Origin of the sequence: Bombiscardovia apis (genome assembly GCF_033095945.1) — a bacterium.
GTDB lineage: Bacteria > Actinomycetota > Actinomycetes > Actinomycetales > Bifidobacteriaceae > Bombiscardovia > Bombiscardovia apis.
On sequence record NZ_AP026800.1, the window covers coordinates 1,612,811 to 1,670,481 of the forward strand.

At 52.7% G+C, this 57,671-nt stretch carries 43 protein-coding genes, 1 tRNA gene, 1 pseudogene and 1 CRISPR repeat array (2 of these 46 running past the window's edge); of the genes and pseudogenes, 10 read left to right on the forward strand and 35 right to left on the reverse strand.

The window, feature by feature from the left end:
* The 23 genes and pseudogenes from R8377_RS06630 to R8377_RS06740 form a co-directional block, all read right to left on the reverse strand.
* On the reverse strand, positions 1 to 662 hold the beginning of the coding sequence (locus R8377_RS06630) for a cell division protein (RefSeq protein ID WP_317642714.1). The gene continues 913 nt to the left of window position 1, outside the view; only the first 662 of its 1,575 coding nucleotides appear in the window; it begins with the start codon at positions 660 to 662; its stop codon lies beyond the left edge, outside the window.
* 172 nt (positions 663 to 834) lie between these two features.
* Positions 835 to 1,539 (reverse strand): pyroglutamyl-peptidase I, encoded by a 705-nt coding sequence (locus tag R8377_RS06635; RefSeq protein WP_317642715.1) that lies wholly within the window; start codon positions 1,537 to 1,539, stop codon positions 835 to 837.
* Between the two features lie 66 nt (positions 1,540 to 1,605).
* Positions 1,606 to 2,571 carry a purine nucleoside phosphorylase YfiH/LACC1 family protein gene (locus R8377_RS06640; RefSeq protein WP_425604996.1) on the reverse strand — a complete coding sequence of 322 codons (966 nt, stop codon included), beginning with the start codon at positions 2,569 to 2,571 and terminating at the stop codon, positions 1,606 to 1,608.
* 32 nt (positions 2,572 to 2,603) lie between these two features.
* Positions 2,604 to 3,470 (reverse strand): aldo/keto reductase, encoded by an 867-nt coding sequence (locus tag R8377_RS06645; protein WP_317642716.1) that lies wholly within the window; start codon positions 3,468 to 3,470, stop codon positions 2,604 to 2,606.
* A 56-nt stretch (positions 3,471 to 3,526) separates the two neighbouring features.
* Complete coding sequence (locus tag R8377_RS06650) at positions 3,527 to 5,875, reverse strand: DUF2207 domain-containing protein (RefSeq protein ID WP_317642717.1); 2,349 nt, start codon at positions 5,873 to 5,875, stop codon at positions 3,527 to 3,529.
* Positions 5,876 to 5,917: 42 nt separating this feature from the next.
* Positions 5,918 to 6,535, reverse strand: coding sequence for a LemA family protein (locus tag R8377_RS06655; protein WP_317642718.1), 618 nt, complete (start codon positions 6,533 to 6,535; stop codon positions 5,918 to 5,920).
* A 502-nt stretch (positions 6,536 to 7,037) separates the two neighbouring features.
* Positions 7,038 to 9,401 (reverse strand): annotated as a pseudogene (locus R8377_RS06660) (polyribonucleotide nucleotidyltransferase); the annotation flags it as partial.
* 280 nt (positions 9,402 to 9,681) lie between these two features.
* Positions 9,682 to 9,951 (reverse strand): 30S ribosomal protein S15, encoded by a 270-nt coding sequence (rpsO, locus tag R8377_RS06665; RefSeq protein ID WP_317642720.1) that lies wholly within the window; start codon positions 9,949 to 9,951, stop codon positions 9,682 to 9,684.
* Between the two features lie 275 nt (positions 9,952 to 10,226).
* Positions 10,227 to 12,230 carry a DUF3732 domain-containing protein gene (locus tag R8377_RS06670; RefSeq protein WP_317643734.1) on the reverse strand — a complete coding sequence of 668 codons (2,004 nt, stop codon included), beginning with the start codon at positions 12,228 to 12,230 and terminating at the stop codon, positions 10,227 to 10,229.
* Positions 12,231 to 12,235: 5 nt separating this feature from the next.
* Positions 12,236 to 12,724 (reverse strand): three component ABC system middle component, encoded by a 489-nt coding sequence (locus tag R8377_RS06675; protein ID WP_317642721.1) that lies wholly within the window; start codon positions 12,722 to 12,724, stop codon positions 12,236 to 12,238.
* Between the two features lie 19 nt (positions 12,725 to 12,743).
* Positions 12,744 to 13,925, reverse strand: a complete 1,182-nt coding sequence (locus R8377_RS06680; RefSeq protein WP_317642722.1) for an ABC-three component system protein — start codon at positions 13,923 to 13,925, stop codon at positions 12,744 to 12,746.
* A 135-nt stretch (positions 13,926 to 14,060) separates the two neighbouring features.
* The gene (locus tag R8377_RS06685) at positions 14,061 to 14,975 is read right to left on the reverse strand and encodes a hypothetical protein (RefSeq protein ID WP_317642723.1); all 915 of its coding nucleotides are present in this window, start codon (positions 14,973 to 14,975) and stop codon (positions 14,061 to 14,063) included.
* A gap of 301 nt (positions 14,976 to 15,276) precedes the next feature.
* Positions 15,277 to 16,623, reverse strand: coding sequence for an MFS transporter (locus R8377_RS06690; protein WP_317642724.1), 1,347 nt, complete (start codon positions 16,621 to 16,623; stop codon positions 15,277 to 15,279).
* Positions 16,624 to 16,932: 309 nt separating this feature from the next.
* Entirely contained in the window at positions 16,933 to 17,274 is a 342-nt protein-coding gene (locus tag R8377_RS06695; RefSeq protein ID WP_317642725.1) for a hypothetical protein, read from the reverse strand.
* Positions 17,275 to 18,009: 735 nt separating this feature from the next.
* Positions 18,010 to 18,083: transfer RNA gene (locus R8377_RS06700), tRNA-Gly, on the reverse strand.
* Positions 18,084 to 18,148: 65 nt separating this feature from the next.
* Positions 18,149 to 19,037: a CRISPR direct-repeat array (repeat unit 32 nt; unit sequence ATTTCAATCCACACCTCCGCGAGGGAGGTGAC).
* Between the two features lie 385 nt (positions 19,038 to 19,422).
* Entirely contained in the window at positions 19,423 to 19,716 is a 294-nt protein-coding gene (gene cas2, locus R8377_RS06705; protein ID WP_317642726.1) for a CRISPR-associated endonuclease Cas2, read from the reverse strand.
* 37 nt (positions 19,717 to 19,753) lie between these two features.
* On the reverse strand, positions 19,754 to 20,785 hold the full coding sequence (gene cas1c, locus R8377_RS06710; RefSeq protein WP_317642727.1) for a type I-C CRISPR-associated endonuclease Cas1c: 1,032 nt from the start codon (positions 20,783 to 20,785) through the stop codon (positions 19,754 to 19,756).
* Positions 20,782 to 21,519 carry a CRISPR-associated protein Cas4 gene (gene cas4 / locus R8377_RS06715; protein WP_317642728.1) on the reverse strand — a complete coding sequence of 246 codons (738 nt, stop codon included), beginning with the start codon at positions 21,517 to 21,519 and terminating at the stop codon, positions 20,782 to 20,784. Before cas4 ends, cas1c begins: the two co-directional genes overlap by 4 nt.
* 15 nt (positions 21,520 to 21,534) lie before the next feature.
* Entirely contained in the window at positions 21,535 to 22,455 is a 921-nt protein-coding gene (gene cas7c / locus R8377_RS06720) for a type I-C CRISPR-associated protein Cas7/Csd2 (protein ID WP_317642729.1), read from the reverse strand.
* The gene (gene cas8c / locus R8377_RS06725) at positions 22,448 to 24,271 is read right to left on the reverse strand and encodes a type I-C CRISPR-associated protein Cas8c/Csd1 (protein ID WP_317642730.1); all 1,824 of its coding nucleotides are present in this window, start codon (positions 24,269 to 24,271) and stop codon (positions 22,448 to 22,450) included. The genes cas7c and cas8c overlap by 8 nt, the downstream gene beginning before the upstream one ends.
* Positions 24,268 to 24,921 carry a type I-C CRISPR-associated protein Cas5c gene (cas5c, locus tag R8377_RS06730; protein WP_317642731.1) on the reverse strand — a complete coding sequence of 218 codons (654 nt, stop codon included), beginning with the start codon at positions 24,919 to 24,921 and terminating at the stop codon, positions 24,268 to 24,270. The genes cas8c and cas5c overlap by 4 nt, the downstream gene beginning before the upstream one ends.
* A 40-nt stretch (positions 24,922 to 24,961) precedes the next feature.
* Positions 24,962 to 27,055, reverse strand: coding sequence for a CRISPR-associated helicase Cas3' (cas3, locus tag R8377_RS06735; protein WP_317642732.1), 2,094 nt, complete (start codon positions 27,053 to 27,055; stop codon positions 24,962 to 24,964).
* Positions 27,056 to 27,512: 457 nt separating this feature from the next.
* The gene (locus tag R8377_RS06740; RefSeq protein ID WP_317642733.1) at positions 27,513 to 28,403 is read right to left on the reverse strand and encodes a DUF4190 domain-containing protein; all 891 of its coding nucleotides are present in this window, start codon (positions 28,401 to 28,403) and stop codon (positions 27,513 to 27,515) included.
* A gap of 321 nt (positions 28,404 to 28,724) precedes the next feature.
* Between R8377_RS06740 and R8377_RS06745 the strand changes: the two genes are divergently transcribed.
* Both R8377_RS06745 and R8377_RS06750 read left to right on the forward strand, forming a co-directional pair.
* The gene (locus R8377_RS06745; protein WP_317642734.1) at positions 28,725 to 30,203 is read left to right on the forward strand and encodes a sensor histidine kinase; all 1,479 of its coding nucleotides are present in this window, start codon (positions 28,725 to 28,727) and stop codon (positions 30,201 to 30,203) included.
* A 51-nt stretch (positions 30,204 to 30,254) separates the two neighbouring features.
* Positions 30,255 to 31,004 (forward strand): response regulator transcription factor, encoded by a 750-nt coding sequence (locus R8377_RS06750; protein WP_317642735.1) that lies wholly within the window; start codon positions 30,255 to 30,257, stop codon positions 31,002 to 31,004.
* A gap of 38 nt (positions 31,005 to 31,042) precedes the next feature.
* Here the strand turns inward: R8377_RS06750 and R8377_RS06755 are convergent, their stop codons facing one another.
* Positions 31,043 to 34,849, reverse strand: coding sequence for a DEAD/DEAH box helicase (locus R8377_RS06755; protein ID WP_317642736.1), 3,807 nt, complete (start codon positions 34,847 to 34,849; stop codon positions 31,043 to 31,045).
* A gap of 347 nt (positions 34,850 to 35,196) precedes the next feature.
* Here R8377_RS06755 and R8377_RS06760 point away from each other — a divergent pair, with 347 nt between their 5' ends.
* The 3 genes from R8377_RS06760 (at position 35,197) to R8377_RS06770 (ending at position 39,692) form a co-directional block, all read left to right on the forward strand.
* Positions 35,197 to 37,071, forward strand: coding sequence for a leucine-rich repeat protein (locus tag R8377_RS06760; RefSeq protein ID WP_317642737.1), 1,875 nt, complete (start codon positions 35,197 to 35,199; stop codon positions 37,069 to 37,071).
* 300 nt (positions 37,072 to 37,371) lie between these two features.
* Positions 37,372 to 38,700, forward strand: a complete 1,329-nt coding sequence (locus tag R8377_RS06765; RefSeq protein ID WP_317642738.1) for an ABC transporter permease — start codon at positions 37,372 to 37,374, stop codon at positions 38,698 to 38,700.
* Positions 38,697 to 39,692, forward strand: a complete 996-nt coding sequence (locus tag R8377_RS06770; RefSeq protein ID WP_317642739.1) for an ATP-binding cassette domain-containing protein — start codon at positions 38,697 to 38,699, stop codon at positions 39,690 to 39,692. Before R8377_RS06765 ends, R8377_RS06770 begins: the two co-directional genes overlap by 4 nt.
* 174 nt (positions 39,693 to 39,866) lie before the next feature.
* On the opposite strand, the gene R8377_RS06775 is transcribed toward R8377_RS06770, so the two are convergent.
* Positions 39,867 to 40,403 (reverse strand): NADPH-dependent FMN reductase, encoded by a 537-nt coding sequence (locus tag R8377_RS06775; protein WP_317642740.1) that lies wholly within the window; start codon positions 40,401 to 40,403, stop codon positions 39,867 to 39,869.
* 228 nt (positions 40,404 to 40,631) lie between these two features.
* Between R8377_RS06775 and R8377_RS06780 the strand changes: the two genes are divergently transcribed.
* On the forward strand, positions 40,632 to 41,693 hold the full coding sequence (locus R8377_RS06780; RefSeq protein WP_317642741.1) for an ATP-grasp domain-containing protein: 1,062 nt from the start codon (positions 40,632 to 40,634) through the stop codon (positions 41,691 to 41,693).
* Positions 41,694 to 41,737: 44 nt separating this feature from the next.
* On the opposite strand, the gene R8377_RS06785 is transcribed toward R8377_RS06780, so the two are convergent.
* On the reverse strand, positions 41,738 to 42,421 hold the full coding sequence (locus tag R8377_RS06785) for an HD domain-containing protein (protein WP_317642742.1): 684 nt from the start codon (positions 42,419 to 42,421) through the stop codon (positions 41,738 to 41,740).
* Between the two features lie 971 nt (positions 42,422 to 43,392).
* Positions 43,393 to 43,848: a hypothetical protein gene (locus R8377_RS06790; protein WP_317642743.1), complete on the reverse strand. Its 456-nt coding sequence runs from the start codon at positions 43,846 to 43,848 to the stop codon at positions 43,393 to 43,395.
* 326 nt (positions 43,849 to 44,174) lie between these two features.
* Here R8377_RS06790 and zwf point away from each other — a divergent pair, with 326 nt between their 5' ends.
* The 4 genes from zwf to R8377_RS06810 all read left to right on the forward strand — a co-directional run bounded on the left by zwf (position 44,175) and on the right by R8377_RS06810 (position 48,244).
* Complete coding sequence (gene zwf, locus R8377_RS06795) at positions 44,175 to 45,746, forward strand: glucose-6-phosphate dehydrogenase (RefSeq protein WP_317642744.1); 1,572 nt, start codon at positions 44,175 to 44,177, stop codon at positions 45,744 to 45,746.
* Complete coding sequence (locus R8377_RS06800; protein WP_317642745.1) at positions 45,743 to 46,753, forward strand: glucose-6-phosphate dehydrogenase assembly protein OpcA; 1,011 nt, start codon at positions 45,743 to 45,745, stop codon at positions 46,751 to 46,753. The genes zwf and R8377_RS06800 overlap by 4 nt, the downstream gene beginning before the upstream one ends.
* Before the next feature lie 69 nt (positions 46,754 to 46,822).
* Complete coding sequence (gene pgl, locus R8377_RS06805) at positions 46,823 to 47,611, forward strand: 6-phosphogluconolactonase (RefSeq protein ID WP_317642746.1); 789 nt, start codon at positions 46,823 to 46,825, stop codon at positions 47,609 to 47,611.
* Positions 47,612 to 47,668: 57 nt separating this feature from the next.
* On the forward strand, positions 47,669 to 48,244 hold the full coding sequence (locus tag R8377_RS06810) for a gluconokinase (RefSeq protein WP_317642747.1): 576 nt from the start codon (positions 47,669 to 47,671) through the stop codon (positions 48,242 to 48,244).
* A gap of 136 nt (positions 48,245 to 48,380) precedes the next feature.
* Here R8377_RS06810 and gndA read toward each other — a convergent pair whose 3' ends face one another.
* From gndA to R8377_RS06850, 8 genes are all read right to left on the reverse strand, one after another.
* Entirely contained in the window at positions 48,381 to 49,847 is a 1,467-nt protein-coding gene (gndA, locus tag R8377_RS06815) for an NADP-dependent phosphogluconate dehydrogenase (protein WP_317642748.1), read from the reverse strand.
* Positions 49,848 to 49,994: 147 nt separating this feature from the next.
* Positions 49,995 to 52,499, reverse strand: coding sequence for a KUP/HAK/KT family potassium transporter (locus R8377_RS06820; RefSeq protein ID WP_317642749.1), 2,505 nt, complete (start codon positions 52,497 to 52,499; stop codon positions 49,995 to 49,997).
* A 167-nt stretch (positions 52,500 to 52,666) separates the two neighbouring features.
* On the reverse strand, positions 52,667 to 53,623 hold the full coding sequence (locus R8377_RS06825; RefSeq protein WP_317642750.1) for a TatD family hydrolase: 957 nt from the start codon (positions 53,621 to 53,623) through the stop codon (positions 52,667 to 52,669).
* A gap of 83 nt (positions 53,624 to 53,706) precedes the next feature.
* Entirely contained in the window at positions 53,707 to 54,087 is a 381-nt protein-coding gene (locus R8377_RS06830) for a hypothetical protein (RefSeq protein WP_317642751.1), read from the reverse strand.
* Positions 54,047 to 54,433, reverse strand: coding sequence for a hypothetical protein (locus R8377_RS06835; RefSeq protein WP_317642752.1), 387 nt, complete (start codon positions 54,431 to 54,433; stop codon positions 54,047 to 54,049). The genes R8377_RS06830 and R8377_RS06835 overlap by 41 nt, the downstream gene beginning before the upstream one ends.
* A 279-nt stretch (positions 54,434 to 54,712) precedes the next feature.
* A complete protein-coding gene (locus R8377_RS06840; RefSeq protein ID WP_317642753.1) occupies positions 54,713 to 55,621 on the reverse strand; it encodes a carbohydrate ABC transporter permease in 909 nt (302 codons plus the stop codon).
* A complete protein-coding gene (locus R8377_RS06845) occupies positions 55,618 to 56,568 on the reverse strand; it encodes a carbohydrate ABC transporter permease (RefSeq protein WP_317642754.1) in 951 nt (316 codons plus the stop codon). Before R8377_RS06845 ends, R8377_RS06840 begins: the two co-directional genes overlap by 4 nt.
* A gap of 137 nt (positions 56,569 to 56,705) precedes the next feature.
* Positions 56,706 to 57,671: the 3' portion of an extracellular solute-binding protein gene (locus R8377_RS06850; protein ID WP_317642755.1), read on the reverse strand. The gene runs 354 nt beyond the window's last position; 966 of the gene's 1,320 nt are visible here — the last part of the coding sequence; its start codon lies off the right edge, out of view — the gene reads right to left on this strand; it ends in the stop codon at positions 56,706 to 56,708.

Consider the following 57,671-nt stretch of genomic DNA (forward strand, 5'->3'; position numbering starts at 1 on the left):
TTCTTGAGTTTAACGACCTCTTCATTGGCCTTTTGGCGCAGCTCGGCAACTTGCTGGGTGGCCTTAGCCTTGGAAGCAGCGGCATCGCGCTCCTGCTCAGCACGGTCAGCTGCCAGCTTCTTCTCTTGCTCCTCGCGAGTGTTTTTCAGCTCTAATTGCAGGGCTTCACGCTGCTCTTGAGCCTGCTTCTGAGCAGATGCCTTGAGCTGGTCAGCCTGCTGGCGGGCCGTAGTAGTAAGGGTGCGAGACTGGTCGTCGGCAGCTTCCAAGATTGAGCCAGCCTTGGCGTGGGCCTCATCCACAATCCGCTTAGCATCAATCTGCGCATCCTTAACCAGAGTCGCAGCCTTCTCTTGAGCCGAAGTCCTAGTAGCAGCAGCATCTTGCTTGGCGCGGTCAAGCAGCTCTGTAGAGGTCTGCTCGGCTGAGGCCAACAACTGCTGAGCATTGGCACCGAGGGAAGCAAAAGTGCCCTCCTCACCGGGAGCAGACTTCTTCGAGCGCTCCTCTTGCAGCTGGGCTTCCAGCTTCAAAATCCTGCTATCGTCACTCTTAATCTGCTGACGCAGTCGCGCCAAGTTATCTTGCAACGCACTTAAGGCTTCATCGACCTTATCTTTGTCATAACCGCGCAACACGATAGGGAACTGCTCGTCCGCCATGTTATCTCCTCTTTGCCACCACTACGATGATCTCCCGCGTCATCCGGCGGGCTTCGCTCCAAACAAATGACCTGAATGACATTCTACCCTACCCGAGAGCACAATGCAGGTCTATAATGCTGCTTTCCATCAGAGTTCACACTTTTTTACTGTTAGATATATAACTATCTCACTAAGCAATCAGCATGTCGCCAGAAGAAGGCCGCCGGTAGTAACGCACCACTTCGCGTACCACATCTTGACCGGCGCGCACCTGCTGTTGTACTGGCAAACCCTGCGTCCGCTCGGTGGCCGGAACCGTGTCAACCACCGGCGGCAGGCTCACAAAACCAGCCAACACTTCCGGGTGGGAACGGGTCCAATTGAGTAAGGAATAAAAGACCGCGTTGCACACGTAAGTGCCCGCGTCCGAGCTCAGTGTGGCAGCAATATTATCTTGCGCGAAAGCGTGCAAAATAGCGCGCAGGGGAAGCCTAGTCCAATAAGCAGCAGGACCCTCCGGGGCAATGGGTACGCGCTGTGACGAAGCGTGAGACTGACCAGCGCCAGATTCCGTATTCGCATCCTTCAAATTGACGGCGCAACGCTCCAAAGCAATGGAACGGGCTGAGCGCTTAAGCCCGGTAGAAATCACGATGTTGGGTTGAAAATCCTCAATCGCCTCATGCAAGATGGGCCAAGCCTTGCCAAAAGAAATCGGCAACGTTACGGCGCGAATCTGCAAATCCAAGCCTTCGAGCGGATCTTCGCCAGCATCCTGGGAGCTCAGCGCGGGCACACCTTGCTCGGCCAGCGCGCGGGCCACCTCCAACGAAGGATTGACCTCAACGCCTTCATAACGGTCGTATCCCGAGACAATAAGTTTGAGCTGATCCATACCGCCAGTCTAGCCTTTCTCTATGCCCGCGCGATTGCTCATTCCACCACTTGCAGGAACTCGCCCTTAGCCTTCGCGCACAATCAAGGCCAACATGCGGCCCTCTCGCGGTTTGCCAGCCAAGGAAGCGCGGCGATGCGAATACCAGAGTGGATTTTCGAGAGTACAGCGCGGATGGCGCAAATCTGCCATACGCTCTTCTAGACTCGGCCCCTCACCATCGCTGGCGCACAGTTGCTCCAGCTCAGGGTCGGCTACCAAATACTGGGTTGCAGCAGCCAAGCGCGGGTTAGAATCCACCAAATGCTCCACGCCTGCCGCTTCCAACTCCTGGCGGGCAGCCAGCGAAAGATCTGCTCCCGGGCCGCCAAAGCGCGTATGAGAAGCAGTTGCGGGGAAACGGTGCTCGAAGGAAGCCGCCAGCGACTCCCCTAGTTCATAGCAGTCAGCGCAAATAGCAGGGCCGAGCGTGGCCACGATCGAACCAGCATGTGCGCCTTGAGCAAGCATGCGCTCAACAGTCGAGCCGATAATGCCTTGCTCTAAGCCCCGACGGCCACAGTGGGCTGCGGCAATGACCCCGGCTTCGGCGTCGGCCAGTAGTACCGGCAGGCAGTCGGCCGCGAAAACGCCCAAGGCTAAGTTGGACTGGGCACTGACTAAGCCGTCTGCTTCTAGCTCGGCGAGTTCGCGGGCACGATCTGGGCCGAATGCATCAACATCGACAGCCCTTCCCGAATGCACCTGACTCACTAGGGCCAAGGGAGCGCCGACCGCAGCACTGAGCGCCAAACGATTAGCTGCCACAGCCTCAAAATCGTCGCCGCCGCGAGCACCCAAATTGAAGGAAGCGAAGTCACCCTGAGAGCTACCGCCGAGCCGAGTGGTGTAGACCACCTTAATGCCCGGCGCTAAGTCAATGGGAATTGTAACGGGAATGGGCAGACCCTCGCGACTGGCCTGCGGGCCCGCCGTGCTGTCTACCAACTCGTAGGTGCTTGACCACTCTTCAAAAGTTACTTCGCTTGCCACTCAAATCCTTCCAAGACTCTTTCCCGCCTAAATCAGGGCAGGAGAGCCAATTCTTCCTTGCTCAATTGCAGCTCGCCGCCTTGCAGCGAATCCACAATCGTTTCCGGACGGTGAGCGCCCGGCAGCACAAACATACCCTCACCCTGAGCCAGCTCCCAGGCCAAAATGACCTGCTGGTAAGACACGCCACGCTCTTGGGCAATCTGCTTGAAAGTCTCGAACTTCGTTTCGTCCTTCGGCTTGCGGAATCCTCCCAAAGGGCTCCAAGACACGAATGCTAGACCGCAGTGCAAGCTGTATTCAAGGCTTTCGCGAGTGTCGATAAAGAGCGGAGAGAACTGGTTTTGCACGGCCACCAAGTTCTTACCCAAGATGCCGCGGGCCAAGTCAATCTGCTGGAGGGAAGCGTTGGAGATGCCAACCTCTTTAGCTACACCCTCTTGCACAATTTGGGCCATCGCCTGGAGCGATTCCTCGTACGGTACTTTCGGGTCTGGACGGTGTAAGTAGAGGAGGTCGATGCTGTCAACGCCTAGGGCCATCGCTGATTCCTTGGCACGGCGAATCAGCTTCTCAGGCCGGCCGTCGACTCCCCAAGTGGGTTTGCCCTCGGTGAAATTACGGAAATGCCCCACCTTGGTAGCCACCAAAACTTCGTCTTTGGGGCCCTTCCAAGAGTTAAGCGCCTCGCGTACCAAGTTTTCGTTCGTCTGCTCCGGGCCACCCGATTCGTAGTAGGACCAAGCGGTATCTAGTTGACGGCAACCCGCGTCGAGAGCTGCGTGAATCGTTGCTACTGCTTGCTCGCGGCTGGGTTTACCCTCAATCGAGAGCCCCATACATCCCAAGCCAACTGCCGTAGTGGTATAGGACCCCAATGTCCTGCTCAACAATGTCATATTTTTTCCTTTCCTCGATTACACTCCCATTGTACGTTTTTTGGGCGTTTTCAGCTCTAGCGTCCGCCGAAGGAGCCGCCGCCCGAACCGCCGGAAGAACCGCCGAAGCCGCCGCCACTAAATGAGCCACCACTGGAGCCTGAACCGCCGGAAGCGTCGCTAATGGTGGATTGCAACTGGGAGAAGCTGGAAGAGAGCTGACCGCCTAAATCGCTGAAATCGGGCACAAAGGCTTGGTTGAAAGACTCCGAGCCCATGCTTCCCGAAGAGGAGTTCCAGCCGCCATTGACACCGTAGGAGCGGTAGGACATGTAAATGAGCTGATGGTCGGGGTGGGCATCCAGCCAGGCTTCATCGGTGACCTGCGGATAGGCCTTGGCCAACTGCTGCATGGCTTCCTTGCTGATGCCGAGTGCGGCGGCGTAGACCAAGTAAGTGCCCCACATCACCAAATCGTTGACACCACGATCTGCGAACGACGAGAAATCGGTGATATAGCTTCTAAAGCCCACTACTTGCCCGGCCCAGTCTTGCCCCTGCTCGGTTAAGACCTCGGAAGCGCCGTAACACAGGGCAAAAATTGCGCTTATCATTAGCACCGAGCCAGTGCAAGCTCCTAAGAAAGTCTGACCGGTAACCTTGCCTAGGAGCCAAACGAACACGGCCCCAATGACAGCAAGCACCTCAAGGATGACACTGTTTTCGCGCGAGCGCGTGGCCGCCAACAAACCAAACTCAGCCGCTACAGCGTTTTCAAAGTTCTCCAGCAAAGTAGAGGCCTTCTCATAATCCTTGAAGCTGTCGCGCATCTGGTTCATGTCGAAGACTGCGGTTTGCAAGCGTTCGCCAGCTTTGAGCAGCAAATCTAGGACTGCGCGCTCGCTGCCAGTTAGGCCCAAAGAATCAGGATTCTGACTAGCTACCGGGTAGATAACGACAGTTGATGTTTTGTCGGCTTTATCTTGCTTTCCGCTAGCACTACGCATGGCTTCGCCCAAGGAATGAGCGTCTGTTTGCAAGAGATTGAGTCCGGCATAGCGCTGGGCAGGGCCTGGATAAATGGCAATCGCACCCTTGTTGGCCAGCGAAAGTACCGAAGAAGCCATCTGCCGAGAGCGCAGCTGCCTCTTACCTCCATACACGACCGTGCCTAGGGCTGCGGCCGATGCCGGCGACATCTGCGGGGCATCGCGACGGTAAATAACCTCACCGTGATATTGGGATTGGCGGCGGGTAGAGAAAGCTGTTGCAAGGCAGTAGATAACTGCTGCCAACACTACGATGCCCAAGATAGCCCATACGATTAAGACCGTGCGAGCTTTGGTTTGCTGCATCTGTCGCCAGCTTCGCTCCTCTTTATCCTCGCGGTCTGCAATGTTCTTACCCTGCTCGCCTCTCATGGTGCGCTCTACGCCCTGGGTCAACGAATGATCCATCGTGACGGCAGTGTCGATATACTGGCCCGGCGCTACACGCTTAGCCTCGAAGCGCAGACTGCCATCAGCGCCGCGCGAGGAAGTCGATTCGCCCGTAAAGTGGAGCCATGCTTTGCAATTGCTGGCATTAGCACCCTTGGGCAGGTGAATCGTACCAGTCACGCTCTCGATTTGGGTCTCGTTATTAGTACCCACCGGCTCCCACTGGAAGCTGGTGACATCGTCGTAAGCGGTAGAGACGCCATGCATGGTCATCTCTATCTCGAAGACCAAGCTGTCAGCCTTGTCTATTTGCGGGATATTCCAACCGATTTCTACGGTGCAGCTTTCCCTGCCCGCCTCGCAAGAGGCAAACTCTGAAGAGCTCGGAGTCCCGGACGCTAGAGGGGTGTATTGGTAATCAGGATGGCCATCTTCGCTATACCTATCCGCAACGGACATATACCAGCGGTTGGCTTGGGAATCATCCCAATCGGGCACGTCTGCAACACTGCTGGGGCTTATGGCCTCGGTGCGACTGTAAGTTCTATCGTCGCTGACGTTGCGCACGGAAACGTCTGAAATGCCAGTGAGGTTGAGGGGCTTAATCTCATACTGCTGGTAGAGCTGCCTCCAAGGCTTATCGCCGTCGTCATCTTCGCGAGAGAGCAGCCGCATATCTACCCGCTGTTTGACTCGCAAGTCTCCGTTGGGCAAGACGGTCGTGTCATATTTGAGTGAGTTATACGACAGCTCGGGCGTGCGAGCAGCGGTCGTTACGACAGCAAAGAGAAAACCTAATACGGCAGTTATGATAATGGCGATTGCTAGAGAGCTAAAGAAACGCTTGGCAGACCAGAAGCCGCCCTTGCGCCCACCCAACTGAGCGTTAGTAGGCAGCGGGCTTGCACCAGTAGTGTAGGGATTGCTCTGCTGGAGAGGCGGATTGGGCTGAGCTGTATAAATTCCCTGCTCGTTTGGATTGCTCACTACTGCCTCCCGCTGCTACGCTATCTTCTCAATTGCTGATAATCACTGCCCCGAAGAGCTTGCCCCATTACTAAAATCAACCTTGGGAGCCTGCTTAGCTTCGGGCTCGGCCTCGAAGTATTGAGACTGCTCAAAGTGGAAGAGGCCTGCAATAATATTGCTCGGCACAGTCTGGATGCGCGTATTGTACTTCTGCGTCACATCGTTGTAGAACTGGCGGGCGTAAGCAATCTTCTGTTCCAAATCGGAGAGCTGATTTTGTAGGCTCATAAAGTTCTGGTTGGCCTTCAAATCAGGGTATGCCTCGACGGTTGCCATCAAGTTGAAGAGGGCGCTGCTCAGCTTGTTTTCTGCTTGAGCGCGCTGGGCTACCGCCTGCGAACTTGAAGGTGTCGAGGCTGCGGCCGCTTGCACAGCACCAGAGCGGGCCTGGGTAACTGCCGTAAGCGTGCCAGATTCATGACCGGCATAGCCTTTGACAGTTTCTACAAGATTGGGCACTAAATCGGAGCGCTGCTTCAAGAGCACGTCGATTTGAGACCAGCCGTTTTTAACGCGATTACGCAAATCAATCAGACCGTTGTAGACGCTGATACCCCACAGCACCAAGAGAACGGCGATGACCACAATCGCAATGAGGATAATAAGTAGTGTACGCATGAATCTATTATCCCATACCTGTGTTTCGGGTAGGAATCAGCCTGAGAATAGCAAAAAGCGGCCCCAACCTTTCGGTCGGAGCCACTTGTTTACCTATTGAGACTCATGGCCTCAGCCGGTTTTAGTTTTCGGTCTCGAAAGGATCGAAATCGCGGCGGACACGGCGACGGGGGCGTTCGGTACGCTCTTCGCGACCTGCCTCGTACTCGTCGTAGTGCTTATCTTCTGCGTAGCGAGGATTCTCGCGACGACCGCGGTAGCCACCGCGGCTGGAACCACCGGAATGCTCATAGCGACGCTCGCCACCACGGCGGTCAGAGTGCTCGTAACGGCTGGAACGCTCGCCACCACGGTGCTCAGAACGCTCAGAACGGTCGCGGCTACCACGATCATCACGATCATAGTCGCGGTCCTCACGGCGGTGACGTGGGCGGGAGAACTCTTCGCGCTCCTCAAATGTGTCTTCAACTACCGGCTCGTCTTCAAAACGAACAGGACGCTCGGAATGACGGGAACGGCTGCGGTCACGATCATTGTCGCGGTCGCGGCGGTCGTAACGGCCACCCCTATCGCGATCATGGTCACGACGGCCCGAACGCTCGGAACGGTCGGAACGCTCAGAACGCTCAGAGCGTTCACGGCCACCGCGGGCGTTGGACTCCTGATCTTCAAAACCAGGAATCGCCAGCGAAATCTTGCCGCGGTCGTCCACACCCTGGACGATGACCTGGACTGCGTCACCTTCCTGGAGCACGTCTTCGACAGCGTCGATGCGCTCACCGTTGGCCAAGTTGCGAATCTGAGAAATGTGCAACAAACCGTCGGTACCGGGAGTCAAGTTAACGAAAGCGCCGAAGCTCGTAGTCTTAACAACCTTGCCGTCGTACGTTTCGCCAGCCTCGGGCAGGTGAGGATTGACAAGCTGGTCGATAGTCTCCTTGGCCTTCTGAGCAGCTTCGCCACCCTCGGAGGAGATGTAGACCGTGCCGTCATCTTCAATAGAGACCTCAGCACCAGTGTCTTCCTGAATCTGGTTAATCATCTTGCCCTTGGGGCCAATGACTGCACCAATCTTGTCGACAGGCACCGTGGTGGTGATGATACGAGGAGCGTATGGGCTCATCTCGGCAGGTCCGTCGATGCACTCATCAATGACTTCGAGAATCGTGGTGCGAGCTTCCTTAGCCTGCTGCAGAGCGCCAGCCAAGATGTCGGCAGGAATGCCATCCAGCTTGGTGTCGAGCTGCAAGGAAGTGATGAACTCAGAGGTACCAGCTACCTTGAAGTCCATATCGCCAAAGGCATCCTCAGCACCCAAGATGTCGGTCAGAGTCTTGTAAGTGGGGCGACCGTCTACTTCACCAGTTACCAAGCCCATAGCTATACCAGCAACGGGAGCCTTAATTGGCACGCCGGAAGCCAACAGAGAGAGCGTGGAAGCGCAGACCGAACCCATAGACGTAGAGCCGTTGGAACCCAAAGCTTCGGAAACCTGGCGGATGGCGTAAGGGAAGTCCTCACGGCTAGGCAGCACTGGAATCAGAGCGCGCTCTGCCAGGTTGCCGTGGCCGATTTCGCGGCGCTTGGGCGAACCCATGCGGCCGGTCTCACCGGTGGAGAAGGGAGGCATCTCGTAGTTGTGCATGTAGCGACGAGTGGTCGGGCCAGAAAGGGCATCAACCGTCTGCTCCATCTTGAGCATGTTCAGGGTGGTAACGCCCAAAATCTGGGTCTCACCGCGCTGGAAGAGAGCGGAACCGTGAACGCGAGGAATTACATCTACCTCAGCAGACAGGGTACGGATATCGCGCAGGCCACGGCCGTCGATGCGGTAATCCTGAGTCAGGATGCGGCGACGAACGATTTGGCGCTGGAGCTCCTTGAAGGCATTGCCCAGCTGCTTCTCCTTCTCAGCCTCGTCCATATCCAAGAACTCGGTAGACAGCTGCTCACGCACCTGCTCCTTGATCTCGTGAATCTGCTCCTGTCGGGGCAGCTTCTCAGCGATGGAGAGCGCCTCGTCTAAAGCGGCGTGAGCGAACTGATCGATACGGGCATAAAGCTCGTCGGTATACTCAGGGAAGAGCTGGAACTCCTTGGTGGGCTTGGCAGCCACAGCCTTGAGCTCATTCTGGGCCTGGCACAGCACCTTGATGAAGGGCTTAGCAGCTTCCAAACCTTCGGCTACAACCGCTTCGTCGGGCTTAATCTGGCCCTCGTCGTAAATCAAGGTCCAAGCGTTCTTGCCAGCGCCTGCCTCAATCATGGCGATAGCAACGTCGCCGCCCTCAATCTCACGGCCGGCTACAACCAGCTCGAAGACAGCGCGCTCGCGCTCACTCCAACGCGGGAAAGCAACCCACTGGCCGTCAATCAGAGCCAAACGCAGACCAGAAACCGGGCCCTCGAAAGGCAGGCCAGAAATCATGGTCGAAGCGGAGGCAGCGTTGAGTGCCAGCACATCGTAGGTGTCGTCGGGGTCGAGAGCCAAGACAGTCTCTACAACCTGGACCTCGTTGCGGAAGGTGTGGGGGAAGAGAGGGCGCAGAGGACGGTCGATCAAGCGGCAAGCCAAGATGGCTTCGGTCGAAGGACGGCCTTCACGACGGAAGAAGGAGCCAGGAATCTTACCCGCAGCATACATCTTCTCTTCAACGTCGACGGTCAGCGGGAAGAAGTCATAATTCTCCTTGGGGCTGGAACCGGCGGTAGTGGTCGACAAGACCATTGAATCTTCATCTAAGTAAGCGGCTACTGCCCCATCCGCCTGCTGGGCGAGACGACCTGTCTCGAAGCGCACCGTGCGCTTGCCAAATGAACCATTGTCAATGGTGGCTTCTACAGCCTTAATTTCGGGACCCTCCATAGGGTTCCTCCTTTGTTACTTCTATTATTTTCCTACTACTTCATTCATCTTTGTGCATGCCGGACGCGATATACCTGATCGCGCGCTCTTGCTAGTAATCTGCTAGTAATCCTCATACTGAGCAGTGCCGCTTAACTTGCGTACGCTGCCTCATGCTTACTGCACTGGGCACACGCATTGCCGCTATTGGACGACACTCGTAATCTACTCACTGTTCAATTATGTTCAATCTGTCAGCATGCAAAAGCGCCCGAGCGCACAGGCTCGGGCGGAAGTCTAACTAGTGGCGCAGTCCAAGACGCTCAACCAAAGAGCGGTAGCGCGCGATGTCTACCTTCTTCAAGTAGTCAAGCAGACGACGACGCTGACCAACCATAAGCAGCAGACCACGACGAGAGTGGTGATCGTGCTTGTGCATCTTCAAATGCTCGGTCAAGTCGGAGATGCGCTTGCTCAGCAGTGCAACCTGGACCTCGGGGGAACCCGTGTCGCCTTCGTGCGTTGCATACTCGGCAACAATCTTGTTCTTTTCTTCCGTTGTCAGTGCCACGGTTTCTCCTTATATATCCGTTGCGCGGTGCACCAGCCTAATGCTGAAGCGCTCTCAATCCGCGGGCGAACTCACGCCAAGCTTTAATCATACACCGCTCCCCCGCCATATATAATCCACATGCCATGCAACAAGCATATACATTCAAAATATGGCCGTAAGGTTTGTCTTCATATTAATTCCTTGTCTATGCTGTTTTTCTACCAGTGCAAATGATTTTGGGCTATAAAGTATGTCCACATCCAACAACAATTCGCTTCTACGACTTTTTATACTTACCAGAACAATGGCTCATACTGTCCACGAATCCAAGTAGAAGGTATCAATTTACTATCGTTACCTCTCCATTCTTCGATAAGTTTCATATTATCAAACTCTCCCCATATGTCAGACCCAGCATGTTCCAAAACAATAACTTGTATCTTGCCGTAAGTTCTCTCGACAAAGTCAGAAAGTGTTGCAAATACTTTTTTCACGGCTTCGCGGTCTTCACTAATTGACTCCCTATCGGATTCGAGCAACGATGTCTTTGCATCGTCCAACCCCTTTGGAAAGTAAACTTGGCTGGGTTGATCTAGAACAAGGAAGCTAGGCACTTGGCCAGGATGGTCGATTTGGAAGTATTCCTGCAGCGCAAGCAGCATTGCTATATGATAGGACAACCAGTTGGCAGCACTACCAATTTCTGAAAGATAGTTTTTACGACCTCGCGAATCTGAAACGCTTATTGTTAAGTCAGGAATCGAGAAAGTTACGGGGCCTTCATGCTTTTCGACGTCAAGAGTTTGCAATGCGTCCTCAGCATATTGTTGAATCATTTGCAACTTGTATTTGAGTTCGCGCTGAATTGCATCTTCGTCGATTATACGGTTAACTTCTTTTATTCTGTCTTCTATACTTTTAAGTCGAACAGAATCTGCTGATTCCCCACTAACCTCATTATAAATAGCGAGATAGTTTTCAACAGCACCTAAAAATCTGCTGATTTGGTTCGTAGTATATTCTTGAGGATTGCTGGATTCTTCAAGACGAATTTGCTTTTGTAACTGATCTAATTCCGAGCTTAAAGTCTCGATTTCTCCTTTTATCTGCAATTGTTCTTTGTCGACTGCTGGGGCGACAAAGGAGAATTGCTTTGACTCAGTTTCAACATCTTCCATGACTTCACACAGGTGTTTTAACGTCTTAGCCGCATCATCTTTAAGAGAATGATGACAAATTGGGCAAGTCGCATCACTCTTGTTGGTCTGCTCTAAAAGCCAAGAGGAACTATGAAGACGGTTCTTCTCCTCGTCTAACGCTTTACTGTATAGATCTGTTGTATCTAGTAGCTTGTTGACTTCTTGTAATCTTCTTTTGAGTAAAAATAAGCGAGCGGATATATCCTTCTCTTTTTCATATAACGTTGAAAGCCGCCCCGCAGACTGGGGAATCTCTTTCTGATAGTTAGAAACATTCGCTGAATCTTGTAAAATTGTCTTAAGAGAATTTACCTTATCTGACATGCTCATTTTATCGGTTCTTTGACGTATCAGTCCGAGCTCAATTGCACGATAAATAATAGAGTCAAGCTGTAAGTTCCATAAATGACGGGCCTGTTCATAACTATCTAGTTTTGCGACTAACGTTTTTTTATCCCGTTCAAGTTGCTTCTTTTCTATTCGCAGTCGTAGTGTTTCTGATGTTTCAGCGCCTAACACGTACGGGAAAATATCAATTAGCCGCTTGCGATGTTCGTATGTATCAGTTTTATAAAACAAAACATCCGAATTTGCTATGATATTTTGCGGTTGAAATAAAAATGCTGAAAAGTCTCTATATGACGGTCTAGCATTCCCAAGAGGTGCGTCGTCAGAAAGTTTCAAAGCAAGATCGCTCACTGATAACAATTCATTCAAACGTTCCTTAACTTCAGGAAGGGAACAGTTCCGCCTAGGATGGTAGTCGGGAATATGCACTTTTTCTGAATACTCATAAAACATATCTGAACTAGCCTGATATTCACCAGGTTCACGTCTGCACAGCAATAATTCTCTATGTCCATTGCTGTCGTCTACGAGCAAAAGACCGAACCAGCTACAATTTTCCCGAACTGCAGTAACAGGAATTGCGCACTTTTGAGCACCCATACAGTAATCTATGATTGGAATTATTGATGACTTACCAGTCTTTGAGGCACCTGTTATTATATTGATTACGCCCGATTTGAATTTAATGACCCTTTTACCGACATTTTCTTCTTTCGGCCAGAGTATTATCTCGCGTATAACAAAACCCATAATATTCACAACCTAACTTTTAATAGTTGCTGTATCTCTAGAAGAGAAGAATCAGAAAACATGAGACCGATTTTAGACGCTATTTTAATCGTTGTATCCACTTCTTTATCCAGCCGCTTATAAAGTTGCATGTTGGGATTAATGGCACCTTCGGACAAGGATAAGACAAATATCTCAGACGCGAATCCTAGGCGGAGTGCTTCTAATGTTAATTCTCTGTACTCCTTGCTTTGATTAGATAAGTTTAACAAATTATCCCGCTGGACATTTTTAGTTATTTTTCCAATTATTTTACTTAGACCAGACTTTTTTTGCGTGCGCTGGAACAGGTCAATCCATTCGTCATTCAAGAGTATTGGTATCGCAAGAAATATCAAACTAAGCGGGCAACTTCTATATTTTCCAGAATTTGTGTAACCTAACGTGAACCCGTACAGCAAAATGGCAGCATGCGCAGGATTCTGAATTATTTCCGCTTCTTCAAGGTTAATCATTCTCTACCATACTTCCAGCTTATAAGCGATTCATATAGTCGGGGTGCCAGCCGATTTGTTGTACGTTTGACAACTTGTGCAGCGATCCAGTAGCTAGAAAATCAGGAACTTCTACTGCTTCCAATGTTTTCAAACAAGCGTCTTTTGAACATTGAGCATACAGGTCCTGACCTTGTTCCTGAGGTGTTAAATTATTACTATTGGCGTTAGCTTTAGCTTTTAGACGGTTTTGTCGCCAAATGCGTTCCAAACTCTCAGAGTATTCTTGCTGGGCCTTTATCGTTATTTTACCTGCCCTTGACCACTCAACAAGATTTACTTTCGCCTGGAGGAAATCGTTAACTGCTTCTAATTTTTCTGCCTCATCCACTTCAATTAAGTCAAGCTGCCTAAGATAAATATCTTGCTTAGCGTATTCAGCAGCTTGTTCACTCTGAGATGGACCGTCGACGAAAGCAGCCAAGAAACTAGGTTTTAAATATCTCTGTTGAGTAGAAGTTAGTTGTTGGCGGAAAAGGTTAACTGTAATCTTGGCTGGCTCCTTATTATTCATCAAAGGAGTTAGATAACCATCAATCCACCCCGACATATCTTTAATCAGAGCGCCCCTATAATCAGGTCCAATTAATGACCAACAATACTGATTCTTTATTTCTGCTTCTAATGAATCATTACCAATATTAATGAATTTAAAATGTTTTAAAACCTGTTTTAGCTCTTCAATGTAGTTCTCAATAATTAAAGAAACAAACTGGATGCTTTTACTATTTGAAGGACTATCTATTAGCCGTTGAATAACTTTAATTGCGTCGTCTAAATATTCTCCGTCAGGAGTAACCCTATCGAAGGCCGAAACAACTTCACTCTCATCAATTTTATGAGGAGAAATTACAACATATGAGAAAACGATTTGTTTATCGTCAGGCAAATTCCCACTTCTACAAATATCAACCCAATTGTGTATCGTTTTCCAAAAATCTAAAGACCGATTTGTAACTGCCTTATTCCCCTGAGCAAGCTGATTTTTGATTTGAACCAATTCCAAGGTCTTTTCAAATTCAACACTAACGTCATCATAAACTTCAAGCCCAACTTTCACTTCCGACTCATCTCTTACAGCTTTTATGAGACGGTAATGCATGTAATCGTATTGACGCTTAAAGGCTAACACCGTTTGGGGTACAGTAGTCTTTCTTGGCATACGTCTTCCATCTTCTTAGAGTGAATCAGAAATCAGCCTACCACATATCAAACAAATACTCTCCTCCATCATACAGCTATGGAATAGGTTAAATCTGTTTAAAAGCTGTTCACTGGCTATGCATATTCGCTTTAATCAATGATAGTCAACAGGATACACGAGTACTTGGTACTGCAATTCGTTTATAACATCTTGACTCAATTCGGATACATTATACTTCCATAATTTCCCAATGCGCGGATTCCAGATACCTATCTGAGTTATCTTTTTATACTCACGAAATACAGAGTGGAGCCCCATTTGCCAGTACATAAGAATCTGTAAAGTATGCTTATTTGTCGGGGGAAACTTGCTGCATTTAAAATCCCACAAACCATCAGCCGTAACTAAATCGCAATCTCCGGCCGAAACAACTTTGGTATATCCGCCTTCAAAAGTCTCTAGCCCAGCTATAGCAGGTCCGTATTCTTGCATAAAGGTATGACTGCGCAAAACCATACGTCTTATATGCTGAATAGTTGTTTGATTCGCCGTTTCAAGCTTCTCTGGATTTCTAAAGGTCTCAATACCAGCGCGGAAGATACAATCATATGCAACGAGGTTTAATGCTGCGCTAATCGATTCATCGTCTAAACCGTTAATCTGGTCTAAAAACATTGGAACTTGTGTTATCGCTACAGAAGCGTTATCAATAACTTCATATTCTCCCAGACCATATTTTTTAATTAACTCCTTAACCTGCATAGCTGAATAGAGTGGAATCTGAAATGCATCATTTTTAGATGCCCCTTCAACATACCTAGAAAGATAGTCAACCACAGTCCCAATAGCAGAAGGGCTTCTGTTTTCTAGGGACGAATCTAAGGAACCATGACCGTCATCAAAACTCTGAGTCTCCATGTCCTTAACAGGAAGGTAGCCTCCGCGAGGTTGTTGTACACACGGAACCCCTTTGACACCTCTTACTCGTTGAGTAACAGAGATTCCGCCAAGTTCAATAGCTGCCTTAGCACCAGAATCAAGTGGTAAGAACGTGTCTCGTTTCTTCATTGTAAACTTTTCTCTTAAATTCATCATAATGTTATAGTAACGGTTGTCTCCCGGATTACCACATCTCTTAAAAGAAGTAGAATGAAAGTTATCTGTATTGTTTCTAAAACTAAGCAATGCAGATAAGGACTCTCAACCGTTATGAGACACCATTGGGTTTTATTGTTCAACTCAATACCTCATTTTATAAACTCCTCATTTACCCGATTTATGTCTTGTGTATTCCAAGTCGCCCTACAAATCGGAAGGAGCGAATGGTAGAGCGACCAATTATCAATCCAAATACATATATATGGCTGACTTACTCATGAAGCGGCCGCAAGCGATACGCGGCAATCGCTGAAATCAGCGCAAGCACATAGCAGATTACGTTTGCAATTAACGAGGGCATGTAGGAGCCGGCCATGTCGAAGATTGTGCCGTTGATAGTGTTGGCCAAAGCAACCGAAAGCACGCCGGACATGGTGAGAATACTGAGAATCTCAGCGTAATCGCGCTGACCGAAGGACTGACGGGCCACCCAAGGCAGCGCCACGAGCAGCACGCCCTGACCCAAACCAGCCAAGAAGCCGGCAATAGCTGCGGGAGTGGGCGTCACGAAGAACATCATGAGTGCCCAACCGGCCAAGCCTACTGCTGAGTAGAGCACCAATACCAGCTCGGTTTTTACGCGATCAAGGAAAATGCCAATGCTTGCCTTGCCGATTGCAGCACCCAGCATGATGCCCGAGACCACGAAAGCACCCTCCTGCAAGGTCAAACCGCGAGACTGCTCATAGCCCGAGACATGCTGAACCATGCCCGTCGCCCACTGCAAAAGCACGTAGCAAGCAATCAGCAGTAGGAAGGTGGGAGTGCGGTAGGCTTTCTTCGCTTCGATGCCGGTGATGGAGTTGGCGTCTTGAGACTTAGAATCGTTCGAAGCGCTCACATCGCCGGTTTGTTCACTCGCAAACGCACTACCGTACATGTGCTCGCCCTTAGCGGCTCTTGGCATGAAACGCAGCACAAAAATGGAGAAGGGAAGAATGCAGACCGCCAGCAACAGCGCCGTAAGTCGGTAAGCCGGACGCCAACCCAGATCCGTAATCCATGTGGAGACGACGGGGTTGAAGACCATGCCGCCCAAGCCGCTCAGGCCCAGCGCAATGCCCATAACCAAGCCCAGCTGCTTCTCAAACCAGTTTGAGAGGAGCACGGAAGGAGCCAGTGTAATAGGAATAACGTAGGCGATACCGATGAGAGCAAAGGAAATATAGAACTGCCAGAGCTGAGTAAAGAAGGACTGGCCGAAGAAAATCAGAGCGCAAGCCAGAATGCAAATGCTCAGCAAGAGGCGGGAATCTACGCGTTTCATGAGCTTACCAGCGAAGAGCATGGTCGCAGCGCCGGCGAGATTCATAATGGTCGAAGTGAGCGCAATCTGCGTGCGCGAGACTTCTAATTCTTTAGACAAAACGGCATAATAGAGGCCTGGAGTGTTGACTATGAGGCCATAGCCAACGAACGAGAGAAGGCAGCAGCCCGCAAAAATGAGCCAAGGGCGCAGCGATGAGCCGGTGGAGTGGGTTGCGGTGATTGACGAGGACGAGTTGGAACCGGAGTTTGGTGAAGCAGAAATCTTGGGACCTCCTAAGCAGTCTTCCAAATTAAGCCAGCTTAGACTCTACGTCTCCGCGCCGCCCCGTGACTGAGTATCCCCATTACCGTTACGACTGATACACGTATAAGGAGGTTCGGTGTGGGGTTCGGGGGGGGGGGAGCGAGGTTTAGGCAAGGAAGCAAACTATCATTATTCACCGAAAACAACTATCCTAAAATCAAGAAGCACAAAACTACACAAGTGAATGTTCCCCACACCTGCGTGGAATGCAACCATCTTCGTCTCTGCCTGACCAGTGGACCTACCCTATCCTTTACCCGTGCGGTGAGGGGGGGGGCTATGTAACTTAGCTCCTCATACTGTTGTCGGCTGCTCGCGACAATAGCTTAGTTCTGGAAACCGAGATTGCCATAATTCACGTACACGAACATCCAAATGGAGTTCTGTCCAATCTTCTATTAGCCTTTGAGCATTCAAACCAGCAAGCTGATCTGTGACACGCCCCTCAGCCAGCAACGCCTGATAAGCCATGTGCCGCTGGCCGACAGATTTTAAGTCAATAATTCGATCACCAGGTACCCACCAGACTGTGTGCTGCAGCTGAATCTGACCGACATATGGTCCCTGGAGGTCATCGAGTGAATCTGGGGCTTCATAAGGCTTAATATCTCTAAATCTAATATGCTGCTCGCTCATAATGCACTCCTAACGCTATCTATTATTCCCAAATATATGTTGCGGACGTGAAAAGCAAAGTTATACCTAGTTTTGGATATATACGACATTGAGAGATGTCTAATTGCACGTAAGCATTGCACGGTGAATTGTTTAAGGCTTTTGTGATGTTCCAGCATCCAAAGATATTGTTCTTCATTGACGCATCCCCTAATTGAGAACAACGAAGAGGTCGGAGTGAGAATGAAGATGCCTGCTGGTACTGAAGCCCGGAAGGCGAGGCCGGGCTGCATGTTTCTCGCAGGCTAGGACTTCTGTCATTTGTTGTTGTTCCATGATGTTCTTGAATGGATATACTGGAGGCTAGGGTTCCGGCTATCTGGTTTAGTCAGAACCTTTTTGCATTATCACTTCTGTTAGGATTAGAAGATAGTCATGACTGCGGCTATGGATAATATTGCTGAAGCAATGAAGCTAGTTACCGCTCTGTGTTATACAGGTGAACACCCCCCCGAATGGGGAACATACTTAAGAAATAACCTAATTTAAGAGTTTACTTTTGAATCTTTATTTTAGACTTATTTTCATTTAAGCTGGTAGCGTGTTCCCCGGTTTGAGCATGCTAGATACTCCTCTGTTGCTTATAACAAAACCAAGTCAGACACAGGATTGATAAGCCATTCAACCATATTGACTTACTGTAAACACTATCCCAATACCAGCATATCAAGCTTGAAAGCTGCATCTATACAGAAATGGAGCGGATGACGGGAATCGAACCCGCGTAATTAGTTTGGAAGACTAAGGCTCTACCATTGAGCTACATCCGCGAAGCAGTTTGCTCGTTACAGAGTCTAGCACACGGGTATCCCCACATTCCCGGACACCTGTGTTCAATTCAATCCACACCTCCGCGAGGGAGGTGACGGTAATTGGTTTATCTGCCTCTGGTACGAAGATAATTTCAATCCACACCTCCGCGAGGGAGGTGACATTAGGAGCTGGACTATATCAGGCCGAAAAAATGATTTCAATCCACACCTCCGCGAGGGAGGTGACGAGTTCCCATAAATCGGTGACGATTTTTGTCATTATTTCAATCCACACCTCCGCGAGGGAGGTGACCGGTGATGCGTTGCCACAGGGGGGCCTTGCGCCAATTTCAATCCACACCTCCGCGAGGGAGGTGACAAGGTATCTCTAGTGTGGCCGGCTGGCTCAAGGAATTTCAATCCACACCTCCGCGAGGGAGGTGACCGACACCGACATCGTGAGTAACCTCGATGATTGATTTCAATCCACACCTCCGCGAGGGAGGTGACAGGCCCCCAAAATGGCATACGTCAAAGACACCAAATTTCAATCCACACCTCCGCGAGGGAGGTGACGCAGGTAATGGCGGGCAAGCTGGCGAAGCCGCTATTTCAATCCACACCTCCGCGAGGGAGGTGACGCTGTCTGGCGTGTACCATCGGAGATGCTGAAACATTTCAGTCCACACCTCCGCGAGGGAGGTGACTTGGAGACGGCAGACTTGAAGCCTGTCATCACCGGATTTCAATCCACACCTCCGCGAGGGAGGTGACAACCTTATGGACCGCTATCCCACAATCCCCGTAATTTCAATCCACACCTCCGCGAGGGAGGTGACAACCTGATGCAAGTGTAAGACTTGCAGTTAACGGAATTTCAATCCACACCTCCGCGAGGGAGGTGACGCGTAGCAACTGTGCGTGAGATAGCGAAAAACGTATTTCAATCCACACCTCCGCGAGGGAGGTGACCGCAAAAATGGTATCTGACTACCACTTTTGTAAATACTTAGTATAATGCACTGTTGAGATTATGCTTCTGAAGCAGAGAATGGCTCAGTTTCGGGCTTTTCTACATATAATCTCAGTGCTCAATAAACACTATTTAATTTTCAAACTTTCATGTGCTTTAGTTTACAAGATTGTGATGCCGCGTTGCCATGGGCTAAATCAGGACATTTCATTCAAAAAACTGGTGCGAAAGTATCGCGTGTTTCGTGACAGCTTAACGCTCGCACTTATGACATCACACAATTATATGAGATACGTATTGGCGTATTCTTCAGTGAACCTGATTACTAATCTAATACTCAACAATGAAAGCGCCTAGATCCCATAACAAGCCAGAACACTTAAATCAGATAATCATAACACTGTCGGCCGGTAAATGTCGTTCCACCCCGTATTGTTCTATCTTTCCCGAATATTTTGCTCCCATATTGTAAAATCGCAAGCTATCTTTTGAATCATCGATAATATCTAGTAGCTGCTGACGAAGTATTAACAAATCGGAAGTGGAAATTAGGCATTCGAAAATACTATTTTGAACTCGTTGCCCAAACTTCATACAAGCTTTAGCAACCAATCTGAGCCGCCTCCGACCGGCAGGCTCCTCAGTATTCACATCGTAGGCTACGACAACCATCATCATGAGCGTTTACCCCTAGCTATAAATTCCTATGTCAGGTCTACTTCCAGAAGAACGGCGGGTAGGCATCAATATCGCCACGGATATATCTGGCTAACAAAAGCGCTTGCACATACGGCACCATGCCCCAAGGTATTTTTTCACGCAAAAACGGGTGAGTAATTTGCTCATTTCTGCGTTTTTGCCAAGCTGCTAATACCACTTTCCTTCCGGCATCGTTAAGATAGACACCACCGTTTTCTCGCACTTCAAACTGATTAGGAGATATGGCTTTCGTATTGACCAAACTTATTGCGAATCTATCAGCAAGCGCAGGCCGCAGCTCCTCCACTAAATCCAATGATAAGGACGCACGGCCCGGCCTGTCTGCGTGCAGAAAACCAACATACGGATCAAGCCCCACGCCTTGCAAAGCTGCTTTGCAATCGCCAGAAAGTAATACATATACAAACGAGAGCAGCGCATTCATCCTATCCTGCGGTGGCCTTCTGGTACGACGCTCGAAGTAAAAATCGTCTTTATTGTTGAGTATCAAATCGTCAAACGCGTAAAAATACGTTTTGGCGGCTTGCCCTTCAATCCCCCGAACGCTCTCAGCATTATCACAATTCTTTATTTCCTTCAGCGCGCTCGCCAGTATGGAACTTTGCCTTTTCAACCGTTCAACATTTACTTGCAAAGCATGGTCTCTTGTAGCTCTTTCGAGAACCCATCTTGAGTTGTAGATTTTCCCAATTACGAAAGAAGCAGCTATCGAGCTACATGCAGATGCATCGTCAGCTAGTACAAACTGCTTCCGCCTGAGTAGCACATTTCTGTTGCTCTCACCGAGAATAGAGCACAGGTATCTGCCGCGTGGCGAATAGAACGATACCGAAACTCCAAATTCGCAGCACTTACCGAGTAAAGCTGGTGAAGCACCCTTGTACGAGAAGCACAATATAGATTCAATTGACCGCAACGGCACTTTCGCTACCGCCTTATCTCCGTCGCTGACGACCACATTTTCATTCTCAAGCGATAGATACGCGCTTTCCGTCGTAACAAAAAGCGTGTTAAGCATTTGTCTCATCTCAGATCCTCCTCTAACGCACCGGCAACAATACTGTCGATATACGCCCGAGCAGATTGAGTTTTGGCTTTCATTAATTCCGGCAAGCACAAATCTTTCAGCGAACAGTTGCTACACCCTCGCTGATTTTTAACAGTGGGCGTATACCCCCGTTGAAATAGTTCATGCATATCCGCAAAAGCATTAACTACTTGTGCACGTAGCTCCTCGGAAAACTCAACGCGCTCACGTCGCTTAGTTCTTTGATAAAACAGAGCACCCTCATCAATATGACAAGACAGCATCTCTTCTAAACACATAGCTTGACCGCACAACTGCAAACGATCAGCATTGTTAGTTTTCGAAGTACCATACTTATACTCAACCGGGTACGGTAGCCACTTCCCCTTGCGCCCGTGTAATTGCACGCCATCTTCAGAAGCTTGGAACTCGACTATATCGCAATCCCCTACGACGCCTAACATCTTTGAGAAAACACGCAAATCTCTAAGAATAAGAGTGTCTCCACGCTTTTCTGATGCCGAGTAATCATGAGCCCGCTTATGTTCTAAATCTCCAGCAACAGTGCGCGCATTGTCCGTCCAAAGCTGCTCAATGTGTATGAGAGCCCATTGACGCTTGCAAAACTCGTAGTGTTGAACTCCAGATAAGGCCAGCCAATCATCCTCTGGATATTCGACTGGCCTTACTGTTGAACGCACACTAAGTGAATCGTCTTCACTTAGCATATTCATCTGTTCCCAATCAAATTATTGTAGGCCATCTACCATTTCGGTTAGTTCAACCGGCTGTGGAATCGCAGCAGAATCTACCGAAACATCGTAGTCTGTAAAACTCCTGGGCGTTTCTACCTCTGGCTTATGGGCCACGTGGATGCTGTCGAAGAGCTTGTATGATGGAGCATCGCCGAGATCGTTGCTGTGTTTGAACACATAGAGCTTACGAACAGCCATTTTACCGCGCGCTGCTGAACGGTCGAACTCAAACATGTTGAGAATAGACTGCCAGAGCATAGCTAAATCTTCCTCGCTAAAGCCGGTCGTCTTCTGCGCAAGCTTGGCATTCACAAAGCCGTCCACCCGATAGAGACCGTAAGGAATGATGGACTTGTTGCCCATCGTGCTGCCCTTTTCCTGCTGGTCAGCTTCAGTTGTGGCAGATACCCTAGTAATCGTCACATCTTGCGGAGTTATAGGGTCAATTGACTTAGAGAAGCCCAGCTGCACAGGACCGCGCACCTGACCACTCGATAGACCACCCTTAACGAACGTAGTCATTACAGCACCGAAAGTTCTGATATCAAAGAAGTTCGAGCACATATAGTCCAGGACTTGTTGATCTAGCTGAGCGTTATCTTTCTTCGCTTTCTTTATTGCCGCTGAATCAGTACCCAGACCAACGGACTTAAGCGCCTCAGCATCCATCCTGTTCAGGGGCACCTGCTCCTTAATATAAATGCGCCACGGTGCTTTATCGTCGTTAATCATCTGCACATAATTACGAATCTTGCGCTTTAGGCACACATCCGTCACCAGTCCAAGACCAGTCTCGGGATCAACCCGGGGCATGTTACCCGAGTCTGGATCTCCGTTGGGGTTGCCATTCTCTACATCGTACAGAACAGAAAAATCATACCGGTTACTGATTGGGGTACGGGTCTCTTCACTCATTGTTTGCTCCTTCTTCTGCAGCCACCATTTGGTCAGTTGCAGCATTGTCTTTGTTGGTCTTCTTATAACGTTCTTGGGTCTGGAAATAGTATCCCAGCTGGAATGAGCCCTGCTCAGCAAGTGTCAGCCTTGATGGGAACTGTTCGCCAATTCTGCTCATCAAATCAGCAATCTGTTGGTTGTAGTAAGTAGCCAAACCAGGCTTAGTTTTCAGCTTGCCCAAATGCTTGGTACCTAAGTCAACCAGTAGAGGGAAGACTACTGCTGGCATCCTACAAGCATTGGTAAAATACCTATCACGAATGGTTGTGTTGATACCAGGATTCGCTGCTGACTGTAATCCTTCGTACACGGCAAACAGCCTTCCCATTGAATATGGGATGTTTGTACTGTCTTTATTTATTGTCATTTGCAATACCTCCTTGGGGCATCCTGAATTGGGACTTCGTAAGTAAAAGGCCTTAATAATCGCTGCCTTCGCACGATTAATCTCATGCTCGGCCCGAATACGTATTTCGACTTTGTCTAGCAAAGACGCGGAATAGCGCTTACCGGCTAGAATGGATTGCATAAGATCGGCAGCAACTTTGTCTAACGCCTCCACATATTTGCCTGGGCGCTGCACTACCGTCTGTTGCAAAAGACTCCTGACCGATACAACTTCGTGCTTGTCGAAACCAGGTCGCTCAATCGCTGTATCTTCATAATGCTGGTTAACATTACTTAGCAAGTGACCGAATGTGTCCTTATAGAAGAAAGATACCGACAGTCGTGCTGCGTTGGGAGCTAACCCTAGTACGTAGAAGGGTTCTGTTGGTTTCAGCTTGGCATCTTCGTAATCAACCGGATGCCCTTGAGATAGAGCTTTGACAATCGAAATTACCTTTTCCTGCGACACATCTGCATCACTACTCATCGTAGAAGCAGTAAACATCACGCGCGGATACTCAGGTTCGGCAGATTCGCTCCAGCACAGAATCGTCAATGAACCTTTATTGATGACTCTTCGGTACTGTTCGTCTTTCAACAGCGTGTTCAAGGCAGTGGTGTATGCAAAAGCCTCGTACTTACTCATCGGCGCATTCAAATCCTGCTCTTTGCCATAGGACAGATAGGCAGGGGCATTGAAAGAAATGAGCGCAGCACCACTCGATTGAGCTCCCTGAACACCACGTATATTCGGATGAGTCGCAGCCGGCAACACCTGACGCCCTGAGACTATGCTCTGCATCGTGTCTGGGGCTTTCTTACCGCCGGAAGCATCAATCGAATCGTTACCGGAGAAGTATGTGTCCCACAACTCTTGTAAAACCGAACTGGTGCTGAGGGGCTTACCGTCAATGCACAAAACGAAATTTGCACTCAACGCGTTCTTCCAAGCCGTATCGCCAAACTTTTCAGTTATCAGCTGTTCAATTTGGCTACCTTGCGGTTCCGCAGCAAAAAAGTTGGCAACTGCCCGCGCGTCTAAATCATCACTCGTCTTGAGAATTTCCTCATGCAATTGTGCAGCAGCATCAAAACGTTTCCGCGCTTTTGCCGATGCACCATCGGTGTCAACAGCAAACATATAGGCGGAGTTATCACACAAGAAATTAGCTTTGACACCAGCAGTTCGAATAGCGTGCGCCGGCACTTCCAACATGTACCGATATTTACCATTCTTAGTTGTCTCTCCGAATTGGTGAACGTCGCTCACCCTTCCTTGAGCATCTATATCCAAACCAAAAGGAACATTCTCTTGGCCGTATCCGTACTTAGGAGCTTTGCCTTGCTTCACGAGCTGTTCGTACAATCGAATAAGTGCCTCAATCATGCGAACACCTCGGGAGCAGTAGTATCTAAAACGCCGCTATTCAGCTTGGCCCGGAAGAAGAGCGGCTTGATGTTTGTCGCGTCAGAGAAATCCATATCGTACAGCATGTAGCCCAAGTCGCGTTCTCCCTCTTCAAAGCCGATGGGTGAGACTTCACCGGACCAAAGTTGGAAATTCACAGGGAATTCTCTCGTGCCAAAATACGGGTGATGATAGTACTGCCCTTTTTCAGCACGGCGATTGAACATACTGAGGAACTTAGCTGGATTATCTTCGGGAGACTGATTCTTGGTCATCTCAAAGTGTGCTTCAATAACGTAGCGCACATCGCGCAGAACCATCGATGCTCTTTGTTGGATGTCTTGCGAAGTATAGATAGCACTGTCCTTCGCAGGGTTTTCCATCATGTCGCGGATATTGCGGCCTGAAATAACGCTTTTTACCTCATTGCGGCGCACGTTCGTAAAGCGTATTGGGTTCATGACCGTAATACTATCGATGCACCAACGCATCCCCGGATGCCAAAAAATGGCTTCTAAAATACCTCTGGCAGCAGAGGGCGTCATTACATCGTACGACACTCGTTCAGCTTTCATTTCAGGGCGCGTGAACAGCGCATAATCGCCCCAAACTTCAAGTTTTACTGGCATGGGCACTCCTTTCTTGTGTTATTCGTCGTCATTTATTTGCCTACTGAAAATCTCCTAGTTGTGGCACTTGCCCTTCCTTAACTTGCAAGCCAAGTTTGGAATTGTAAACCCCTACATCAGTGAGTATGTAAGCTGTTTCTTCATCGTCGATTGGTTCAACTTTCCCTAACCGACGCAGTACATCAAGATGCTTTGGCCACACACTGACCGAATACCTACCCAATCGCCTGAACAAAGAACGGCTATGTTGCTCGGGGTTCATCAACCGTTGACATAAATCACGAGCGTCATCATTAATTGGCACATAGACGGGAACAGTTGGCGTATCAATCAGTTTAAAGTTTTTTTCAATAACTTTGAAGGGCATCTGGCAACCTTCATACCCGCGCTCATGCATAGGAAGGATACGCTTCTGATCGAGCGCATGTTCCCCTTTAAGGTTAAACAGCCTAGTGAAGTAGTCATGGACAGCTGCGCCAGAAGCTATGTCGTCAAACTTCTCACTGGTAGAGCGAAAAGCGTCCACATTCTGCCGGGTAAAAGCTACCTTGCCTTCGTCTGTTGAGAATACTCCAACTATGCTTTCGTCAGTATCTCTTAGACCCTCTCTGTTGCATCGGCCGGCAGCTTGGAGAATAGAGTCCAAACCCGTTTCCTCGCGATAAGCCGTTGGAAAATCAACATCCACGCCAGCTTCAATCAAAGACGTCGAAACCACTCTGCACGACTTCCCAGCTGCAAGTCTGCCCCGTATCTCTTCCAACAATGCGTCGCGGTCATAAGGGCATTGCAGGGTAGTTAAACAATAGTTGCCGTCCGGTCCACATCTATCTTGCAACTGCTGGTATACCATCTGAGCTTCTTCGCGCGTATTCACCACGCAAAGCACTTGCTCATCGTTGCTCAGCAGTTGAGACATCTCATCAAGGGTTTTATGACCAATGAGCTCGATACGGTTACGCTTGAATTGGTCTCTTTCCTCTTGACTGAGAGGAGCAATCTCAGGAATGTGTAAAGCCGGCTGACGCATCGCTTCTCGGAACATTTCTTCTAAGGCAGGCTGAGTGGCTGTACAAAGGACTGCACTTACACCATAGCTTTGCACCAAGTCGGAAATAGCCCAAATGCAAGGCTTCAAATACGGAATTGGCAAGGTCTGAGCTTCGTCAAAGACTACTACAGAATTTGCGATATTATGCAACTTGCGCAGTTTAGAAGCATTGCTAGCAAAAAGACTTTCAAAGAACTGCACGGCCGTAGTCACGATGACTGGCATGTTCCAATTTTCGGCAGCAAAACTTCTGTGCAGGTCCACTTTGCTCAGCTCGTCCTTCTCTTTGAGCTGGAATGAAGCATCTGCGTAATGAGGAAGAACATTATCTTTCCCTAGCAGTTTCACGAAGTCTTTTACCGTCTGGTCAATAATTGAGGTGTAAGGCACCACATAAATGACTCGCGAAAGCCCGTGTGTTTTAGCGTGTTCAAGAGCAAAAGTCAGAGAAGAATCAGTTTTGCCGCTTCCGGTAGGTGCCGTCAGAGTATAGAGACCAGGCTTCCAAGAAGAATCCGCGCCACGCTCCAAGCAGTCGCGCAAAATAGAGTTGCGCTTTTCATTGAGAGAGGTGGTTGCTGATCTTGAAAGAAATTGCTCGGCTCTGTTTTCCATAATCGCTGCAAGGTTGCCGATACTACGCGCATTTCGTTTAGCAATCTTCTGAGATACCTGCTTGCTGCACTTTTCTAACTTTTCCGCTGGCAGCAGGTGAGAATTTTGGAGTTCGTCTGGACCAAGCTCTTCTTTAAGCTCCGACAACAGCTCGGATTCGTCTCGTTCAACCTGACCGTTGACGAAGAACTCTGCATCTAACCGGTCAGCATCCACTAGGGCCGACTCGTGCATACGGGTACGCATCATCATCGAGAAATACGTAGATTTAGGCTGAGTTGGATTGCATGCAGGCAGCTGGATTTCATCTTGCCAGTGAGAGGCATCTGGGAACTCAGCCTTGAGCCTACCGGCCAAAGTACCCGTTCCCGGAGCATCAATATCGCTACCGCCATCTGGCAATCCAGCATGATGCCCGGCGATAGCAAATTCCGCATCCATAAGGCCCAGATCAAACGCCTTCTTCATGCCGCATGAAGAGTGATTCACTTTATTGGCCATCATTAGCCTCCCGAATCATAGTCTGAAAATCGTCAGAATACTTTCCCACATCATGCAGTAGTCCAGTAGTCAAGCCTTCTCTCAATTCTCCAAATTGATCAGCGAAGGCCCCGGCCAAACAGCCGGTCATAGCCAAATGCTCTACACACGTCTCGTAACCGTGTACGCTACTGCGCGCCAAATATAGTTCCCGCTTAACCATAAAATTCATTCCTTCAGAGAAACTACGCTGTGTAATTTGACTTTATACGAATGGAAACATATTTGTCAACTTTCAGTGTTTATTTTTGTAAGCAAAAAAAGTTGCCTGCCGCAAATTATAGCGACAGGCAACCATTAACTAGACAAAAATGAACACTGTTTCAACCCTCGCCTATGATAGGCGACAGTTGCAATATTATCTGAAGTACGAACCAAAGAGGTTCTAGAAGACCATTGGAGATGAGCAGGAGACGGAAGCGTTGGAACCAGTGGCTTCATTGTAGTCTTTTTGCTCGCCGTCGACCAATACCTCACAAGTGACCTTACGGTCGGCATTTTCGCTGCTATCCATGGAAAAATCGCCCATTACAATCGCTGAGACCATCTTTTTAGCCGCATCGCCAGAAAACTCCTTCTCCCAAGTTCCGGAAAATTTATCTTGGCTAGACGAACCAGTCGGACCATAGGTCACACTCCCCGAGCCCTGACTGATAGTTGCTTTGATAACGATAGTGCCTTGGCCCTTGCTCTTCGATTTGCTCTTATCGCCGGACTTTTCCGCTTGCGCGTTTTTGCCTACCTCGCTAGAAGTGTCTGAGCTGCCAGCCTTGCGCGAGCTAGATGTCGCAGTATCTTTATCAACAGAATCGAGAGCTTTGGAGAATGAAGACTGCATACCCAAAGTTATAAGCATTGCTAAAACAGACAGCACAACACCTGCAATAGCAAGCCCTTTACCCTTTTTATGCCCTTTTTTGCCGGAAGCACGCCAGCCCACAATACCAAAAATGAGCCCCAGAATGGCCAATATAAACGCAAGGTTATTAATAATTGGAATGAAGGAGAGGACGAGGCCGATAATTCCCAAGACCAAGGCACTCACTGCCATAGCGCTCATACTGCGCTGATTCATAGGAGAACCGTGACCGGAACCGTTGAAATTCCCGCCAGAGCCGCCACCCATATATGGATCTCGCGGCCCGTTTGGCATGTTGGGCGCGCTGGGCACACCGTTAGTGAAATCAAAATCACCCCCAAAGCCATCGTCCCCCATGTTTCGGGCCGAATCCGTTCGCGCATCTGCCCCACCATTGCCCGGACCAAAATTACTCATCGTAGCTCCTTACTGCTCTTACTTACTCTCCACACAAGCTCGTAGACATGTTTCCAATGCCCCACCAGCACCCCAGAAGCACACTGCCTTCCACAGCATGTTCAGCCTATGCTGTGGAAGAAAGCAGCACTAGTGTCCGAAAGGGAGGACTTTCCTGCCCAAAAGGGCAAAAGCTGCATGGTAAACTCTCCCTCTGGAACACTGCCGTCAGTTCAATATCTGCTCTATTCTGGAAGATGTCAGAAAAACGCAGAGCACAATCAGCCTTGAAAACCAATGCTGAAACGGGTGCCTACAGCTGTGCAGAAGGAAGACGACCGCGTGAAGAGTATGCAGGGAGAACTTGCGAGATGGGTCACTAGCGATCCAGAAGATGCAGTGCCCGTGCGCACACGCCGTTGGTCCACTTGGCTGACGATAATTCTGTCATCTGTTTTTGCGATGGTAGAGGTTGCTGCAATTGGTAATACTGCATCAGCGCAACACAACGATGGCGCGTACTTGTGGGCACTTTTAGGAACTATAGCCGCTTTGGTCCTTCCATTTTTAATCTTGCGCAAACGCGACGACCACCCTTATATCAGCTCTCTTCTGGCAAGCTTTTCTACGATTTTCTTACCATTTGACATGCTGCTTTGTCTTATGTGTCTCACTTCACTTATTGCTCGACGCAAACGATTAGATAAGTTAGTACCCAGTTCAATGCTTGCAGCGTTTGCCTGCGAGTTTGCTTTGGTGAGAGACGTAAAGCTACCCGCGAACTTTTCGTTTTTGCGCGGATTTGTGCCAGATATACACCAAATAAACTGGACGCTATACGCATTAATTATCGGATTTCTCGGCTTAGGAATTGCAGTAGCCTGCGGTATTTATATCCGTTTACGCGCCACTACTGTACAGGCCACCGAACAGGCCAGCGTCCAGAAAGAACGCACGCAACAATTGCAAGCCAACTTAAGCAACCAGCAAGTAGCAGATGCGATAGCGGTTGAAGCCCACGACACCCTTGCACATAGCCTTTCTCTGATAGGTCTCAACGCGTCAGCCCTGAAAGTTGAAGCAGACAAATTACAAAACCACCCTGATAACCTCACTCAATTAAACTCACAAACATACGCCCAAGCCGCCCACGACATCGCCCTGAGAGCAGAAGATATTCGTAAACAGGCAGCAGGAGCACTCGACGAAACCCACTCCGTTATCGATATGCTCCGGCACCCTGATGAAGTAATGAAAGAGATGCAGCCGGACCCGCAAACGGCACTTACTCGGCCAGCTTTAGAAGACATCATTCGTCAATCACGGGGCTCCGGCATGAAACTCGACACTTGGATAGATGTAGAAAATCTCAGTCAGTTGGATCCTCCAATCGGCAAGGTTGCTTACCGCGTCATTCAAGAAGGACTCACCAACGCCCGCAGACACGCACCCGGCCAACCCATCTCTTTAGAAGTGACTGCGCGACCAGACGCGGGCATACACGTACATCTCAGCAATCCCATGCCACCTACACAGGCTATAGATCAAGCAACTACTCCAATTCATTTGAGTACAAGCGAAGATGCAGGTCAGAACACCTTGCCAGCAATGCCCAACAATAGTTTTATCGGAGCAACTCCCGCACAAAATAATCAAGCAAACAAACGATTAGGAGGCAACGGGTTAAAAGGCCTGACGGCACGTACAGCTTCATTCGGCGGACACTGTGCTTTTGGAGTCGATAATCACGATCTTTTCAACCTCGACGTGACCCTTCCTTTTGTGTTGGTCAGTTCGTCCCAGCAGCCTTACAATTCTTAGTTATATTCTACGGACCAACCGCTGGACCGCCTTACAGTTACGATGGTAAGTATGGAGCACACAAGGGGCATAAGCGCATCATCCGAGGAAAACTGTGGGCAAGAGCAGCCTATTCCAGCACCCATTCGCGTCAGTATCGTAGACGATGACCCGATGATTTGCCAAGCAATGGCCCTAATTATCAACACTTCCTCATCCGGGCGAGTAACGGTTATATCAACGGCACAAAATGCGGCTGACGCTTTAAAACACGCTCAGAAAGAGCATCCAGATATCGTTCTCATGGATTTAGCTATGCCCGGCATCTCAGGCATCGAAGCTACCGCAAAGCTCCGCTCTTTGCCCAACCCTCCGCATGTGCTCGTGCTCACATCGCTCAGCCCTTCTACCACAGTGGAGCATGCAGTAGAGGCGGGCGCGGAAGGTTTTATTTCCAAGACTGATCCTCCGGAAGAAATCGTAGATCGCATTATAGGCGCATACTCTGGTGATCCACAGTTTAATTTAGTGAGCCAACGGCAACTGATTACTAGGCTCACTGCTAGCCAACCTATGACACGACGCAACGAAGCGCGCACGCTCCTCTACAGCTTGACCGACCGCGAGCGCCAAGCCACTCTCCTCGCAGCAGAAGGATACACCAACCAAGAAATTGCTGAGCGCATGTATGTTAGCGAGCGCACAGTGAAGGCCCATCTCTCTTCAACTTGTGACAAGCTGTGCATGAGCCGAGTGCAGCTCGCCCGGTTGGTTGAGCGAGCTGACTTGGATACGACACAGACCGAACCAGGTATTGATTAGGCAGCATTGAGATACTGTCTGCCCGCACCACCCACTCCTCACCCGAGGAGGGAGAGGAGGTCGTTTTTGGTTAGGGTGGAGATGGTGGGAGCTGTGGACGAGGCGGAGTCTACGAAGCGGGCGGCTAGGTCGGACTTGGTGTGTTGGAGGTTGAGGATGCGCTCCTCGATAGTGTCCTTGGCCACGATTTGATAGACGTTGACATCTTGGGTCTGGCCGATGCGGTGGGCACGGTCGTTGGCCTGCTCTTGGGCCGCGGCGTTCCACCAAGGATCGGCGTGAACCACTACGCAGGCGCCGGTCAAATTCAGACCCGTATTGCCGGCCTTGAGCGAAATGAGGAAGACGGGGGTGTCGTCCGTATTAAAGCTGTCGACCAACTCCAGTCGCTTCTTCTTAGGCGTCGCACCAGTTATAACGTTGTACTCCACGCCCTTTTGACGCAAACGCTCGGCAATCAAGTCCAAATATGAGGTAAACTGCGAGAAAATGAGCATCTTCCGGCCGGCATCTTGGCAAGATTCTACCAATTCCTCAATCGCATCCAGCTTGGCAGAAGACACCTTTTTCGACTCAAGCGCAGCCTTACCCGCCTGCTCAGCCAATTCCTGCTCAGCTATACTTGCGATTTCTGCCGGCTTGCCGAAGGACTGCGGCCCGTTTGCAACGCGTGCAATCTCCGCCGCTGCCTCAGGCACGCCTTCACCCACATTGCTAAAGAGCAGGCGCGGATCGCAGCAGGCTTGGCGCAAACGTGTCAGCTGTGCCAAAACTTGCAGCTTGTCGTTCTTAAACTCCACGTCGCGCTGCTTGTTGAGCGTGAGCCTAAGTCGCTGCTCCAAAGCCGCGTAAATCCGCCGCTGCTCACCCTCCAGCTGCACAGTAATCACGTTCTCAATCTTGTCGGGCAAATCCTTCAACACGTCTGCCTTACGCCTGCGCAGAATGAAGGGCCCCACAAAAGCCTGAAGTCTGGCTTGCGCGTCTTCATCCCCGCTCAAAATTGGCAGCTCAAAGCGGTCGCGGAAATGCCTATATGAGCGCAAAATGCCGGGCATGAGGAAGTCGAAAATAGACCAGAGCTCAGAAAGGCGATTCTCGATAGGCGTGCCAGTCAAGGCAAAGCGGTGGCGAGCGTCGAGCTTACGCACCGCTTGGGCAGCCTTGGTAGAGTGATTCTTTATATATTGCGCCTCGTCCAAGGTCACGCAATACAGAGCCAATCCCTTGTAATCCTCGATATCTCGGCGCAGCAAATCGTAAGAAGTGACCAGCACATCGTAGCGCCCAGCCTGGCTCAATACCTGCCTGCGCTCATCTTTACTACCGGCCACAGTCGCTACGGAGAGCTCGGGCACAAACTTATTGCATTCGGCAGCCCAGTTGTAGACCAGCGAGGCGGGGCACACAATTAAGCTAGGCCCAATCTTGCGCGCTTCCTCCCGTTTGGAATCGAGGAAGGAGAGCAGCTGCACCGTCTTACCCAGGCCCATTTCGTCGGCTAAAATACCACCGAAGCCCTTGTCGCAGGCCGCACTCAGCCAGCGGAAGCCCTCCTCCTGGTAGGGTCGCAGCACTCCCTGGAGCTCAGCGGGCAGCTGGTAACTGCTTGGATCAACACTCTTAAGATTGTTGATATATCCGCGGAAAGCCTCATCTTTATGGTCCTCTTCAACTTGAGCATCCCAATAGTAGGCCTCGTAAGCGGGAACTGTAATGGGCCCGGATTCCAGCTCCTCGGCTTTGATGCCCATGTCAGCTTCGGCCTCTTCGAGCGCAGACATATCCGCGTGGGCCAAGTCCACAAAAGCGCCGCCGCGTAAACGATGGAAACGCTGCTTTTTGCGGTAACTTTCCAGCAGGGCAGGCACTTCTTCGGGGTCAATTTCATCGGCCAGAGCAGAAATCTCAACCAGCCCAGACTTAATAGAGAGCCCCAAGCGAACCATAGTATGCGAGCCCGTGGTGAGACCGTCGAAGGCCGGCGTGGAATACACTTCACCCAAGCGCCGCAGAATCGGCAGGCCCTCGGTAAGCAGTTTATAAATCGCCTTATCGTCGGACTCGGCAATGCGGGTCACAATCCCCTGCGGCTCCGGGAAGTAATGCCGAGCAGCCTCAACTGCCAAGCGCTCAGTAGACTTGTCTCGCACCACCGGTTCGTGGGCACCGATTCCGCTAAACACGTGGAAGCGCTGGTCGCCGTAGCGCGCTTGCAAATCGCAGGAAACACCTTCGCTATCTCGGTCCAAGTAGACCTCAATCACGCATGGCAGGCGGCGCATGGTGAGCAACTCCGGGGGCAGTAGAGCGCGCAAACCGTTCTGAGTGCTGCGCTCAGCTGGCACAACCCCAATTTCGCTCTTCTCGTTGCCCTCGTCATCACCCTCATCATCGTTATCATCAGGCGAAGCAACTTGCGGGTTCAGAGCCGGCAATACGGTGTGGGAGAATGTCTCCACATCGTCGGCCCCTAAATACAGGCCCTCATCTTCCTTATGCTCACTACTCGACGGGCTGCACAAGACTTGAATGAGCTTGCGATTGTCCGAAAGAGCCTTGGAGCAGCGGTAAATAGTGATATTCCCGTTGCCCAAGAACGTGTTGGTACCCACTGGCCAAGCCACCATGAAGGAGACGCGGTGACCCACTACGAAGCGGTCGACCGTGAGCCGATGCCGAATCACATATCCCTGAGCCGCTGAACGCCCGCCATTGCCAGCAGCACCCGCAGCACCCGCCGAGGCAGGCTCTACTCGTAGCCCTAAGTCGGGATCGCCACTAACTACAGTAACCGCGTGCGCCTGCGTGTTCGACCTGCCGCCCGGCGCATAATCCACACTCAGCCCAGTGTCGGTATACAAATCCAAGACATCGCTGACCTCTTCCTCAGACAGCATCATTTGCCCCAAAGCGCCCCGGTGCTGGCGGTAATAGCCAATCATCCCCTCTTGCCCGCTGGAACGAATCTCGACGCCTCGCTGGAGGATGTCAAGCAAACCGCGCGAAGCCGGGTCGAAACTGTCTCGCGAATGCACGAAAGCCAGCTTTTGACCGTAGGAATAAAAGAGCCCGTTGCTGCTCGCTTGCAGGAGGGAGTCTATATCTTTGACCGCATAAGAAACGTGGCGTGAAGGTACAGCAATGCGCAAACGTAAGTCCCAGCCCGAACCAGAATACGACAGGTTGGGCCGCAAATTCACGCTGCCAATGGCCAAATGCAGGCCGCCAGCTGCCGAGACTGCGGTGAGTTCACCGTTCGATTCGGCACTACCCGAGACCTCTTTAAGCAGGGCCACTTCGCGCGCCCGCCGCTGCTTTTGCTGCTCTTTACTGGCCTCAATCATGAAGTCTTGCAGGTCGCGTGAGGTTTGCTGACGCCCGCTTTGCACCGGCTGGCCCGTCTGTTCAAAGAGCTCCGGCGATTCGTTGTAAACCATCACCAGCGCCACCACATGTTTGCAGACCGCCCCTAAGCGCCCGAAAGCGGGGCAGGTGCAGCCCGAAGAAGTCACGCTTCCCGTGTCTAAATCAATATGGGCACTGACTTGGTAATCGTCGGAAAGTTGGTAAGAGTTTTCGACAGTTGCGCTCAAATCGAGCTCGCGCCCCTGAGCTCGGCAGGCAAAACCACGTATGTGCTTGGATTGCACCACTTCGTAGGCCCGGAAGTAAGCGCCGCGCCCTATGCGTTTTAACTCAGCTTCAGACACGACTTCTAAGCGCCCGAAGGCTTTGCCGTCCGCGCTATCATCTGCATAATCGTAGCCATCATCATCGGGCCCAAACCCGTAGTTACTCTCTCGCCCAGCTCTGGCTCCATATACAGAAGCGTGCCAATCCAAATTATCCCGCCTTTCGTTGTACCAGCAAACTTTAAGCTTACCTCCTTTTGCCGCGCCACGCTTATAGACAGCTGTGAGCACAAGTCGGGCCGGCAACCGGCCGCGGCAAGGAAGGTGACTAAGGCCATATAGGCATTGCACAAGGGCTCATAATGTGACTTCGCACACAATAGAGCGCCGAAACTGTCGAATTAGTGGAACGACACCACGTTCTACACAGCTTATCCATTTTGAGCTTCGTATAATGGGCAACACTATAGCCATGTGTGCTCGGTTGGGCGTAGCGCACAAGGTTCGCAAACGGACACAGTTGTACCCGTCCGCGAATGGGGGAAAATTAGGAGAACATGTATTCGGGGGATAAACGCGGTACCGAGAGGGGTGATGCGACACACGGTCGCTACTCCTCCCGTTTTCTGCGCCTAGCAGTTGCATTATTCGTACTCGTGGCGCTCAGCGGCAGCATGATTGCACTAGGCCTAGGCCAAATGAACAGCTCCGCGGAAGATACTGGAAGCGCACCAGCGGGCGCTTCTTCGCCAACATCCTCAGCAGATTCGTCTGCATCACCCACTCCTTTCCCCGCACCTTCTGGCCAACCGTCAGCCAGCCCGGGCACTTCACTAAGTGACCACGCCAAGGGGATTGCTCAGAGCTCCACGGCTCCGGGCTCGCTTACTGCTCCTTCGGCACAGCTTGGTCAGGACAGCTTCCCTGCCAAACCCAAAATGGCGCCTCGCGGAGAGGCAGTGCCTTTCGGCGCAACGATTGACAGCAACCCAAATTGCACAGTAACTAACACCGTCAACGGCAATGATCACACCGATTATTGGACTTGGACATACAACACCCGTGATAATACAGCCGCAATTAAGGCAATTGCGAACAAACCCGCGTTGTATTTCAACAATGCCTGCATCAAACTTCCCAGCAAAGTCGTATACAACGGAACCGAATATAAAGTTGTAACCGTTGACTACGGTGCTATGTCTTACGCAAGAGATGCAGAGTTGCCCAGCCCCAACAGCATTGAACAGATTGACATTCCAGACACCGTCACCTTGGTGTACGCCTTCGCCTTCTTATACACACCCATCCGCCACGTGCACTTGTCACAAAATCTGGAGACCATCAGCTACAAGGCCTTCGGCGGAAGCAACATGCAAGATATTGACTTTTCCCAAAGCCCGAATTTGAAGATAATCGAAGAGTCAGCTTTCTCAGTGAATCAATTCAAGCATCTCGATTTGAGACCGCTTGAAGGCCATATTCAAACGCTCGGTGCGGGTGCTTTCCGCTGGAATCAGATTACTGACTTACAACTTCCAGCCACTCCTCTGCCGATCACAACACCGCAAACTGTCAACGATCTACCAGATAAAGACCACAATGTGAACTGGAAATCGGCCGTGGCTTGGCAGCAGCCGGAGGAGCACCTTACCCCACAGGAGAGCAATCCTCAGCCTGCAAACCCCCAAATCACCATCAACCAACTGTTCAAACGAATCGAATTCGGAAGCTCTAATCTCACCAACATTCCGTTCACTTTCCACGTGCACACCGCAGATTCAGACCTGCCGACGTCCGGAGTCTTTAGAGTAAGCGACATGTGCGAGTTCACCGGCGACAGGGCGAGCGGCACTTCATCTAATTGCAGCACCGGGCATGCTTCAGATCCAATCGTTTTTGATACCAGCAGCAAAACGTTTACCCTCAAACCCTCGGTAAAAAGCTTCATTTTCCGTTGGGATTACGCGGATGCCAATAGCAACTTGCTCTACCATGGGCAGTACATAGTGCGCGTGCAATACAAAGCAACCATGTATTGCCCCACTGCCACGAATCCAAGCGAATTGTGCACTTGGGATGACCCTTCAATAGTTAATCCGCAAGTAGTGCAGTCCGGTAAGCAGGTAGTCGAGCCAGCGAAAGACCCGAAGAAGGCCTGTAATACAGACGGGTACTGCTATTCGTTTAGCCGCTGGACCACTGATTTTGCAGGTACAACCGATTACTCCTTCTCCCAACCTGTAAGCGGCCCTGTGAAGCTCTACGCGCAGTGGGAAATTCTTATGGCTCTGCCTCCTGCCGGCGAAGTGCCCAAGGTGTATTGGTCTAGCCTGGCGCTCATGACTCTTGCCTTTTCCGGTGGAATCGGCTTATGCGGCCGCAAAGCGTATTCCGTCTTGAGAGCAGCCCCAACTCGGCGACCACGAGCCTAGGTTTATCAAGTATCCGGAGCTGCCCTCCTCCCCCCGAAGAATACTTGATAAAGTCAACCATTCGAATCTGCCAACCAAAGAAGAGCGCCCGGCTTGCGTAGCGCGCAAAACTGCGCGAAGGCCTGCCCGCAAAACTCTTTCAGGAAAGTTCCAGCCGCGTAGCATAAGCTACCTCAGGAGTTTGGGTGGCCGAGAAGATACACTGAAACTCGTATATCGAGGCTACAAGATTGAGCTGCCCGAGTACTGACTGTGCCGGCAAACACAGGGCAGGTGGGCGCATGAAGTGGGAAGGATGCCATGTTCGTCCTGAAGAACGCATGGAGAGCAATCGCACGAAACAAGGCGCGCAACATTACGTTCCTTATTGTCTGCATAGCAGTGACCGCATCGGGCCTAGTGGGCCTAACTATTGTGCGAGCAGACGACGCCACGCGCACCACCATTTATGACACCCAGCGGGTCGATGCCATAGTCACGCCTAAGGCAGACGGCAAGGGCAAAGGCCAGAGCGCTAAGCCCCTGGGCTGGGAGCAGTACTCCAAGTATGCTCAATATTTGCAGCTCGATTCCGTGCAGTTCAACGTGTACTACTATGAGACCGCGCCCGCCACTTTCAGCGACATCAAAGCAGTGGGGCCAGATGGCAGCAGCCTCCAACTGGTCGGATTGTCTGACGCTTCAGCCCTCGCCAAGGGCCCCTACGGCAGCGTAAAGCGCACGGAAGGCAAAGACATCGACTTCTCGGGCAATTCGTCCGACACCGTGCTCGTCTCTCAGGCTCTCGCTACCGCCAACAAGCTCAAGGTTGGCTCCACCCTCAAGATGGCAGACGCAAAAGATGCCTCTAAAACCACTGACATGCACGTGGCCGGCATTTACGAATCGAAGGGCAAGGACGCGAGCGGAGCGGCAGCCAACGCCGTATATACCAATTTCACAGCCTTCTCTAGTGGCAGTTTCGACCAAGCCAGCAATCCCGGAGACAAGGGCCACGAGCTCAAGATTGTCTTCCAAATGCAAAATCCTAAAGACTACGAGCAGTTCAAGAAGTCCTTCAAGCGCGGCGGTCTCAACACTAAAGAATACGAGATTTCCTCTCCCAGCCTTGAGGCTTACAACAAGTCGGTGCAGCCCTTGCACGATGAAGTCTCTCGCATGAAAATAGCACTGGTTGTAATTCTCATCTTCGGCGCCCTGCTGGCCCTGACTTGGCTGGCTTTCGGCCTTATGTCTCGCGGCAACGAGCTGGGTATGGCCCTTGCCATCGGCGTTACCAAGGCCCGCATCGGCTGGCAGCTGGCTCTCGAAACCCTGATGCTCACCCTGCCCGGCCTCGCCCTCGGCGTTGGTTTGGGTGCCCTCCTGTGCCCGCCTGCGGTTCGTTCCGCCACTTCCATAGCCGGCATTCGCCAGACGCCTACCAGCTCAATGTACTGGCAGATTGCAGGCATCGGCATCATGACGTGCGCAGTGCTTGCTCTAGCAGCCTCGCTCTACGCACTCACTTTCAAGTCCTCTCGCCTCTACGCTTCGGCCAGCCCCGATGCCGCAGCTAACAATAAGACGGTCGAGGCACAACCTCAATCAGAAGCAACTTCCCAGTCTGACGCTAAGGAGATGGCATGAGCAGCGACAAGAGCGCAATCAGCAAAGACAACGAGTCCGAAGTGGAGCCAGTTGAGGCGCAAGCTGAGAAAGAGCGCACCGAAAGTAGCGATGCCACCACTACCGACAAGGCAAGCCAGGGCGAGCCTAAGCCGGCAACCGACGAAGATACTGCCAATAAGGTGAGCACCGCCGAAGAAGCCGACGGGTCCGAAGAGCGCGAGGCGAAAACTGGCCCCGAGTTCAAGGTCGTTATTGAAGCTGAAAGCGCTGTGGTGGAGGGCGAGGCCGAAGCTGAGGAAGAGCGCATCACCATTCTGGAGCCCAGCGCCGAAGAGGCCGAAGTGCTGGTACCTAGCGGTTACCCGGTTTTGGAACTGCGCCATGTGAGCCTGAAGGAGGCCGGCAAGAACGCATCGGGCTACCTGCTCGACGATGTCAACTTTGACTTCCGCCTGCGTCGCACGCATTGCCTCCAAGCAGGCAGCTTCGAACGCTTATCGGCGCTTATGGCTCTTATGAGCGGCTTTATGGCCCCCAGCGAGGGCAGCGTACTCTTCCGCGGCACCGACATTCGCCAGCTGGAGGCTTGGGATTACCGCGGTCACCAGTTGGGAGTATTGTTCGCCCACGATGCCCTGCGCACCGATTTAAGCGCGATCGAGAACATTACATACACGATGGATGCCTCCGGGCGTACCTTCCTCAAAGCCAAAGACGTGATTGCCCGCGAGCTACTAGAGGAGATGAACTTCCCCCAGCGCCTTGAGCAGCGCCCGGTGCGCGAGCTCAGCCGCGTGGATTATGTGCGAGCTGCCATTGCCCGCGCGGTCTGCTGTGAGTGCGACGTACTGCTGGCCCAAGAGATTATGGATGGTTTGAGTGAGGAGGAGCGCGGCACCGTCTTCGCTCTGCTGACCAAAACCGCTAAGCGCCACGACTGCGCTGTCATCGTCGCTTGCATAGAAGCCACTGGCGAAGGCCCTTACGACGAGACCTACTCCTTGGACTAATGCAAGGCAGATAGTGGACTTTATCAAGTAATTTCCATGGCAAGAGGGTGGGCACCAATAAATTCAGTGCCCACCCTCTTGCCATGTTTACAAAGCCCATCAGCTACGCAAGTTGCTTCACAAAGCAAGAGCTATTGCCCCTACAACTCGCAACCAGCTACAGCCAAAACGAGCTCAGCGATTAGCCTCTACATGCTTGGCGAAAGCCTGCGCAAAGCCACGAATGAACTCAACCGAGCCCTCGGCTAAGTTGCCCTGCTCGTCGAAGCCAGTGGCACCATTGAAGTAGACTTCGGGCTGGCCCATGACCTTCATGTCAAGGAAGAGCGCGATGTTGCGCAGGGCGGCCTGAGCCTGAGTAGCGCCCAGAGCGCCTATGGAAGCACCGACGATGGCAGCAGGCTTGCCAGCAAAGGAAGACTGACCCCAAGGACGGGAAGCCCAATCGATGGCATTCTTAATAACGCCCGAGAAGGAGCGATTGTATTCAGGAGTCACAAACAAGACGCCGTCAGCACGCTCCACCAGCTGCTTGAGCTCACTTGCCTTGGCCGGGAAATCGCCGTCCAAATCCTGGTTGTAAAGGGGCAGGTTCATGTCGGCATACTCAAAGTTCACGCCCTCAGGAGCCAAAGACTCAATGCTCTCAGCCAGCTTGCGGTTAATGGAATCCGCGCGCAGGGATCCAACGAAAACGGCAATAGTAGTCATAGGTGTTCTCCTCTAATGAGTTGAGGCTGCGCAGGGCAGCTTTTCGGGTACCTGCCCCAGGGAGGGCGGCAGAGCGCACTTCGCGAGAGGTAGTATATTTACTCTATCTACACTGACAGCTACGACGCGCTTCATTGCGCCTACAGAACAATCCTCAGCACACTTGCACAACCAGGTAAAGCCTTATCTGTACAGTGTTTCTGGGTCTTGGCTAGCAAAAGGTGAAGTATGTCACGGAATTATTTGGCAACTCATGTCACAAGCGCCGAAAGTGCGACGGGGGCAGCCCGAGTTTGCCAAGTGGTCTCCCACGAACGATGGATAAGCTCCACTATTATTCACGAGCTCAACGCTCCTGCAAGCGCCCAGATTCAAGGCCCAACCTGGCTCATTCGCTCTGCTGACGGCCTGGCACCGGAGCCTGATTTAGAGGCTGCCGACGCTCTCTGGATAGCGCCCGGCTTGCTCATAGCCCACAATGCTTGGCTGCGCGCCCTAGGCCGAGAGCCTTTACACCTGCCGGCCCCCTCACCTCGCTGGCTGGCCAACCTGGCGGCGATAGCTCCTGAGCTGACCGGGCGGGCCGTGGTGACTGCTCAAGCCCACGAAATACGCTCTTGGGAGCACTTCCCCGCTGAGCTAGGAACCCAGTCCTCTCCATGGTCGCAGCTGGCCCGGGGCCGCGTGAGCACCTTCCGGGCTGCCCGCCGCTCGCTTGGGGCCTTGCAAGCCGATTTGGCTGCCGCTCCTGCCGATTCGCTCATACAAATCAGCGGGCAGGTAGACAAGATCAGCGAAGAATGGCGGGTGATTGTGAGCAGCAGCGAGCCGGTGGCAGCTTCGGGCTACTGCATCCACTCCCCCGCTGGCAGCCAGCAGATTCTCTCGGTTTTTGACGGTGCCCACTTCGACCCCGCCCACCGCGAGCGCGCCTTAGACGCAGCCCGGCAGGCAGCGCGAATCACCGGCTTAGACTCCGCCAGCATTGACTTAGCTTTTACCAGCACTGGCACCGATAGCGATTCAGGCTTTAGCGCCGACTCCAGCTCAGCAGGGAGCAGCACCGGCGGCCCTATTGTCCTCGAAGTCAACCCGCTCTGGTGCGCCGCGCCTTACGAATACGGCCCGGAAGGCATGGCCCGCTTCCTCGAAGCTATCCGCAAGAGCGAGGCCTGCGCGCGCGAGCAGCCAGAAGCCCTTTCACGGGCCGAAGGCATCTTCCATCCCGACCCTTGGATGGAGAGCGAATTCTCCCGCCGCTATGCCGCTTTCGCCAGCCCCAGCAGTTGAGGAAACGCTAAGAAACTCCGAAAAACCGGTTATCTAAGCCGCTCTTAAACTATCTCCATGCCGTATTCCCGAGCCAGCGGCTCCAAGTCTGGAACGCCATACTTGGCCACCAGCATCTTCCACCGGCGCAAGTTCTCCTCGCCAAACTTGGCCGCGCGCTTGGCGGCAGTAGGCTCGGAGACGAAGATGGGCGGCTGATGCTTGGAATGATAGTTGTCTGCATACATCACCAGCTCTTGCTCTAAGCTGCGCGGCAGATAATCGTCGACCGGCAGGTCCAAGCGCTCGGCTACTACTTGCTCCCGCGTGAGCCCTACTCCCGTATGGTTGCGCGCGAATTCTGCGACTGATTCATCTACGCCCTCGGCCTTGAGCAGCTCATAGCCGGCGAGGCCGTGCTGAATGTAGCGGTCGTCAAAAGCCAACGGCCGCCCCTCAGCGCCGTCAGAAGCCAAGATTTTGTAAGTGCCAATGTCGTGCAAGAGCCCACCTAAGTAGACCAAGTCTGCGTCGAGCTCGCGCTGGGGCACAGCCGCATTCATAGAAGCACTGGAAGCCCCCGCCGCCCGCGCCGCCGCATAGCGAGCGTTAGCCTGCTCGGCCAGTCCCTTACCAATCGTTGCAATAATCACGCAATGCGTATGTATCAGCTCATAAGCCGTCTGCGAGGGCGCATACTTCCGGTGCAACTCCTGCGCCATCTCAATAGAAGGAATCATACCCACCATTCTAGTTTCCGCTCCGCCCCAACCCCAACCCCGAACCTAAACACGAACCTAGGAACCTTTCCCCAAAAACTTCCTAGGTACTTCCTAGGTTTCCTAAGTAACTTCCTAGGTACAGCCCAAAAGTCCCTAAGTAAAAGCCAAAACTTCCTAGGTTCGGGGGAAAGTTCGTAGGTTAAGGCCAAAACTTCCTAGGTTCCACAGCTATCTTCCTAGGTTTCCTAGGTTACTTCCTAGGTTCTAGGGTTGGGTTGGTTGGTAGGGGTTCTGGACTTGAAACGGTCGCCACATAGATACACTTCAAAGAACAACCCAAAACAAACCCAGCCTTGAACGCCGCCAGCAGACTGCCGCCCCTAACCTTACACAAAAACTTAATCAGCAATGTCATCAGCAGCTAGGGCAGCGCAATATGGTCGGAAGGCATTTGTGGGTCTGTTAGCCCAAGAAAAAGAAGGCCCCCTTCAGTGTGCTCCAAACTCCGAAGCCGAAGGGGGGACAATCACTTCTTATACTACCAGATTTTACGAACCTACTACCCCTCCCCGAGTTCAAGTTATAAGTGCAACACGGGACCAAGAGCCCACAGTATTAAAGATTTCAGCCATAGTAAGCACTCGCCCCGAGACCTCTAACTCTATAAAACGAACGAAACTAAGCTAGAGATTAGCAGGCCAGTCGCGGGCGAAGCGGCCGGATGCCAGCTCGGCGTGGGTACAAATACGGCGCATGGTGAGGGCACGCTTGGGGCGAGCGGGGCTGTACAGCACAAGACATCGTCGCGCACATGAAACTCCATACACCCGTTGTATACGCCGCCAGCATTGACTAGAACGTGCGGTCCGTATGATTGAGGAACTGCGCCAGTCTCCTGTATCTCATTGACGACCAGCTCCCTGATCTCGTCCGCACAACCGGGAAGGCTTCTGCTTAAACGTCTGTAATCGGACAGGTATTCGCCTGAAAAACCGATTTCAAACACGGGCCTGTTCCTCTTCGAGAATACTGGTCAGGAAAGCGTTGGTCTCTCGCGGACTGCGGGCCACAACGAGCGCTGAATCCAACTCTTTGTCCGCCAAAATATGAACGTAATCGCTCACTAAATCGGTGGCAGTTTTGCCCAGTTTGCTAGCATACGCTTGTGCACTTCGGGCATCAGCTGCGTCTATAGTCAGAGCATACGGCGTTTGCTGCCTCGGATTGCTGCCAACGCTCGCGCGCTCGTCGGAGGATTCCGCAAGCGCATTGTTGCCCTCACGATTGCGCACCAGCTCTTCGGGTTCACGCTCGCCCGCAACCAGATTGTGCAGGTAAGAACTCAGCAGGGAAGGCACGGATAAGCCCGAGCGCTTGGCAATGTCAGCCGTATTCGCCAGCTCATCCGCATCTAGCAAAAGATTCAAAGTTACAGTTTCGCTCTTACGATTCATGCTTACCCCTTTCACTCGTATCTTCAGTCTAGACGACGGCGAGGTTTTGGGATGCACCCCAGCTGAAGACAGCGTATTCGAAATGACCATTAGCTTCCACTTTCTACTTCGACTCCGCAAACCCAAGAGCTCGCTTATTGATGACTCCACGCTAGGGGGTGGGAGCGTGGGAGTTCAAGCTGAGCGGGCAATGTGGTCGAATGTGGGGGAAGGGCGGTGTGGAGGGGCTTGGAGGTGAGTCAAGTTGGTGGGCTTGGGATATGCCATAGGCTTTATTGGGGTGCGGGATTAGAATTGGGAAGAGATGCCGTTGCGAGGAGCAAAACATGGAAAGTCCACATACATCGCTTGATGGAGATGCCGCCAAGGAGCCTGAGCACTGGGTCAATCCCCTGCTCGATCCGCGCGACTTGCGTATGCCGCGCATTGCCGGCCCGAGTTCGCTGGTCATATTTGGCGTGACTGGCGACTTAGCCAAGAAGAAGCTGCTGCCGGCCGTCTACGACTTAGCCAACCGAGGCCTGCTTCCAGCCAGCTTTGGGCTCATTGGTTTTGGCCGCCGCGACTGGTCTGCCGACGAGTTCGCCGCCTTCGCCGAGGAGAACGTGCGCGCCCACTCCCGCACCCCCTTCAACGATGCCACATGGAAGCAACTCAAAGAGGGCATGCGCTTCGTAAAAGGCACCTTCGACGACGCTGAAGCCTTCCGCAAGCTCTCGAAAACCGTCTCGGAACTCGACCGCGACCGGGGCACCCGCGGCAATCATGCCTTCTACATGTCAATCCCACCCAAGGCCTTCCCCGTAGTGGCCGAACAGCTGGCCGCCTCCGGCCTGTCTAAGTCAGCACCCGGGGCTTGGAAGCGCGTCATTATCGAGAAACCCTTCGGCCACGATTTAGAGTCAGCCAAGGAGCTAGACCGCGTCGTAGGCCAAGTGTTTGAGCCTGATTCCGTCTTCCGCATCGACCACTACTTGGGCAAAGAGACCGTGCAAAACATGCTGGCCCTGCGCTTTGCCAATACCATGTTTGAGCCGGTTTGGAACGCCAATTACGTATCCCACGTGCAAATTACCATGGCCGAAGATATGGGCATCGGCGGCCGCGCGGGCTACTACGACGGCATCGGCGCTGCCCGGGATGTGATTCAAAACCACTTAATCCAGCTCATGGCACTCACTGCTATGGAAGAGCCTGTCTCCTTTGACGCGCGCGACCTGCGGGCCGAAAAAACGAAGGTGCTCTCGGCCGTGCGCCTGCCTCAAGACTTGGGCCTGCACACAGCTCGTGGCCAGTATGCAGCAGGCTGGCAGGGCTCACAACCGGTCGTGGGCTACTTGGACGAAAAGGGCATCGACCCCAAGTCCACCACCGAAACGTACGCCGCAATCCGCCTCGATGTAGACACCCGCCGCTGGGCAGGAGTTCCCTTCTACCTGCGCACCGGCAAACGCCTGGGCAAGCGCACCAGCGAAATCGCCGTGGTCTTCAAGCGCGCCCCCCACCTGCCCTTCGACGCAACCGCCACCCGCGAGCTGGGTGCCAACGCAGTAGTGATTCGCGTGCAGCCAGACGAAGGCGTTACCCTGCGCTTCGGCGCTAAAACGCCCGGTTCAGCTATGGAAGTGCGCGATGTGAACATGGACTTCTCCTACGGGCGCTCCTTCACCGAAGCCTCGCCGGAAGCCTACGAACGCTTGATTCTCGACGTGCTCCTAGGCGATCCGCCCCTCTTCCCCACCACTGAGGAAGTCGAGCTGTCTTGGAAGATTCTAGACCCGATTGAAGAGTACTGGTCCACGCTGGGCCAGCCTGAGCCCTACCGCGCAGGCACTTGGGGGCCGGAGCAGGCCGACCGCATGCTAGCAGCCGACGGACACCATTGGAGGATGCCATGATTGTTGGAATGAGAAACACCACTACGGCTGCTATCTCCCGCGAGATAGACGAGATGCACGTGGAGCGCGGCGAAGCTGCAATGGACCGCGTACTCACGCTCATTATCTCCACGCGGCGCTCCGACTTGGAAGAAGCCTTAGAGACTGTTAATGCTGCCAGCCGTGAGCACCCCTGCCGCGTTATCGCTATCGTGACCGACGCGCAGCCAGACAACGGCGAAAACCAAGGCAAAGACTCGCAAGAGCCAAACTTGGGAGCCAGCCCGGAGCAATACAAGAATTCCTCAGCCGGTGAAGAAGGCGAGCACACGCTCGACGCGCAGATTCGCTTCGGCGCAGATGCAGGCGCAGGCGAAGTCATCGTGTTAGCCCCCGTTGACGGCTTGCTTAAGCATCTCGATACGCTGGTAATTCCGCTCTTAGTGCCAGACGTGCCGGTCGTAACATGGTGGCCCAGCCAGGCCCCGGAAGATCCTGCCGCCGATCCGCTCGGCTCAAAGTCGTCGAGCCGCATTACCGACGCCCAGTACGCGCAGGACTCACAAGCCACCTTCGCAGCCCTGCGCGAGCACTGCCAGCCGGCAGACATTGACCTCTCTTGGACTAGGCTCACCATTTGGCGGGCTATGCTGGCTTCGATTATCAACCAGCCGCCCCACCTGCCCGTCAAATCGGTCACGGTCAGCGGGCAGAGCAACTACTTACCCTTGGAATTGCTGGCTTCTTGGCTGGCTTTGAAGCTGCAAGTGCCGGTAAGCATCAAGCGTGACCCGCACGCTCAGGCCATCACCGGCGTGTATTTTGAGCGCGAAGACGGCACCTTAAGCATGGAGCGGCCGGAGGGCGACCATGCCATCATCCGCCAGCCAGACCAGAGCGACCAGACCGTCTCCCTCCCCCTGCGTTCAGCGGTCGACTGCTTAAGTGAGCAGCTGGGGCGTTTAGACCCCGACGAGGTCTATGCTGAGGTAATAAGCAAGGGCTGGGATATGGTTTCCCACAAGTAAGCCCCACATACAAGGCAGTACAGCCGCTGGATTGGTAGAACCCCAGCGGCAGCAATACAAGGAGTAGCAATGTCGCAACGTCAGGTAGTAACCTATCCCAATGCTCAAGTGCTGAGCGAGGCCGCCGCAGCCCGCATTTTGCTTGAGCTAGGAGACCGCTTAGCCCAGCAGCCTCGCGTGGACTTGGCCCTGACCGGCGGCAGGGATGCCAACGACATTTACGAGTGCATGCAGGCCAGCCCAATCGCCCAGAGTGTGGATTGGAAGCGGGTGCACCTGTGGTGGAGCGACGAACGCTTCGTCTCGTTTGAAGATGAAGACCGCAACGCCGGACAGTCACGCCGCGCTTGGTTTGGTTCACTGATTGAGCAGGGTCTCCTGCCAGAGTCTCACGTGCACGAGATGCCCGTTGACCCCCGCACTCCCGAACAAGTTGCCAATGCCAGCGATGAAGACAACGAACGCGAGCTCATCACCGCCGCCAAGGCATACAGCAACGAGCTGGTACACGAACTCGGCGAGCAGCCTTCCTTAGATTTGGCAGTGTTCGGAGTTGGTCCCGACGGCCACTTTGCCTCCCTCTTCCCAGACCACGGCGAGGCCACCATAGACGACCCCGACCTCAACGTGGTGGGCGTGAATCACTCCCCCAAGCCCCCGGCAATGCGCTTGACCCTAACGGTTCCTTGCATTCGCAACGCCCGCAAGGTTTGGCTCTTTGCCTCAACTCCCGAGAAGGCCGATGCCGTGCACAACGCACTCGCCGGCCGCAACAACCCGCACGTACCCTCATCCTTCGGCGAAGGCCGCGAGGAGACACTGTGGCTTATCGACAAGGACGCGGCAGCTCGCTTATAAAGCTCAGCCGCAAGCTGTTATGCACACGCTCAAACCAGCGGGAATCAAGGAGTAGCAATGGGCAGCTCAAGCACCCCCACATCACAGAGCTATCTGCCTGAGCATTATTTTCAAGGCCAGACACCAGTTCTAGTGGTCATGGGGGTTTCGGGCTGTGGCAAAACAACCATAAGCCGCCTGCTGGCTCAGGCTTTAGGCTGGGATTTGGCCGAAGGTGACGATTTCCATTCCCAAGCCAATATTAACAAAATGGCCCACGGCATCCCGCTCACCGATCAGGACCGCTGGCCCTGGCTGGAACGCATCCGCGACTGGATTGACCAGCACACGCGCGATTCCAAACCAGCTATAGTCACCTGTTCGGCCCTCAAACGCTCCTATCGAGACAAGTTAGTAGTGCCCGGCCTCGCTTTCGTATTCTTAGACGGCGACTACGATACGATTCTCGCACGCATGCGCAAGCGTCAGGGCCACTACATGAAGGCAGACATGCTCTGCTCCCAGTTCGAAACGCTTGAGCCTCCGCAGCCGGGCGAGCCTCACATTCAAGTCGGTGTCGGTGACGACACTACCGCCCAGCAGAGCGCGAATACTGCCTTGCAATTACTTGGTTTCCAAAGCTCACAGCGCTAGCAAGCCCCAGAAACCCTAACTCGCTAATTCATATACGATATTGGGGCCAAAGATCCACGCAGGTTCCTCGGCCCCAATTATTACACCTCAAATTCGCATGAACTCAGCAGAGAAGCCGGGCTCAATGCTTAAGCGCTCAGTCCTCTTTGAGCTCGGACTTATCTGCGGCCCAAAGGGTGTGGAAGATGCCGGGCTCGTCTACTCGGCCATAGGTGTGAGCGCCGAAGAGATCGCGCTGGCCCTGAATCAGAGCGGCAGGCAGGCGCTTAGAGCGCAGGGCATCGTAGTAGGCCAGAGAGCTAGAGAAGACCGGGACCGGTATGCCAGCCGCTACTGCACTAGCTACCACGCGGCGCCAAGAATCCTGGGCACCTTCTACGGCCTTCTTGAAGAAGGGGTCGAAGAGGAGGGAGCCGAACTGTTCGCCAGAGTCGTAAGCGTCGGAGATCCGGTTCAAGAACTTGGCACGAATAATGCAGCCACCGCGCCAAATGCGAGCAATTGCACCCAAGTCGAGCTTCCAGTTGTAGACCTTAGCGCCTTCCTCCATCTCGTTGAAGCCCTGGGCGTAGGCCACAATCTTAGAGGCGTAGAGGGCCTGCCGCACGTCTTCAATGAAGGCCTTGCGCTCTTCGGGGTCGGCAGCGGATGCCGAGAAAGCACCCTCAGCCTTGGGCCCTTCCAAGCCCTTGTCTTGCGCTTCCTGACGCAGCTCAACCGTGGAAGAGAGCCCGCGAGCAAAGACTGCTTCGCCAATGCCAGTGACGGGCACACCCAGTTCCAGAGCCGTCTGCACGGTCCAAGTGCCGGTGCCCTTCATGCCAGCCTGATCCTTCACAATGTCGATGAAAGGCTTACCAGTCTTGGCATCGGTGTGGTGCAGCACTTCGGAAGTAATCTGCACAAGGTAGGAGTTCAAATCGCCCTTATCCCAGTCCTCAAAGACTTCGGCAATCTCTTCGGGAGTCAGGCCCAAGCCGCGGCGCATCAAGTCGTAGGACTCGGCAATGAGCTGCATGTCGGCGTATTCGATGCCGTTGTGGACCATCTTGACAAAGTGGCCAGCGCCGTCGGAGCCTATATGAGTTACGCAGGGCTCGCCCTCGGCCACAGCAGCAATCGACTTCAAAATCGGCCCCAAGGTCTGCCAAGATTCGTCAGTGCCACCAGGCATCATCGAAGGCCCAAGCAGAGCGCCCTCTTCGCCGCCGGAAACGCCGCAGCCCACATAGTGCAAGCCGCGAGCGCGAATGGCCTTCTCGCGCTTAATGGTGTCCTTAAAGTAAGCGTTGCCTGCGTCGACGATGATGTCTCCAGGCTCCATCAAATCAGCCAGAGCGTTAATCATCTCGTCAGTCGGCTCACCAGCTTTTACCATGATGATAGCGGTGCGCGGCTTAGCCAAGGAAGCTACGAACTCTTCCAAAGTTTGGGCGGGCACAAACTTACCCTCGGAACCATGCTCGGTGATGAGGGTCTGGGTGCGCGAATAGTGGCGGTTGAACACGGCTACCGTGTTGCCATGCCGAGCCAAGTTGCGAGAGAGGCTGGCTCCCATTGCTGCCAAGCCCACCACGCCAATGTTTGCTTCTGCTTGAGTCATTTCAGACCACCTTTCCAAGGGCCGTGCGGGCGCACAACTGGCTCGCCTATCTATACTTACAAGTTTATGGCGCGTCCCTGACCAAAACAGGGCCTGGGCAGCGCTTGAGTAGCCACTACCACAGACCCTGTTCTCGATTGGCGAAGTTTAGCCCTTCGCGGGCTTGGAACCGCCTGTTTCACTCTTACGAACTGCGGCTTTCACCGCAACACTGGCTTTACTGGTATCTTGCTGAACTTTCTGCTCGGCTTGTGCAAGCTTGTGTTCAGTCTGCTCAACCTTCCGCCCGACTTGCTGCTCCACTTGTTTCACGCCAGACTTCTTAGCTTTAGCTCCCTTACCCTTACGAGGCTTAGGCAAAGCCACTCGCTTAAGGCGCGGCACCGAGCGGGTGGTGACGAAGAGGGGCTGTACCTCAACTAGGGGATTGTAAGGGGCCAAGCCGAACCATTTAACGGGATTTCCTGCCATGTGTCGAATCGCATACTTGACTTTCAGCGAAATAGCGCCACGCGTCGTTATCTTCGACTCAGGCATGAGTGCCTTGTGAATGAGCACGTAAGTAATGGTGCCAATCTGCGGATCTTCGTCTACCTTCGGGTAGGTGGAGGTCTGCTTTGGCAATTCACCGCCATCAATGAGCTCATGCATAATCTGATGCAAGTAGGTGGCCACGTTCTGATCCACCTTAAAGCCGAGGCGAATACGCACGCGGAAGAGGTAGCTGGTACCGAAGTTTTCAACCGAATAGTCGCGGGTGAAGGGGGCATCCGTGGTTTGCACAGACACAGCCCACCAAGCGCGCGCCCGCTTGGGATGGTCGGCAAAAATCGAGAAGAATATGTCGGTATCAAGCCGGCGCATCTCGGTGTCGGAGGTCAAATACACAAGGTTGTCCGCAAAGTAGGGGATGCGGAAGTCATTGTGTAGCATCTCCAAGGCAGGCAAGCACTCCTTGGGAGTCATGTGCCGCCGTTGAGAGCGCTCGACTTTTGTGCCTTCCTTCCATGTGTACATGATGAAGAGGATGGCTGCCGTAAGGAGCATGGTAAACCAGCCGCCGTGCAAGAATTTGGCCATCGACGCTAGGAAGAAGAGGGTTTGAATAGCTAGGAAGACGATGGCGAACACCACTGCGGATATGCGCTTATGAGCATGCCAGATGTAGACCATCAGCAGGATGGTCGTAGTAATCATCGTAATCGTCAACGCTAAGCCGTAAGCCGCAGAAATATGCTCGGAATCCTTGAAAATAAGTAAGACTGCAAGAGTGGCTGCGCACAAGACCCAGTTAATGGTGGGGATGTAGAGCTGGCCGCGTGTACGGGCAGGATAGCGCACTTGCAAGTGGGGCATCCAGTTGAGGCCGGTTGCCTCGGAAACCATCGTGAAAGCGCCGGTAATGAGAGCCTGCGAGGCGATGACACCTGCCGTTACCGAAAGGATAACAGCTGGGTAGCGCACCGTTGTAGGCATCATTTGGAAGAAGGGGTTCATATCCGTGGCCCCACGCAAAGCCGGATTGTTGGTATTGCGCAGGATCCAAGCACCTTGGCCGAAGTAGTTAAAGACCAGAGCGATGTTGATGAGAGGCCAAGTGGCGTAAATATTGCCGCGGCCCACGTGACCCATGTCGGAGTAGAGAGCCTCGGCACCAGTGGTGGAGAGGAAGACCGTGCCCATAATGGCTAGGCCAACTGGGTTGTGGGGGCTGAAGAGGAATTCGATGCCGTAAATCGGGTTGAGAGCGGCAAAAATAGACCAGTCGCCCTGAATGCTATAGAGACCGATGATGGCAAGGAAGGCGAACCAGACCATAACGACGGTGCCAAATACGCGGCCGATGCGCTCTGTTCCGCGCGATTGAACAGCGAAGAGCACCACGATTATGACCAAGGTAATCATCATCGTCAGGTTGGGGGTCTCCTTGAAGACCGGCGCGAGCACTGGAATAGTGCGCAAACCCTCAACTGCAGAAGAGATGGAAACGGCAGGAGTGAGCACGGAATCAGCAAGGAAGGCCGCACCACCCAGCATGGCCGGAATCGCCAGCCAGCGCCCGTATTTGCGCACCAAGGTGTAGAGGGCAAAAATGCCGCCCTCGCCCTTGTTGTCGATGCGCATAGCCACGAGCACGTATTTCACTGTTGTAATCAGCGTAATAGACCAGAAAACGAGCGAAAGCATGCCCAAGACTGCGGTACGGTCCACATTTTGAATGCCACCCTGACCGGCTACAAAGGTCTGCAAGGTGTAAAGCGGAGACGTACCGATATCGCCGTACACCACACCCAGAGCCACGATGGCCATGCCCAGAGACACCTTGTCGGGCGACGCCTGCACCTTGCGCCACCACCGACCTAAGGGTCCGCGGGCCGGTCGCTGCTTGCGGCTAGCTTGGCGCTGTGCCTCGCGACGGGCGCGCTTAAGCTCAAGCTCTTCCTCGTGAGTGCGAGACTTCGAAGAGAGCTTAGGAACTTTGGTAATTGACTCTGTAGGCAGGATGGATTCGGGTTTAGGCTCTTTTGCTTCCTTCGGCCCTTCGGAACTCTTCACCTCTTGCGCTTGACTCGTTACCCTAGATAAGCGGGGAGTATCATCCGTTCCGTCAGCACCCTCTTCTTGGGGTGTTTCCTGCTGCTTGTTCGACATACAGCCCTCCATCGGCCGACATACAAGTCTGCTCGTTACTCTTCTTAACTCTTCTCAAACACTACCGCGCGTGCTCCCCCTAATACTCGGGTAGCACACGCGCGACGACTACCGTAGCACTTTTTCACCAAATATATGCAATCGAAGGCCACTAGTTGGCGCGCAATTTATATGCCATACACCTCGCGAGTGTTCTGGCGAGTGGCTTTTGCGAGCGCGTCCAGGGGCATATCGAGCGCGTCGGCCATAGCCCGCAGCGTATAAGGAATCATGTACGGAGCGTTGGTGCGCCCACGGTAGGGCATGGGGGTTAAATAAGGGGCATCCGTCTCGACTAAAATGTGGCCTAAATCAACGGTTTGCAAGGCCTGGCGAATGCCGTCGTTGCCCTTGAAGGAGACGGTTCCAGAGATGGAAAGATACCAGCCCTGCTCGGCAGCTACTTGGGCCATGGCAGCGTCGCCTGAATAGGAGTGGAAGACCGTGCGTTCAGGAGCCCCGTCAGCCAAGAGCGTATCTATGACTTGCTGGTGGGCATCGCGGTCGTGAATTTGCATGGGCAGGCCCAGCTCTTTGGCTAGGGCGATATGGTCGCGGAAGGCTTGGCGCTGAATCTGCTCGGCCGCAGCCCCCGTGCGGAAGAGGTCCATGCCCGTCTCCCCAATGGCCACAACCTCTTTCGGGTGCGAACGGGCCAAAACCGCCAGCTGCGCCAGCGCGTCGTCAAAGGAGGTGTTATGCCAAGGCTGATACCGGACTGGCAGCCCATCGGGCCCAGGAGCGCCCCTGTGGCCATGGAGCACCGCTTCGTTAGGGTGAATAGCCAAAGCCGCCCAAACCGCGCCCGGATGGCCCGCAGCGAGCCCTACGGCCTTCTCTAAGCTGGGCAGCTCGCAGCCCACATCTACGAACCCCTCAATTCCCACAGCTTGGGCCTGAGCAATCATCTCGTCGACCGAATAGACCGGCACCGGCTCCTGCCCCCGCTCGCGCGCCTGCTTATCCATCTCTTGCGCAAAGGGCACTACGGAAGCCAGATGCGTATGGTTATCTACCACGCCCACGCCCTGAGGCAACCCCTCCGGCGCCGGCGCCCAATCCCGACTACGATGATGTTTACTCATAACTCTTACTCTAGGCTCCGGTGCGGTCTGCATGCCCCAGAGCGAACGTCGTGACTCCTCTGTTTTATACTGCCCTGCCCCACTCAGCGAAACTGAAGGAAATCAACAAACTTTTGAGGGTAGTCTTTGCCTGATTTTATGTTACTGAAAGCCACAATAGTGTCGGCGGGAAGGCCGGGTTGGCTGGTCCAACGCGACGACTTGGATAGGCCCATTCCCCGGGCAGCGGATGTGTCTTGCGTGGGATTGCCCTCAGCATCGACGAGCGCATTCGCAGCCTTGAGCTGGGCAAGTTGCTGGACAGTGAGCGCGTCTTTGGACTGCGACACATAGCCGCGAGCACAAAGCTTAGGGAAAACCTGGCGAGGAGCAGCCAGCATAGTTATTTGCCCGGCGCTCACCATGGCCAAGGCCTTAGCCGAATCATCGACCGGATCCTTGCCACCTATATGTAAAGGAGGCATCTATCTCAATCAGGCGCTCGTCGTCGATTCCTTCTTGCTGCACGAAGCCCGCCTTGAGCCCCTTAAGTTCGCCCGCATATTCGCGCATATTAAAAGCTTGCACCGCCAACACAGGAGTCGGAGGCTGATTAAGCCGCGTCACCACTAAACTGACTAGGGCAGCCACTACCAGCAGGACCGCCATAACCCCTATGGCAAAGTGCTGGCGAAAATACGGCCACCGTTCCCCCGCTGGCAGCTCGCGAAAGGTGCGCCACTTGGATTGCTGGGCGTACTCGTTGCGCTGGGCAAGCGAGGATAGAGCTTCCTCTTGGCTACCGCTCAATCCGTATTGCTCCTTAGCCATACCTCACCCTTCCGCTCAGCACGTCCCAAAGCAAGTACCAGTGCCCGTGAGTTCACAGCGCCGCTCGCCACACAAGCCAAGCAACGCTTTAAGCCTACTGCACCAAGATTAAAACGGCAGCTCAATACTGGACTTTATCCACAAATAGCAAGTGAGCGGCCCCTCCGCTTGAGTACAGAGGAACCGCTCACCCAACAACTGCCCCAACTGAGCACTACGTCAGTTCGACATTGCAATGTGCGGGGCTTGAAGAAGGACAGTTCGCAAGCCCCGAGTCTTTTACTTAATGCCCGTCATGGCAATACCCTGCACGAAGCTCTTCTGAATGAAGAAGAAGATAATCAGCAGCGGCAAGGCCGAAAGTAGGGCACCCGCCATCACCACACCGTAAGGTGTGACCGAAGAGCCATGACCCGTCAGCATAGCCAAACCGGCGGTAATAGTGCGCGTCTCCGGTTTTGAGGTCATAATCAACGGCCAGAGCAGGTCGTTCCAGTTGCCCATGAAGTTAAACATGGCCACTACCAGAACGGCCGACTTGGCGTTGGGCAAGACGATCTGTAAGAAGATACGGAACTCACCTGCACCGTCGATTCGGGCCGCATTATCCAAATCCCTAGGCAGCGAGATAAAGAACTGCCGCAGAAGGAAGATACCGCCCACGTCTGCTAAGCGCGGAACGATGATACCCCAGTAGGAGTTGACCAGATTCATCGAAGCCAGGAGCTTGTAAACCGGAATCAAGAGCGCCATCGAAGGAATCATCATCGTAGCAATCAAAATACCCAGCAGGAAGCCGCGGCCCTTGAAGTCAACTCGCGAGAGGCCATAGGCGGCCAGCGCGTCGAAGAAGACCGAGAAAATCGTGACTGCTCCGGCGAAGATGACCGTATTGAGCATCTGCCTACCAATCGGCATCCTCTGGAACAGCGAGGTGTAGTTGTCGAAGGTAAACGATGATGGAATAACCTTGGGCGGCCAGGTCTGTGTCAGCTTATTTGGCGTAAACGATGTAATAAGCATGATGAGCAGCGGGAAGATGATGATAATTGTCATCGCAATAAGCAAGACATAGGTCAAAATCTTCGCGATGGTCGTGCGAATATGAGCCCGCCTCTTTCGCTTATCGCCCTCGATTTTTTCTTTGTCCACTTGGGAAATCGTGGCACTAGATGCTGCGTGGCTCATCCGATCTCCTCCTTCTCATGCTTACTATTACTTACCAGCTGCACGATGCCCAAGATGAGCGTCATAATCAGCAGAATGTACGACAGCGCCGAAGCGTAGCCCAGCTTGCCGTTGCCGAATGCCTCCGTGTAAATGCGGTACACAATCGTCTCAGTCGAACGGTCCGGGCCGCCAGAAGTCAAGATGAAGACCTGATCGAAGACCTGGAAGGAACCAATCAAACCGAAGATGACCACATAGTTGAAGGTGGGGCGAAGGCCGGGCAGTGTGATGTGCAAGAAGCGCTGCCAAGCGTTGGCACCATCGAGCGAGGCGGCCTCATACAGCTCAGCGGAGATGCCCTGCAAACCTGCCAGGAAGATGACCATAAAGTAGCCGAAGTTCTTCCAGACCGTAATCAAAATAATGGTGGCCAAAGCTGTTGATTTAGTACCCAACAAGTCTAGGTGCTCAATGCCGAAATACTGGTTGGCCCAGTATGGAATGAGGCCCAGCGAAGGCGAGAGCAGGAAGCTCCAAGCAATCGAAGCCACGGTCAAAGAGATAATGAAGGGCATAAACAGGCAGGTGCGGAAGAATCCAACGCCCTTAATGTCTTTGCGGTTGAGCAGAAGCGCGAACGCTAATGCAACGATTACCACGAGTGGCGCGTACACCACGGCGTAAATAACCGTGTTTCGGAAGTCAATCCAAAAATCAGCGTTTGTAAAGAGTTTGGTGTAGTTTTCAAAGCCTACGAAGCGCCCGCTACGGTTGATGCGGTCGGTGGTAAGCGAAGTAATGAAGGTCTTAACTGTGGGGTAAAAGACGAAGATTGTAAGCACAATCAAGGCCGGCGCCACAAAAGCTAGACCAATGCGCACGTTGCGCTTGGACAGGGTCTTTTTGTTTTCCTTAATCTCCTGCCCGGCACCCTGCGCGGATGGAATGTGAAGTGATGTGGACATGTAAATCTCCAATGTCGGCCGAGAGCAAACCCAGCCTTTGAATCGCCTAAGCCTCGAATGTTCCGTTCCGGCCTACCCCGACGCAGGTCGGAACGGAAGTATGGAGACTATTATTCCTGGCGAATACCAGCTATGGATTAATCCTCAGCCTTGTACTCGTCCAAGTAGCCCTGAATCTTCTTGGCAGACTTGGTCAGGTCGGCTTGAATGTCGTCGCCGGTGCGAGCCGTGTTCTGAGTCAGGGAGTCAACAGTGGCGGAGATATCTCCGAAGCCACCCTTGAGGCCGGCAATACCGATGTAAGACTTATCGGTGTTCTCGGCGACCTTGGCGATGAGCGGACGCTTGGAAAGCTCGTCGCTAGTAACCGTCGTGTTGTTCGGCGGGTAAGCGGAGCCCAAAGACCATGTAACCTGGTTGTCGTGGTTGTTGTAGTACTTGAAGAAGTCGTAGATACCCTTCTTCTTGGCATCATCCTTGACCTGAGAAGTGACCCACCAATACAGACCAGTGGAACCAGTGTTGGAACCCTTCTTGCCGTCAGGATAAATGTAGGAGCCCTCGCCACCGGGAACTGGGAAGAGGTCGTGGTTGATGCCCTTATCGGTAGCAGCCTGATCCTCCCAAGGTCCAACAATTACCATGGCTGACTGGCCGGACTCGAAGGATTCGCGAGCAGCAGTGTCGTCCATGCCAGCCTTGGAATAACCGGCCTTGTAGAAGTCGCGCATCTTCTCAAGGAAGGCCTTGTTCTCAGGCGTATCCAAGGAAATCTTGCCCTTGCTGTCGTAGATGCCAGTGCCGTTGCCCTTGAGGAAGGGTGCCCAGCCAGCGTCAGAAAGCGCCATACCGTACTGCTTCTTGGCAGGATCGGTCAGCTTCTGAGCGGTCTCAAGGAGCTGATCCCAAGTCTTGGGGTAGTCAGCATCGGTGAGGCCAGCAGCCTTCCACATGTCGGTGTTGTACCACACGGTGGTGGGAGCGTAGCCCATAGGAACTGCGCACTGCTGCTTCTTACCGTCAACCGTGAACTCAGTCTGAGCGGTCACGTTAGGCAAGTAATCCTTGGTGCCATTGGAGGCATCGTCGTAGAAGTCCTGCAC

Coding starts and splice junctions, on each gene's coding strand:
- R8377_RS06635 (WP_317642715.1), bottom strand. CDS start 1,539: ATGGATCAGCTCAAACTTATTGTCTCGGGATACGACCGTTATGAAGGC.
- R8377_RS06645 (WP_317642716.1), bottom strand. CDS start 3,470: ATGACATTGTTGAGCAGGACATTGGGGTCCTATACCACTACGGCAGTT.
- R8377_RS06655 (WP_317642718.1), bottom strand. CDS start 6,535: ATGCGTACACTACTTATTATCCTCATTGCGATTGTGGTCATCGCCGTT.
- R8377_RS06670 (WP_317643734.1), bottom strand. CDS start 12,230: ATGGGTTTTGTTATACGCGAGATAATACTCTGGCCGAAAGAAGAAAAT.
- R8377_RS06675 (WP_317642721.1), bottom strand. CDS start 12,724: ATGATTAACCTTGAAGAAGCGGAAATAATTCAGAATCCTGCGCATGCT.
- R8377_RS06680 (WP_317642722.1), bottom strand. CDS start 13,925: ATGCCAAGAAAGACTACTGTACCCCAAACGGTGTTAGCCTTTAAGCGT.
- R8377_RS06685 (WP_317642723.1), bottom strand. CDS start 14,975: ATGAAGAAACGAGACACGTTCTTACCACTTGATTCTGGTGCTAAGGCA.
- R8377_RS06695 (WP_317642725.1), bottom strand. CDS start 17,274: ATGAGCGAGCAGCATATTAGATTTAGAGATATTAAGCCTTATGAAGCC.
- cas2 (WP_317642726.1), bottom strand. CDS start 19,716: ATGATGATGGTTGTCGTAGCCTACGATGTGAATACTGAGGAGCCTGCC.
- cas1c (WP_317642727.1), bottom strand. CDS start 20,785: ATGAGACAAATGCTTAACACGCTTTTTGTTACGACGGAAAGCGCGTAT.
- cas4 (WP_317642728.1), bottom strand. CDS start 21,519: ATGAATATGCTAAGTGAAGACGATTCACTTAGTGTGCGTTCAACAGTA.
- cas7c (WP_317642729.1), bottom strand. CDS start 22,455: ATGAGTGAAGAGACCCGTACCCCAATCAGTAACCGGTATGATTTTTCT.
- cas8c (WP_317642730.1), bottom strand. CDS start 24,271: ATGATTGAGGCACTTATTCGATTGTACGAACAGCTCGTGAAGCAAGGC.
- cas5c (WP_317642731.1), bottom strand. CDS start 24,921: ATGCCAGTAAAACTTGAAGTTTGGGGCGATTATGCGCTGTTCACGCGC.
- cas3 (WP_317642732.1), bottom strand. CDS start 27,055: ATGAAGAAGGCGTTTGATCTGGGCCTTATGGATGCGGAATTTGCTATC.
- R8377_RS06740 (WP_317642733.1), bottom strand. CDS start 28,403: ATGAGTAATTTTGGTCCGGGCAATGGTGGGGCAGATGCGCGAACGGAT.
- R8377_RS06750 (WP_317642735.1), top strand. CDS start 30,255: ATGGAGCACACAAGGGGCATAAGCGCATCATCCGAGGAAAACTGTGGG.
- R8377_RS06760 (WP_317642737.1), top strand. CDS start 35,197: ATGTATTCGGGGGATAAACGCGGTACCGAGAGGGGTGATGCGACACAC.
- R8377_RS06765 (WP_317642738.1), top strand. CDS start 37,372: ATGTTCGTCCTGAAGAACGCATGGAGAGCAATCGCACGAAACAAGGCG.
- R8377_RS06770 (WP_317642739.1), top strand. CDS start 38,697: ATGAGCAGCGACAAGAGCGCAATCAGCAAAGACAACGAGTCCGAAGTG.
- R8377_RS06775 (WP_317642740.1), bottom strand. CDS start 40,403: ATGACTACTATTGCCGTTTTCGTTGGATCCCTGCGCGCGGATTCCATT.
- R8377_RS06780 (WP_317642741.1), top strand. CDS start 40,632: ATGTCACGGAATTATTTGGCAACTCATGTCACAAGCGCCGAAAGTGCG.
- R8377_RS06785 (WP_317642742.1), bottom strand. CDS start 42,421: ATGGTGGGTATGATTCCTTCTATTGAGATGGCGCAGGAGTTGCACCGG.
- R8377_RS06790 (WP_317642743.1), bottom strand. CDS start 43,848: ATGAATCGTAAGAGCGAAACTGTAACTTTGAATCTTTTGCTAGATGCG.
- zwf (WP_317642744.1), top strand. CDS start 44,175: ATGGAAAGTCCACATACATCGCTTGATGGAGATGCCGCCAAGGAGCCT.
- R8377_RS06800 (WP_317642745.1), top strand. CDS start 45,743: ATGATTGTTGGAATGAGAAACACCACTACGGCTGCTATCTCCCGCGAG.
- pgl (WP_317642746.1), top strand. CDS start 46,823: ATGTCGCAACGTCAGGTAGTAACCTATCCCAATGCTCAAGTGCTGAGC.
- R8377_RS06810 (WP_317642747.1), top strand. CDS start 47,669: ATGGGCAGCTCAAGCACCCCCACATCACAGAGCTATCTGCCTGAGCAT.
- gndA (WP_317642748.1), bottom strand. CDS start 49,847: ATGACTCAAGCAGAAGCAAACATTGGCGTGGTGGGCTTGGCAGCAATG.
- R8377_RS06820 (WP_317642749.1), bottom strand. CDS start 52,499: ATGTCGAACAAGCAGCAGGAAACACCCCAAGAAGAGGGTGCTGACGGA.
- R8377_RS06825 (WP_317642750.1), bottom strand. CDS start 53,623: ATGAGTAAACATCATCGTAGTCGGGATTGGGCGCCGGCGCCGGAGGGG.
- R8377_RS06830 (WP_317642751.1), bottom strand. CDS start 54,087: ATGCCTCCTTTACATATAGGTGGCAAGGATCCGGTCGATGATTCGGCT.
- R8377_RS06835 (WP_317642752.1), bottom strand. CDS start 54,433: ATGGCTAAGGAGCAATACGGATTGAGCGGTAGCCAAGAGGAAGCTCTA.
- R8377_RS06840 (WP_317642753.1), bottom strand. CDS start 55,621: ATGAGCCACGCAGCATCTAGTGCCACGATTTCCCAAGTGGACAAAGAA.
- R8377_RS06845 (WP_317642754.1), bottom strand. CDS start 56,568: ATGTCCACATCACTTCACATTCCATCCGCGCAGGGTGCCGGGCAGGAG.